Annotated in this window: 62 protein-coding genes and 1 pseudogene (1 of these 63 running past the window's edge); 48 read left to right on the top strand and 15 right to left on the bottom strand. The window is 42.4% G+C overall.

The window, feature by feature from the left end:
- The 16 genes from gndA to E4T71_RS00840 form a co-directional block, all read left to right on the top strand.
- Positions 1 to 802, top strand: partial view of an NADP-dependent phosphogluconate dehydrogenase gene (gndA, locus tag E4T71_RS00915; protein WP_135035485.1) — the 3' portion only. The gene continues 623 nt to the left of window position 1, outside the view; the window shows 802 of its 1,425 coding nt (coding positions 624–1,425); its start codon lies off the left edge, out of view; the stop codon is at positions 800 to 802.
- A gap of 9 nt (positions 803 to 811) precedes the next feature.
- Positions 812 to 1,507 carry a response regulator transcription factor gene (locus E4T71_RS00910; protein ID WP_135035482.1) on the top strand — a complete coding sequence of 232 codons (696 nt, stop codon included), beginning with the start codon at positions 812 to 814 and terminating at the stop codon, positions 1,505 to 1,507.
- A gap of 139 nt (positions 1,508 to 1,646) precedes the next feature.
- On the top strand, positions 1,647 to 3,842 hold the full coding sequence (locus E4T71_RS00905; RefSeq protein ID WP_135035478.1) for a PTS transporter subunit IIBC: 2,196 nt from the start codon (positions 1,647 to 1,649) through the stop codon (positions 3,840 to 3,842).
- 24 nt (positions 3,843 to 3,866) lie between these two features.
- Positions 3,867 to 4,685: an endonuclease/exonuclease/phosphatase family protein gene (locus E4T71_RS00900; protein ID WP_135035475.1), complete on the top strand. Its 819-nt coding sequence runs from the start codon at positions 3,867 to 3,869 to the stop codon at positions 4,683 to 4,685.
- A 114-nt stretch (positions 4,686 to 4,799) separates the two neighbouring features.
- Complete coding sequence (locus E4T71_RS00895; protein WP_228062294.1) at positions 4,800 to 5,621, top strand: 2-keto-4-pentenoate hydratase; 822 nt, start codon at positions 4,800 to 4,802, stop codon at positions 5,619 to 5,621.
- Positions 5,622 to 5,892: 271 nt separating this feature from the next.
- Positions 5,893 to 6,366 carry a transcriptional regulator NrdR gene (nrdR, locus tag E4T71_RS00890; RefSeq protein ID WP_135035472.1) on the top strand — a complete coding sequence of 158 codons (474 nt, stop codon included), beginning with the start codon at positions 5,893 to 5,895 and terminating at the stop codon, positions 6,364 to 6,366.
- Positions 6,353 to 7,531, top strand: coding sequence for a DnaD domain protein (locus E4T71_RS00885; protein ID WP_135035469.1), 1,179 nt, complete (start codon positions 6,353 to 6,355; stop codon positions 7,529 to 7,531). Before nrdR ends, E4T71_RS00885 begins: the two co-directional genes overlap by 14 nt.
- On the top strand, positions 7,532 to 8,428 hold the full coding sequence (gene dnaI / locus E4T71_RS00880) for a primosomal protein DnaI (protein ID WP_135035466.1): 897 nt from the start codon (positions 7,532 to 7,534) through the stop codon (positions 8,426 to 8,428).
- 10 nt (positions 8,429 to 8,438) lie between these two features.
- Positions 8,439 to 9,749 carry a ribosome biogenesis GTPase Der gene (gene der / locus E4T71_RS00875; protein ID WP_135035464.1) on the top strand — a complete coding sequence of 437 codons (1,311 nt, stop codon included), beginning with the start codon at positions 8,439 to 8,441 and terminating at the stop codon, positions 9,747 to 9,749.
- A gap of 61 nt (positions 9,750 to 9,810) precedes the next feature.
- Positions 9,811 to 12,894, top strand: a complete 3,084-nt coding sequence (locus E4T71_RS00870) for a DEAD/DEAH box helicase (protein ID WP_135035461.1) — start codon at positions 9,811 to 9,813, stop codon at positions 12,892 to 12,894.
- 70 nt (positions 12,895 to 12,964) lie between these two features.
- Entirely contained in the window at positions 12,965 to 13,546 is a 582-nt protein-coding gene (locus E4T71_RS00865; RefSeq protein ID WP_135035458.1) for a hypothetical protein, read from the top strand.
- Positions 13,543 to 14,877 carry a UDP-N-acetylmuramate--L-alanine ligase gene (murC, locus tag E4T71_RS00860; protein WP_135035455.1) on the top strand — a complete coding sequence of 445 codons (1,335 nt, stop codon included), beginning with the start codon at positions 13,543 to 13,545 and terminating at the stop codon, positions 14,875 to 14,877. Before E4T71_RS00865 ends, murC begins: the two co-directional genes overlap by 4 nt.
- Positions 14,878 to 14,931: 54 nt before the next feature.
- Entirely contained in the window at positions 14,932 to 15,420 is a 489-nt protein-coding gene (locus E4T71_RS00855; RefSeq protein WP_135035452.1) for a GNAT family N-acetyltransferase, read from the top strand.
- A 65-nt stretch (positions 15,421 to 15,485) separates the two neighbouring features.
- Positions 15,486 to 17,276, top strand: coding sequence for an endolytic transglycosylase MltG (mltG, locus tag E4T71_RS00850; protein WP_228062292.1), 1,791 nt, complete (start codon positions 15,486 to 15,488; stop codon positions 17,274 to 17,276).
- A 13-nt stretch (positions 17,277 to 17,289) separates the two neighbouring features.
- Positions 17,290 to 17,772, top strand: coding sequence for a transcription elongation factor GreA (gene greA / locus E4T71_RS00845; protein WP_135035449.1), 483 nt, complete (start codon positions 17,290 to 17,292; stop codon positions 17,770 to 17,772).
- A 141-nt stretch (positions 17,773 to 17,913) separates the two neighbouring features.
- A protein-coding gene (locus E4T71_RS00840) for an IS630 family transposase (RefSeq protein ID WP_135035446.1) occupies positions 17,914 to 18,761 on the top strand; the annotation gives its coding sequence in 2 pieces (ribosomal slippage) (positions 17,914 to 18,217 and positions 18,217 to 18,761; 849 coding nt in all).
- A gap of 77 nt (positions 18,762 to 18,838) precedes the next feature.
- Here the strand turns inward: E4T71_RS00840 and yidC are convergent.
- Together yidC and E4T71_RS00830 are read right to left on the bottom strand one after the other, a co-directional pair.
- Positions 18,839 to 19,777 (bottom strand): membrane protein insertase YidC, encoded by a 939-nt coding sequence (gene yidC, locus E4T71_RS00835; protein ID WP_245165699.1) that lies wholly within the window; start codon positions 19,775 to 19,777, stop codon positions 18,839 to 18,841.
- 82 nt (positions 19,778 to 19,859) lie between these two features.
- Positions 19,860 to 20,138 carry an acylphosphatase gene (locus tag E4T71_RS00830; protein ID WP_135035441.1) on the bottom strand — a complete coding sequence of 93 codons (279 nt, stop codon included), beginning with the start codon at positions 20,136 to 20,138 and terminating at the stop codon, positions 19,860 to 19,862.
- Between the two features lie 31 nt (positions 20,139 to 20,169).
- Between E4T71_RS00830 and E4T71_RS00825 the strand changes: the two genes are divergently transcribed.
- The 18 genes and pseudogenes from E4T71_RS00825 to E4T71_RS00740 all read left to right on the top strand — a co-directional run bounded on the left by E4T71_RS00825 (position 20,170) and on the right by E4T71_RS00740 (position 32,455).
- Positions 20,170 to 20,907, top strand: coding sequence for an RNA methyltransferase (locus E4T71_RS00825; protein WP_135035439.1), 738 nt, complete (start codon positions 20,170 to 20,172; stop codon positions 20,905 to 20,907).
- A gap of 9 nt (positions 20,908 to 20,916) precedes the next feature.
- A complete protein-coding gene (locus E4T71_RS00820; RefSeq protein ID WP_135035436.1) occupies positions 20,917 to 21,603 on the top strand; it encodes a Bax inhibitor-1/YccA family protein in 687 nt (228 codons plus the stop codon).
- Between the two features lie 106 nt (positions 21,604 to 21,709).
- Positions 21,710 to 21,943 (top strand): YneF family protein, encoded by a 234-nt coding sequence (locus tag E4T71_RS00815; protein ID WP_135035433.1) that lies wholly within the window; start codon positions 21,710 to 21,712, stop codon positions 21,941 to 21,943.
- Between the two features lie 101 nt (positions 21,944 to 22,044).
- Positions 22,045 to 22,839: a glutamate racemase gene (racE, locus tag E4T71_RS00810; RefSeq protein ID WP_135035430.1), complete on the top strand. Its 795-nt coding sequence runs from the start codon at positions 22,045 to 22,047 to the stop codon at positions 22,837 to 22,839.
- Positions 22,836 to 23,792: a nucleoside-triphosphate diphosphatase gene (locus tag E4T71_RS00805; RefSeq protein WP_135035427.1), complete on the top strand. Its 957-nt coding sequence runs from the start codon at positions 22,836 to 22,838 to the stop codon at positions 23,790 to 23,792. Before racE ends, E4T71_RS00805 begins: the two co-directional genes overlap by 4 nt.
- Positions 23,774 to 24,298, top strand: coding sequence for a metallophosphoesterase (locus E4T71_RS00800; protein WP_135035424.1), 525 nt, complete (start codon positions 23,774 to 23,776; stop codon positions 24,296 to 24,298). Before E4T71_RS00805 ends, E4T71_RS00800 begins: the two co-directional genes overlap by 19 nt.
- A complete protein-coding gene (cbpB, locus tag E4T71_RS00795) occupies positions 24,295 to 24,756 on the top strand; it encodes a cyclic-di-AMP-binding protein CbpB (protein WP_135035421.1) in 462 nt (153 codons plus the stop codon). Before E4T71_RS00800 ends, cbpB begins: the two co-directional genes overlap by 4 nt.
- Entirely contained in the window at positions 24,753 to 25,502 is a 750-nt protein-coding gene (gene xerD, locus E4T71_RS00790; RefSeq protein ID WP_135035418.1) for a site-specific tyrosine recombinase XerD, read from the top strand. The genes cbpB and xerD overlap by 4 nt, the downstream gene beginning before the upstream one ends.
- Positions 25,493 to 26,209, top strand: a complete 717-nt coding sequence (locus E4T71_RS00785) for a segregation/condensation protein A (RefSeq protein ID WP_135035415.1) — start codon at positions 25,493 to 25,495, stop codon at positions 26,207 to 26,209. Before xerD ends, E4T71_RS00785 begins: the two co-directional genes overlap by 10 nt.
- Positions 26,206 to 26,769 carry an SMC-Scp complex subunit ScpB gene (scpB, locus tag E4T71_RS00780; RefSeq protein ID WP_135035413.1) on the top strand — a complete coding sequence of 188 codons (564 nt, stop codon included), beginning with the start codon at positions 26,206 to 26,208 and terminating at the stop codon, positions 26,767 to 26,769. Before E4T71_RS00785 ends, scpB begins: the two co-directional genes overlap by 4 nt.
- Positions 26,759 to 27,502 (top strand): pseudouridine synthase, encoded by a 744-nt coding sequence (locus E4T71_RS00775; protein WP_135035410.1) that lies wholly within the window; start codon positions 26,759 to 26,761, stop codon positions 27,500 to 27,502. Before scpB ends, E4T71_RS00775 begins: the two co-directional genes overlap by 11 nt.
- Positions 27,499 to 27,750 (top strand): membrane protein insertion efficiency factor YidD, encoded by a 252-nt coding sequence (gene yidD / locus E4T71_RS00770; RefSeq protein ID WP_135035407.1) that lies wholly within the window; start codon positions 27,499 to 27,501, stop codon positions 27,748 to 27,750. Before E4T71_RS00775 ends, yidD begins: the two co-directional genes overlap by 4 nt.
- A gap of 145 nt (positions 27,751 to 27,895) precedes the next feature.
- Positions 27,896 to 28,399, top strand: a complete 504-nt coding sequence (locus tag E4T71_RS00765) for a tRNA (cytidine(34)-2'-O)-methyltransferase (RefSeq protein ID WP_135035404.1) — start codon at positions 27,896 to 27,898, stop codon at positions 28,397 to 28,399.
- A 12-nt stretch (positions 28,400 to 28,411) separates the two neighbouring features.
- Positions 28,412 to 28,975 carry an ECF transporter S component gene (locus E4T71_RS00760; protein ID WP_135035401.1) on the top strand — a complete coding sequence of 188 codons (564 nt, stop codon included), beginning with the start codon at positions 28,412 to 28,414 and terminating at the stop codon, positions 28,973 to 28,975.
- Positions 28,965 to 29,618: a phosphatase PAP2 family protein gene (locus tag E4T71_RS00755; RefSeq protein WP_135035398.1), complete on the top strand. Its 654-nt coding sequence runs from the start codon at positions 28,965 to 28,967 to the stop codon at positions 29,616 to 29,618. Before E4T71_RS00760 ends, E4T71_RS00755 begins: the two co-directional genes overlap by 11 nt.
- 80 nt (positions 29,619 to 29,698) lie before the next feature.
- Entirely contained in the window at positions 29,699 to 30,256 is a 558-nt protein-coding gene (locus E4T71_RS00750) for a class I SAM-dependent methyltransferase (RefSeq protein WP_135035395.1), read from the top strand.
- The gene (locus E4T71_RS00745; protein WP_135035393.1) at positions 30,249 to 30,503 is read left to right on the top strand and encodes a hypothetical protein; all 255 of its coding nucleotides are present in this window, start codon (positions 30,249 to 30,251) and stop codon (positions 30,501 to 30,503) included. The genes E4T71_RS00750 and E4T71_RS00745 overlap by 8 nt, the downstream gene beginning before the upstream one ends.
- Positions 30,504 to 32,455, top strand: a pseudogene (locus tag E4T71_RS00740) (cation:proton antiporter). It abuts the gene before it with no gap.
- Between the two features lie 391 nt (positions 32,456 to 32,846).
- Here E4T71_RS00740 and E4T71_RS00735 read toward each other — a convergent pair.
- From E4T71_RS00735 to E4T71_RS00700, 8 genes are all read right to left on the bottom strand, one after another.
- Positions 32,847 to 33,674 (bottom strand): exodeoxyribonuclease III, encoded by an 828-nt coding sequence (locus E4T71_RS00735; protein WP_135035390.1) that lies wholly within the window; start codon positions 33,672 to 33,674, stop codon positions 32,847 to 32,849.
- Between the two features lie 270 nt (positions 33,675 to 33,944).
- Positions 33,945 to 35,222, bottom strand: a complete 1,278-nt coding sequence (gene serS / locus E4T71_RS00730) for a serine--tRNA ligase (RefSeq protein WP_135035387.1) — start codon at positions 35,220 to 35,222, stop codon at positions 33,945 to 33,947.
- Positions 35,223 to 35,434: 212 nt separating this feature from the next.
- On the bottom strand, positions 35,435 to 35,809 hold the full coding sequence (locus tag E4T71_RS00725) for a DUF956 family protein (RefSeq protein WP_135035384.1): 375 nt from the start codon (positions 35,807 to 35,809) through the stop codon (positions 35,435 to 35,437).
- 55 nt (positions 35,810 to 35,864) lie between these two features.
- Entirely contained in the window at positions 35,865 to 36,776 is a 912-nt protein-coding gene (locus tag E4T71_RS00720) for a PTS system mannose/fructose/sorbose family transporter subunit IID (protein WP_135035381.1), read from the bottom strand.
- Between the two features lie 17 nt (positions 36,777 to 36,793).
- Entirely contained in the window at positions 36,794 to 37,600 is an 807-nt protein-coding gene (locus E4T71_RS00715; RefSeq protein WP_135035378.1) for a PTS mannose/fructose/sorbose transporter subunit IIC, read from the bottom strand.
- A 17-nt stretch (positions 37,601 to 37,617) separates the two neighbouring features.
- Positions 37,618 to 38,610, bottom strand: a complete 993-nt coding sequence (locus E4T71_RS00710; protein ID WP_135035375.1) for a PTS sugar transporter subunit IIB — start codon at positions 38,608 to 38,610, stop codon at positions 37,618 to 37,620.
- Positions 38,611 to 38,781: 171 nt separating this feature from the next.
- The gene (gene adhP, locus E4T71_RS00705; RefSeq protein WP_135035373.1) at positions 38,782 to 39,804 is read right to left on the bottom strand and encodes an alcohol dehydrogenase AdhP; all 1,023 of its coding nucleotides are present in this window, start codon (positions 39,802 to 39,804) and stop codon (positions 38,782 to 38,784) included.
- Between the two features lie 165 nt (positions 39,805 to 39,969).
- Complete coding sequence (locus E4T71_RS00700; protein ID WP_135035370.1) at positions 39,970 to 40,785, bottom strand: HAD family hydrolase; 816 nt, start codon at positions 40,783 to 40,785, stop codon at positions 39,970 to 39,972.
- An 86-nt stretch (positions 40,786 to 40,871) separates the two neighbouring features.
- On the opposite strand from E4T71_RS00700, the gene E4T71_RS00695 reads away from it, so the two are divergent.
- Genes E4T71_RS00695 through E4T71_RS00680 form a run of 4 tightly spaced genes read left to right on the top strand, consistent with a single transcriptional unit; the run spans position 40,872 to position 43,508 of the window.
- The gene (locus tag E4T71_RS00695; RefSeq protein ID WP_135035367.1) at positions 40,872 to 41,486 is read left to right on the top strand and encodes a DUF1361 domain-containing protein; all 615 of its coding nucleotides are present in this window, start codon (positions 40,872 to 40,874) and stop codon (positions 41,484 to 41,486) included.
- A 25-nt stretch (positions 41,487 to 41,511) separates the two neighbouring features.
- Positions 41,512 to 41,970 (top strand): tRNA (adenosine(37)-N6)-threonylcarbamoyltransferase complex ATPase subunit type 1 TsaE, encoded by a 459-nt coding sequence (gene tsaE, locus E4T71_RS00690; RefSeq protein ID WP_135035364.1) that lies wholly within the window; start codon positions 41,512 to 41,514, stop codon positions 41,968 to 41,970.
- On the top strand, positions 41,945 to 42,469 hold the full coding sequence (locus tag E4T71_RS00685) for a GNAT family N-acetyltransferase (protein WP_135035361.1): 525 nt from the start codon (positions 41,945 to 41,947) through the stop codon (positions 42,467 to 42,469). Before tsaE ends, E4T71_RS00685 begins: the two co-directional genes overlap by 26 nt.
- 4 nt (positions 42,470 to 42,473) lie before the next feature.
- Entirely contained in the window at positions 42,474 to 43,508 is a 1,035-nt protein-coding gene (locus E4T71_RS00680) for an LCP family protein (RefSeq protein ID WP_135035358.1), read from the top strand.
- A 301-nt stretch (positions 43,509 to 43,809) separates the two neighbouring features.
- Here the strand turns inward: E4T71_RS00680 and E4T71_RS00675 are convergent, their stop codons facing one another.
- The 4 genes from E4T71_RS00675 to E4T71_RS00660 all read right to left on the bottom strand — a co-directional run bounded on the left by E4T71_RS00675 (position 43,810) and on the right by E4T71_RS00660 (position 46,164).
- On the bottom strand, positions 43,810 to 44,178 hold the full coding sequence (locus E4T71_RS00675) for a hypothetical protein (protein ID WP_167758449.1): 369 nt from the start codon (positions 44,176 to 44,178) through the stop codon (positions 43,810 to 43,812).
- Positions 44,179 to 44,289: 111 nt separating this feature from the next.
- Positions 44,290 to 45,282: an aromatic acid exporter family protein gene (locus E4T71_RS00670; protein WP_135035352.1), complete on the bottom strand. Its 993-nt coding sequence runs from the start codon at positions 45,280 to 45,282 to the stop codon at positions 44,290 to 44,292.
- Positions 45,283 to 45,420: 138 nt separating this feature from the next.
- On the bottom strand, positions 45,421 to 45,744 hold the full coding sequence (locus tag E4T71_RS00665) for a hypothetical protein (protein WP_135035349.1): 324 nt from the start codon (positions 45,742 to 45,744) through the stop codon (positions 45,421 to 45,423).
- Positions 45,745 to 46,164, bottom strand: coding sequence for an HIT family protein (locus tag E4T71_RS00660; RefSeq protein WP_135035346.1), 420 nt, complete (start codon positions 46,162 to 46,164; stop codon positions 45,745 to 45,747). It lies immediately after the preceding gene.
- A 130-nt stretch (positions 46,165 to 46,294) separates the two neighbouring features.
- Between E4T71_RS00660 and E4T71_RS00655 the strand changes: the two genes are divergently transcribed.
- From E4T71_RS00655 to rbfA, 10 genes are all read left to right on the top strand, one after another.
- Positions 46,295 to 47,029, top strand: coding sequence for an ABC transporter ATP-binding protein (locus E4T71_RS00655; protein ID WP_135035343.1), 735 nt, complete (start codon positions 46,295 to 46,297; stop codon positions 47,027 to 47,029).
- The gene (locus E4T71_RS00650; protein ID WP_135035340.1) at positions 47,022 to 48,074 is read left to right on the top strand and encodes an ABC transporter permease; all 1,053 of its coding nucleotides are present in this window, start codon (positions 47,022 to 47,024) and stop codon (positions 48,072 to 48,074) included. The genes E4T71_RS00655 and E4T71_RS00650 overlap by 8 nt, the downstream gene beginning before the upstream one ends.
- 39 nt (positions 48,075 to 48,113) lie before the next feature.
- On the top strand, positions 48,114 to 48,908 hold the full coding sequence (gene ccrZ, locus E4T71_RS00645) for a cell cycle regulator CcrZ (protein WP_135035337.1): 795 nt from the start codon (positions 48,114 to 48,116) through the stop codon (positions 48,906 to 48,908).
- Positions 48,905 to 49,546: a tRNA (guanosine(46)-N7)-methyltransferase TrmB gene (trmB, locus tag E4T71_RS00640; RefSeq protein WP_135035334.1), complete on the top strand. Its 642-nt coding sequence runs from the start codon at positions 48,905 to 48,907 to the stop codon at positions 49,544 to 49,546. Before ccrZ ends, trmB begins: the two co-directional genes overlap by 4 nt.
- Before the next feature lie 151 nt (positions 49,547 to 49,697).
- On the top strand, positions 49,698 to 50,147 hold the full coding sequence (gene rimP / locus E4T71_RS00635) for a ribosome maturation factor RimP (protein ID WP_245165698.1): 450 nt from the start codon (positions 49,698 to 49,700) through the stop codon (positions 50,145 to 50,147).
- Between the two features lie 44 nt (positions 50,148 to 50,191).
- The gene (nusA, locus tag E4T71_RS00630) at positions 50,192 to 51,415 is read left to right on the top strand and encodes a transcription termination factor NusA (RefSeq protein ID WP_135035328.1); all 1,224 of its coding nucleotides are present in this window, start codon (positions 50,192 to 50,194) and stop codon (positions 51,413 to 51,415) included.
- A gap of 2 nt (positions 51,416 to 51,417) precedes the next feature.
- On the top strand, positions 51,418 to 51,714 hold the full coding sequence (gene rnpM / locus E4T71_RS00625; RefSeq protein WP_135035325.1) for an RNase P modulator RnpM: 297 nt from the start codon (positions 51,418 to 51,420) through the stop codon (positions 51,712 to 51,714).
- Positions 51,707 to 52,009 (top strand): YlxQ-related RNA-binding protein, encoded by a 303-nt coding sequence (locus E4T71_RS00620; RefSeq protein ID WP_135035321.1) that lies wholly within the window; start codon positions 51,707 to 51,709, stop codon positions 52,007 to 52,009. Before rnpM ends, E4T71_RS00620 begins: the two co-directional genes overlap by 8 nt.
- Positions 52,010 to 52,025: 16 nt before the next feature.
- The gene (gene infB / locus E4T71_RS00615; RefSeq protein WP_135035318.1) at positions 52,026 to 54,731 is read left to right on the top strand and encodes a translation initiation factor IF-2; all 2,706 of its coding nucleotides are present in this window, start codon (positions 52,026 to 52,028) and stop codon (positions 54,729 to 54,731) included.
- A gap of 13 nt (positions 54,732 to 54,744) precedes the next feature.
- Complete coding sequence (rbfA, locus tag E4T71_RS00610; RefSeq protein WP_135035315.1) at positions 54,745 to 55,101, top strand: 30S ribosome-binding factor RbfA; 357 nt, start codon at positions 54,745 to 54,747, stop codon at positions 55,099 to 55,101.
- A gap of 224 nt (positions 55,102 to 55,325) precedes the next feature.
- Here rbfA and E4T71_RS00605 read toward each other — a convergent pair.
- A partial coding sequence (locus E4T71_RS00605) for a transposase (RefSeq protein WP_194181234.1) occupies positions 55,326 to 55,667 on the bottom strand: 342 nt, incomplete at its 5' end.

The raw sequence follows: 55,667 nt of genomic DNA, 5'->3' as shown, positions 1-55,667 counted from the left end.
TCTAGGACTATCTGCGGAAGAAATGTCTGATATTTTCACGGAGTGGAATCAAGGGGAGCTAGATTCTTATCTTATCGAAATTACAGCAGATATTCTTCGTCGTAAAGATGACCAAGGTCAAGATGGCCCAATTGTAGACTATATCTTGGATGCAGCAGGGAACAAGGGAACTGGTAAGTGGACGAGTCAATCTGCTTTGGATTTAGGTGTACCTCTACCTTTGATTACAGAATCAGTCTTTGCTCGTTATATCTCTACTTATAAAGAGGAACGGGTTGAAGCTAGCAAGGTTTTAGCTGGTCCAGATGCAGCAGCTTTTGAAGGAGATAAGGCTGAGTTGATTGAGAAAATCCGTAAGGCCCTCTATTTCTCTAAAATTATGTCTTATGCACAAGGTTTTGCTCAATTGCGCGTGGCAAGTAAAGAAGAAGGATGGAATTTACCATTTGGTGAGATTGCTTCTATCTGGCGTGCTGGATGTATTATCCGTGCTCGCTTCTTGCAAAAGATTACAGATGCCTACAAGGAAGATGCAGACTTACCAAACCTACTTTTGAATGACTATTTCCGTCAAGTAACAGCAGAATATCAAGCTGCTGTTCGTGAAGTTGTAGCTTTGGCTATTCAGCATGGACTACCAGTTCCAACTTTTGCGAGTGCCATTAATTACTATGATAGTTACCGATCTGCGAATCTGCCAGCTAACCTGATTCAGGCACAACGGGATTATTTCGGAGCACATACTTATGAGCGTAAGGACAAGGAAGGGATTTACCACTATTCTTGGTATTCTGAAGAATAAGGAGAAACTATGGGGAAACGTATAGTAATCATTGAGCAGGAAAGTCATTTGGCTCGTTTCCTCACCCTTGAGCTGGAGTCGACAGGGTATGAAGTCCACTGGTTTCAACATCACCAGGAAGTTTTTACCCTGGCGACCTCAACTGAAATTGATCTCTTTTTGTTTGACGTTCAGGCTGGGATTGAAGCCAATCAAGTTTTTTTACAGGAGTTGGAGAAGGTTCGGCCTGGAGCAGTGATTATTGCCCTGGCTACTCCGGATGAATTGAGGCAGCAGGAGGAGTTGATTCAACGCTATGCTGTGGTAGCAGCTGTCAAACCCTTTGTGGCTCCTGTTTTATTAGAACAGATTGCGTCGATTTTTAGAGGGCGTGATTTTATTGATCAACACTGTAGTCAAATGAAAAAAATAGCCAAGCACCGCCATCTCAAGGTAGATCTGGCTAATCATTTGGTTTACCGTAATGGGGAGCCGCTAGCGTTGACCCGACGTGAATATGATCTGTTAGTTACCTTAATGAGCAGTCCAACTGCTCTAAGCCGGGAAGAACTTCTGGAGAGTATTTGGAAATATGAGAATCCAGGAGAAACGAATATTGTGGATGTCTATATCCGTTATCTACGAGGAAAAATTGATCTAGAAGGTCAAGCTAGTTATATTGAAACAGTTCGTGGTGTCGGTTACAAAATGAGAGATTTAAGTTAAAAAGGTTGAGGTTTATACTTCAACCTTTTTAGACAAAAACTTTTTGAAAACCTTTACAAGGGTTCGGGAATGCTGTATAATATTTCTTGTAAGTCAAACGATTGCCTATCGTGAAGATATTAAATATATGAGGAGATGAATGATGAAAGATACATTCAAAAATCTAACGAGCTTTGAATTCTGGCAAAAATTCGGTAAAGCTCTGATGGTGGTTATCGCTGTTATGCCAGCAGCCGGTTTGATGATCTCCATTGGTAAGTCTATTCCAATGTTGGGACCTGAGGTTGGCGCCTTGGTGATGATTGGTAGCGTTCTTGAGCAAATTGGTTGGGGTGTTATCGGAAACCTCCACATCCTCTTTGCTCTTGCTATCGGTGGTAGCTGGGCTAAGGAACGTGCTGGTGGTGCTTTTGCAGCTGGTCTATCCTTTATTCTTTTGAACCGTTTAACAGGGGTTATTCTTGGTGTTAACGGAGATATGCTAAAGGATCCAGATGCAACGGTTCAAACACTTCTTGGTTCAACCATTAAAGTATCAGATTACTTTGTAAGTGTTCTTGAAGCACCAGCCTTGAACATGGGGGTATTTGTTGGTATTATTGCTGGATTTGTTGGAGCAACTGCTTATAACAAGTATTACAATTACCGCAAACTTCCAGATGCTCTTTCTTTCTTTAACGGAAAACGTTTCGTACCATTTGTAGTTATCCTTCGTTCCGTTATTGTAGCCATTATTTTATCTGTTGTATGGCCAGTCATTCAGTCTGGTATCAATGCTTTTGGTGTTTGGATTGCGAATTCACAAGAAAATGCACCAATTATCGCACCATTCCTCTTTGGTACCTTGGAGCGTCTCCTATTGCCATTTGGTCTTCACCACATGTTGACGATTCCAATCAACTACACGGCTTTAGGTGGTACTTACGAAATTATGACGGGTGCAACAGCTGGTCAAACAGTATTTGGACAAGATCCACTTTGGTTGGCTTGGGTTACGGACTTGACAAACCTAAAAGCTGCTGGAGATACAACGGCTTACAATAACCTTCTAGAAACAGTCACACCTGCACGTTTTAAAGTAGGACAAATGATTGGTTCGATGGGTATCTTGATGGGTATCGTATTTGCAATCTACAAAAATGTGGATGCTGACAAAAAAGATAAATACAAAGGAATGTTGACAGCAACAGCTCTAGCGGTATTTTTAACTGGTGTTACTGAGCCTGTTGAGTACATGTTTATGTTCGTGGCTATGCCACTTTACGTTGTGTATGCTCTGATCCAAGGACTTGCTTTTGGTATGGCAGATATCGTTAACTTGCGGATGCACTCATTCGGAAGTATCGAATTTTTGACTCGTACACCTCTAGCAATCAATGCAGGCCTAGGTATGGATATTCTGAACTTTGTTTGGGTAACAGCTCTCTTTGGACTTGTTATGTATTTTGTAGCAGATTTCATGATTCGCAAATTTAACTATGCAACTCCAGGACGTAATGGAAACTATGAAGAAGGTATGGGGGCATCGAACTCAGCTGAAGCGGGTTCTGCTGATGGTAAAGTAGCAGTACCTTCACAAGCGGTGAATATTATCAATCTTCTTGGTGGAGCAAGTAACATTGCTGATGTAGATGCATGTATGACTCGCCTTCGTGTTACGGTTAAAGACCCAGATAAAGTTGGATCTGAGGACTTGTGGAAAAAAGAAGGAGCTATGGGTCTTGTTATGAAAGACTCTGGAGTTCAAGCTATCTATGGACCAAAAGCAGATGTCTTGAAGTCAGATATCCAAGATTTATTGGACTCAGGTGAAGTTATCCCTCAAACTGTCATGACAGTCTTTGATGATGCACCTGCGGAATCTTCAGCACCTCAAGGTAAAGCTGTTGAAATTGCAAGTGTTGCAGATGGTAACGTTGTGGAATTGGCTTCTGTTTCAGATCCAGTATTCTCGCAAAAAATGATGGGTGATGGCTTTGCGGTTGAACCAAGTGCTGGTGAATTCTATGCACCAGTAGATGCAACTGTAACGAGCATTTTCCCAACAAAACACGCTCTTGGACTCTTGACTGAAGAAGGTCTTGAAATTTTGATTCACATTGGTTTGGATACTGTAAGTTTGGAAGGTAAACCATTTACAGTTCATGTAACCGAAGGTCAAAAAGTTGTCCGTGGAGATCGCTTGGTAACAGCTGATTTGGATGCTATCCGTGAAGCTGGTCGTGAAACAACAACTATTGTTGTCTTTACAAATCAAGACTTTGTTCAAAGTGTGTCTGTAACCAAACTTGGTCAAGGAACCAAGGATGATACAGTAGCAAGCGTAGAACTTTAAGATGTTAAATAGAAAAGGGAAAAAATGGCGAAATTCTTAACCTTGAACACCCATTCTTGGATGGAGGAAGAGCCAGAACAAAAACTGGCGGATCTGGTTCAGCAAATTGTTCGTGAGGAATATGATGTCATTTGTTTGCAAGAAGTTAATCAGGAGATTAACTCTTCCCCTGCGGAAGAAGTGGCGGGCTACGAGGTGGCTCAGCCACTTCTTGCTATTCATGACGATCATTTTGCCCATGTTCTTGTAGGAGAATTGGAAAAAGTTGGTTTAACTTATTACTGGAGTTGGGCTTATAATCATATTGGTTATGATCGTTATCACGAAGGTGTTGCGATCTTATCGAAGGAGCCGCTTGAAGCTAGGGAATTATTGGTTTCAGATAGTGATGATCCAACCGACTACCGTCGTCGTCAAGTTTTACTAGCTGAGACGGTAGTCGATGGGCAAACAATTCAAGTTGCCAGTGTTCATTTATCTTGGTGGAATAAAGGTTTCCAAGCGGAGTGGCAGCGTTTAGAGCAGGAGTTGGAATCAAGTCGTTATCCACTTGTATTGATGGGAGACTTTAATAATCCTGCTGGTCAAGAGGGGCACAGTCATATTTTAGCCAGTCCATTAAAACTTCAAGATAGTCATCTAGTAGCTCAAGAAGTTTCGGGTGAATTTACTATGGGTGGCCATATTGATGGCTGGGAGGCTAAAACACCGCCACTGCGAATCGATTTTGCTTTCTTATCCAACGATTGGAAGGTGGATCGTTCGGCTGTCATCTTTGATGGCAAGAGCAGCCCGATTGTTAGTGATCATTTTGGCTTGGAAGTGTTTGCCTGCCTTGTTTGAATGATCTAGTTTTTACTCCAAAGTAGCTAGCTTTCTAACTAGCTGCTTTTTCTTTTTACAAAAAATAAAAAATTTTCAGAAAATATATTGATTTTAAAAGGAGAATTTCCTATAATGACTAAAAAGGAAATGGAGTGTTTGTCTATGGATCAAAAGGAACATCTAGTTGCAGAGGTATCGGAAAAGTTGTTTAAGGCTTTGGATCAACGCGCTCCCTTGGCTATGAGTGAATTGGATGGTGTTGTTGAAGATATTGATACAGCTTATCAAATCCAAGATGCTTTCGTGGCTCAGAGAGGTGAGGAAGTCCAAGGCTACAAGGTTAGTCTGACTAGTGAAGAGACACAACGAATGTTCAATTCAACAGAACCGTTCTATGGGCAGGAAACGACCTCTCAATTTATCCAAGGACCTGCTGAAGTGTCTCTTAGTGCGTTAATGGAGCCACTCATCGAAATTGAATTAGTTTTCCGGGCCAAGGAGGATCTATCTCTGGAAGACAGCCTAGAGGATTTATTGGGGAAATTGACGATTGCTCCTGGAATTGAAGTGCCAGATGCTCGGTTTAAGGATTGGTTTCCAAAATTAAATAAGTATCTCGTAGTTTCAGATTCTGCAGTAGCGGGGCGGATTGTCTATGGACAGGAGCAAGATTTAAAGGGAAACTATACCGTTGAGGATTTGGCAGCTATTTCAGGTGTCTTGTCCAAAGATGGTCAAGTACTGGATCAAGGAGTCTCTTCACAAGTATTAGGGAATCCACTGCATTCAGTTCAATGGTTGGTTCAAAAATTGGCGAGTCATGGTAAAACCTTTAAAAAGGGGCAACAAGTTTCTAGCGGTACCTTTGTAATCCCACCACACTTGGAGGTCGGAGTATACAGAGTTGAATATGGAAGTGGAGTTGGCAGTTTAGAATTAACCGTGGTTGATTAAAGGGAAGTCTATTTTTGTTCCAAATAACAGATGGAAGTTTGAGAGGAGCAATCGTCTGCTCTCTGAGATGTTAGGGGCTGGTGGTTCCTATCCGCGTCCAATTAGTACAAGGTCAGATCGCTCGATCTGGCTTTTTACTTTAGTTATATGTGGCAAGCAGAGCTATCGGGAATGCCAAGTCTGGGAGTAAGAAAAGGTGCTTTTTGCCGATTTTTTACGAATACGGTGTTTGGCATGGTATAATGAAGTATTGAATCGTTGGAGGTGAATCATGCGTTGTCCTGAATGTCAAAGTGATCAAACGAAGGTGATTGATAGCCGACAAGTTGAACAAGGAGTTGCCATTCGGCGTAGACGTATTTGTGAAAATTGTCAACATCGCTATACAACCTATGAACGGATTGAAACCAAGGCTTTAGTTGTCATCAAAAAAGACGGACGTCGTGAAAATTTTGAACCTTCTAAAATTTATAATGGTATTTTCCAATCTGCTGAAAAACGCCCTGTTACACCGGAGCAAATTAAGGAGTTGGTGAAACAGGTTGAGACGACTTTGCGGAATACATCGAGTGGTGAAGTCACTTCAGATAAAGTCGGAGACCATGTGCTAGAGGCTTTATCTGAGTTAGATCCGATTGCTTATTTTCGATTTGCCAGTGTCTATAAGCGCTTTAATGAATTGAGCGAAGTTGAAGAACTGTTACGACAATTCCGGAAGAAAGGAGAAGATAGTGAGGCCGAATGATTATTTCTTTTATGGACAAGGTAGAGTTCTTCAGAAAGATAGCACGGCTCTATTGGTTTATTACTATCCAATCATCGGTTCGGATGCCTTTGCTCTGTATCACTATCTTCTAAGTTTTTGGGATGATGGACGCAGTCAGACGCAAGTTTCCCAAGTCTTAAATCATCTACAATTTGGTCCAGAACGTTTTAATCAGGCGCTTGAGCTTTTGCAGGCGGTTAAATTGGTCGATCGTTACCAAACGGATACGACCTATCTTTATCTGCGAGCTCCCCTTGGGGGAGATGATTTTTTCCAAGATAATGTGTTGCGTTCCTTGTTAAAAACTAAAATTGGTGAAGTCGCTCTAAAGGCACTTGAACCCGCTAAGCCGCAAGGGCAAAAACAGGAAGTTGATACGGGTAAATTCTTTAATGGTCTTTTGGTAGAAGACCAACCAGTAAAACCTAAGCCCAATTATTTTGATCAGGAAACTTTTCAGGTTCGCATGGAAAAAGGCCAGTTGAGCTATGAGGATAAAGACACGGATATCTTGGCTTTGGAGCTGTATGCAAGGCAGTATCATTTGAACTGGAACCATCTGTATCAATTAGCTGAAGCAACCGCTGTCCAAGGTCGAATCTCCGTCAAGCGAATGGAGGCTAAGTTAAAACAAACGGCAATCTCTGCTAACTTCAGTCCTGAGGAATCATTTTTCTTGAGTGAGAGTAAATCACAATCAGCTTTGGAGTTTCTAAGCCAACTAAAGGATACCAGAGGAAGTCAGGTCAATGACAAGGAACAGGAACTTATTGTAAGTCTGCAAAAACAAGGTTTTTTAGATGAGGTTATTAGCATTCTATTACTGTTGGCTTATAATCGAGATACTAGCTTACATATTAATGAGCGGTATGTCTTGAGAGTTGCAGAGGATTTTAAGAAACAAGGGATTGTGAGTGCAGAAGAAGCGATACTTCGAGTTCGTAAAAAAAGGGAAGAAAAGAGTCAATCCTCTCCGAAAGCCTCTTTCAAAGCTCAAGGAAGAAGACAGACGAAACCGCAACAATCGAATGTTCCAGAATGGAGTCAAAAGGATTATGTGGATCAAACGACTCCCGAAGAGATGCAGGCTCGTGAAGCGAAACATAAGCGTCTATTCCAACAATTAAAAGGGGAAGGAAACTAGATGGAATCAGTAAATAAGGCCCTGGAAGGAAGAGCGCAGGGAAGGTTTGATTACCAACAATTGGTTGAAGAAATCATGCAGGATAAAGACGTAGCTACCTTTATTCAGGAACACCAGTTGAATTCGGCAGAAATCAAGAAATCTATCTCTAAATTTAGTCAGTTTATCAGTGAGCGTGACCAGTTTAAAAATGGCGAGGAGACCTATCTAGCCAAAGGCTATCAACCGATCCTTGTTATGAATCAAGGTTATGCGGATGTGAGCTACAAAGAAACGGAAGCGCTCATTGCTGCTGAGAAAGAAAGGGAGATGCGGAGTCGTATTCGTTTACTGAATTTACCAGAAAGTCTCAGAGGGATTAGTCTTGAAGACCTTGATTTTGATGATCGTTGGATGACAATTGAACAATTAGTTAAATTTATTGTGGACTATCCGAGTCAGAAGCAGGGGCTCTACCTTTATGGAGACTTTGGAATAGGTAAGACGTATTTGTTGGCAGCTTTTGCTAACGACTTAGCAATGGTCAGAGGGATTTCAACCGTGATGTTGCATTTTCCAACTTTTGTGCAGGATTTGAAGGGTGGGTTCAAAAACAATACTGTTCGTGAACAGATTGAAGAGGTTAAAGGCGCTCCTTGTCTAATTATAGATGATATTGGAGCGGAGCAATTTTCATCTTGGTTGCGAGATGAGGTTTTACAAGTAATCCTCCAATATCGAATGCAGGAGGACTTGCCTACTTTCTTTAGTTCCAATCTTTCTTTTTCAGATCTTCAACAACGCATGTCCAAGGGAAAAGAGGGAGATGAGAGTTGGCAGGCACAACGTGTGATGGAACGTTTACGTTATCTAGCGAAAGAAATACATTTGCCAGGTGCAAACCGGCGTAATCAGTAAAGGAGAAAACATGTCAGTAGCAACAGTGGCGATTGTAGGTCGTCCGAATGTAGGGAAGTCGACGCTTTTTAACCGGATTGCCGGTGAGCGAATTTCTATTGTCGAGGATGTGGAAGGGGTAACTCGGGATCGAATCTATGCTCAGGCTGAGTGGTTGAATCGCTCTTTTAGCATTATCGATACTGGGGGGATAGACGACGTTGATGCCCCTTTTATGGAACAAATTAAGCATCAGGCTGAGATTGCTATGAATGAGGCAGATGTGATTGTCTTTGTCGTTTCGGGTAAAGAAGGAATCACCAATGCGGATGAGTATGTAGCCAAGATGCTCTATAAAACTGAAAAGCCTGTTATTTTAGTTGTCAATAAGGTTGATAATCCAGAGATGCGAAATGATATCTATGATTTTTATTCTTTGGGGCTAGGTGAGCTTTATCCTGTTTCCAGTGTGCACGGGATTGGAACAGGGGATGTCTTGGATGCCATCATTGAAAATTTACCAGCAGAGGATGCGGAAGAAGAATCAGATGTTATTCGTTTTAGCTTAATTGGTCGTCCAAACGTCGGAAAATCGAGCTTGATCAATGCCATTTTGGGTGAGGATCGTGTGATTGCCAGTCCAGTTGCGGGAACCACACGCGATGCTATTGATACTCATTTTGTGGATTCAGAGGGTCAAGAATTTACTATGATTGACACTGCAGGGATGCGTAAGTCCGGTAAAGTCTATGAGAATACGGAAAAATATTCTGTTATGCGGGCTATGCGGGCCATCGATCGTTCGGATGTTGTGCTTATGGTTCTAAATGCAGAGGAAGGGATTCGTGAGTACGATAAACGAATCGCTGGTTTTGCCCATGAAGCAGGAAAAGGAATCATCATTGTTGTGAACAAGTGGGATACCTTGGAAAAGGATAATCATACTCTGAAAAACTGGGAAGAAGATATCCGTGATCAATTTCAGTATCTTGCATACGCTCCGATTATCTTTGTGTCCGCTATGACTAAGCAGCGTTTGCACAAGTTACCAGGGATGATTAAGGAAATTAGTCAAAATCAGAACTTACGGATTCCAAGTGCTGTGTTGAATGACGTTATTATGGATGCGATTGCTGTAAATCCAACTCCGACAGATAAAGGAAAACGACTAAAAATCTTCTATGCGACTCAGGTTGCCGTCAAACCGCCGACCTTTGTAATTTTTGTCAATGAAGAAGAATTGATGCACTTTTCTTATCTGCGCTTCTTAGAAAATCAAATTCGCAAAGCCTTTGTTTTTGAAGGGACGCCAATTCATTTGATTGCACGAAAACGGAAATAATGATCAAGAGATCCTTGAACTCAAGAGTTAGGGTCTCTTTTTGACAAGAGAGGAAATAACGATGCGTATGATTCCTGGAAAGGTGCGCCAAGAAGGGAAAGCACTGTATCAAGCGGGAGAAATTGAGTTTCAAGGGTATCAAAATGATCTACTACTCTTCCAAGTTTTAGCAGAAGAGGTTCACTTTTCAGTAATAGGAGAACAAGACTATTGTTCATGTTCGGATATTGCTTTATTGGGCTATTGTGTCCATATCGCGGCTGTGGAAGTTTTTGTGCGGGAGCAGGAAGAAATGGTTTCCCAAGTTTCCCCAGAACGAATGCTGGCAGGAGAAAAATCGGCTGCTTTATTTTCCCAAGAAGGGGAGAGGTTCTTACAAGAGTTTTTTGAGGCCCGTTCTTATCCGACTCAGCTTAGTCTGAGTGTAGAGGGGGAAATCGCCTATTGTCAAGATGGTATTAAGTGGACTTTTAAATTGCGTTATGGAGATTCTAAATCTTATATCGTGCGAGATATCCCAGAATTTTTGTTTCGTTTGGAGCAGGGAAGAGGATTTCGTCTGAATCGTCACCTTGCCTTTGATCGTTTAAGTTGGGATTTTTTAGATGTGGCTAGTCGTAAAGTCTTGTCATTTTTGGTAGGTCTAAAGCAAGAATCAACCTATTCGCCAAATCCGTATTTCCTAAATGATGGACGTTACTTACTGTTACCCTTGCCGCTTTTAGACCAGGTTTTACCTCTCTTTCAAGAGTTACCTCATTTTCAATTGGATTTGGGTCTAGGACTGCTGAGAGAGGTGAGTTTTCAAGATTTGGAAGAGAATCTGAGTCCATACTCTATGGAATTACGCCGAAATCATCAAGCGTATACCTTGAATTTAGAAGTAGAGGACTTTCTCAGTCTTTATGAGCATCAGCTGCTCTACTATCAAGAGAAGCTCTTTGTGATTGCTTATCCACAGGCTCAGCTCTTAAAACACCTCCAGTCTCATTTTCAGCTGCTTGAATTAGCTGGAGATTCCTTACGATTTGGAAGGGAGCAGTTGAGTCGATTATTTGCTTTTTTTGAAAGGGTAAAAGGTCTTGTAAATTTAAGATTCCCGGAAGGGTTGGAGCCAAGAGATTTCGAGATTTCCCTTTACTTGGATATTGATCCCTTAGGATGGCTAATCAGCCAGTCCACGTATCAAATTGGTGATGCGGTTTTTACGAGTGAACAGGAGATTTTTGAAGCTGGTCTGGTATTGGATTACCAACAATTAACAGCTTATCAGCAAACTCTAGCAAAAGTAAATCTACCGATAAGCATGGTTGGGAGGAGACCGCCCCTAAGCGAGGAAGAAATTCTAGATTTCTTTGATCTCCACTTGCCACTTTTGCAAGACGTGGCAGATGTTCGTTGGTCACCTACTTTTGCGGAACTAAGACAAGAAGTGGCACTCGATTTTAGCATTGAGGAAGGTCAGCGTTTCTTGGAAGTTCGGTTTTCTCTTGAGGGAGTGGCTGAAAGCGAGATTCAAGAAGCCATCCAGGCTTTAGCAGTTGAAAACCTTTATAAAACCAAAGCAGGTCAGCTTGTTCGTCTAGATGAAAAGAATCAGAAACAACTGCAAGGCCTTATGGCAGTGGAGGATGGCAGCTGGAATTCTCAAGAAGGACGTTTTCAGGTGAAACGTCAACTTTTGGGACGGTTGGATTCTGTGTTACAGGGAGCTACGGTTAGCTATTCACGGGCCTTAGAGGAGCTGTTAGGACACCTAGCCCATCCAGAAACGTATCCATTGGTCGCACACCCGATTTTGGATCAGTTACGGGATTACCAGAGAATTGGAGTTGCGTGGATGTCTATGTTAGCTCATTATGGGTTTGGTGGAATTCTAGCAGATGACATGGGCTTAGGGAAGACTGTTCAAGCGATTAGTTTTTTGGTATTAAACTTGAAAGAGGGAGAGAAAGCTTTAGTTGTAACTCCATCAGGTCTTCTCTATAATTGGCAGGAGGAATTAAGACGTTTTGCCCCTGATTTAAAAGTTGGGATGGTTTATGGCTCTAAGAAGGAGCGAACAAAGACGCTTGAGCAGGATTATCAGGTGTATCTGACTAGCTATGGAAGTCTTCGTCAAGATGTTCAGGACTATCTGACTCAGGATTACAAATTTCTTATTCTAGATGAGGCCCAATATACTAAAAATCAACGAACCAAGGTTCATACCAGTTTAGAAAAAATCAAAGCTCAATCGATTTTTGCCCTCTCTGGGACACCGGTTGAGAATCGAATTGAAGAAATTGGGGCTATTTTCAATTTAGTTTTACCGGGATTATTACCGGCTAAAAAAAATTTGCTGAAGCTATCAGTGGAAGCCGTTGTCCAACAAATTCGACCCTTTATCCTGCGTAGGGATAAACAGGCCATTCTAACCGAATTGCCTGAAAAGAGTGAAGGGGTCTATGTGACCGAGTTGCTCCCTGAACAAAAAGCTTTGTACTTGGCTCAAAGAAGTCAAATGCAGGCGGAGTTGCAGGAGTTGACGGAGCAGGAATTCCGTAAGCGAAAGGTGGAATTTTTAGCAGGTTTGACGCGTCTCCGTCAGATATGCGATAGCCCAGCTCTTTTTTTAGAAGATTATCAGGGGCAGAGCGGGAAACTAGAAATGTTGAAGATTCTTCTAGAACGGGCGAAAGAAAGTGGCCAACGAATCCTAATCTTTTCTCAATTTGTAGGAATGTTAGATTTAGTGGCTCAGTTTTTAGATCGTGAAGCGATAGCCTATTTCACGATTAAAGGATCGACACCGGCCCAAGAACGTCAAATCATTAGTCGTGCCTTCAACCAGGGGCAGGGCGATGTGGTTTTGATTTCTTTGAAAGCTGGTGGTGTGGGACTTAATTTAACTGGAGCAGATACGGTTTTCCTTTTAGATTTATGGTGGAATCCAGCTGTGGAGGAACAGGCTATTGGTCGGGCTCATCGGATGGGACAGACCAATCCTGTTCAGGTCTATCGCTTTATTACGAAGGGAAGCATCGAAGAAAAGATTTTTGAATTGCAAGAAGGGAAACGTAATCTTTTGGGAACAATTCTTGATGCAGGGCGTACCAATGAGGCTCTCAGCTTAGAGGAAGTAAAAGAAATTTTAGGTATTTAGGAAAAGTAAGAGGACCTAACTTGAAAATCGCGGAAAAAACGCTATAATTGAGATTTGAAAGGATAAAACTATGGCAGATAAACAATTTCCTTTATTGGCTGATTCAGAACCGATTTTTGAAGAACGTCAGCCGATGAATCTCTATGAAGAGTCGGATTTTATCAGTAATATTAAGGGTGATTATCAGGAAAAGTCCATTTATGATTGGGCTCCTATTTCGAATGCCAATCATCAAGTCCAGGAATCTGGGATTGCGGACGAATTTAAAACGGATGCAGCCTTGGGACGCGAGGAAGCTAGAGAAAGTGTCCGGCAAAAACGGTCTGCGGCTTATCTTCAGGATGAACCCAATCAAGCCTTTCGAAAAGATTTGCAACGTCGGAGGGAATTGTCTGGAGGGCTAACCAAAGTCAAAGAAGAACCCGTTTCTAATTATCACAAGATGGGGGAAAAATTGCGTCAAGAGAGCTATATCCTGGCAGATTTACGCGGTAGGATAAAGAAAAGTGCTACTCCAAAAGCTAAGGCGGATTCCTACGATTTTCTAAGAAAGAGTCAAATTTACCAAGAGAAAGAACAGAAAGTAACTCCTCGTCCAACGAATCAAGAATTGGATTTACGGAAGTTGACGAGTGAGAAGGAGAAAAAATGACTAAGCGTTATCATTTTATCGGAATCAAGGGTTCAGGGATGTCTGCCCTAGCCCTTATGCTACACCAAATGGGTTATGAAGTGCAGGGAAGCGACGTCGATAAGTATTACTTTACCCAACGTGGTTTGGAACAAGAAGGAATTAAAATTCTCCCCTTTGATGCGGCTAATCTCTCACCAGATTTGGAATTGATTGCAGGGAATGCCTTTAAGGCAAGCAACAATGTTGAGTTGGCAGCAGCAGAGGAGCAAGGCCTCAGTTATCGTCGTTACCATGAGTTTCTTGGGGAATTTATGGAACAATTTACTAGCCTTGGAGTTGCCGGGGCTCACGGTAAAACCTCAACGACAGGTCTTTTAGCCCATGTTCTATCGAATATGACGGATACTTCTTATTTAATTGGAGATGGAACGGGTCGTGGATCAGAGCAGGCAAGTTATTTTGTCTTTGAATCGGATGAATACGAACGTCACTTTTTACCCTACCATCCTGCTTATTCGATCATTACCAATATTGATTTTGACCATCCGGATTATTTTACGAGCCTAATGAATGTCTTTGATGCCTTTAATACTTATGCGGATAATGTGAAGAAGGGATTGTTTATTTACGGTGAAGATGAACTCCTTCGCAAGATCACGGCAGAGGCACCGATCTATTATTATGGATTTGATCCGGAAAGGAATGACTTTGTTGCGAAAGACTTGGTACGTTTGACAACCGGTTCTACCTTTACTGTCGAATTTCGAGGGGAAACTCTGGGGCAATTCCATATCCCAACTTATGGGAAACACAATGTTATGAATGCTACGGCTGTGATTGGTTTGCTTTATACTGTTGGCTTTGATTTAGAATTGGCTCGCCAGCACTTAAAGACCTTTGCGGGGGTTAAACGTCGCTTTACGGAGAAAATTGTCAATGGCGTAACCATTATTGATGATTTTGCCCATCATCCGACAGAAATCATCGCAACCATTGATGCAGCTCGGCAAAAGTATCCAAGTAAGGAAATAGTCGCTATTTTCCAACCCCATACCTTTACTCGAACCATTGCTCTGATGGATGAGTTTGCGGATGCTTTGAATCTAGCAGATTCAGTCTATTTAGCTGAAATCTATGGTTCTGCTCGTGAGGTCGATAATGGTCAAGTGCGCGTGGAGGATTTGGCCGGTAAGGTTGCTAAAAAAGGTGGAATCATTACAGTCGACAATGTATCGCCACTGCTTGACCATGACAATGCCATTTTTGTCTTTATGGGTGCGGGTGATATCCAGACGTATGAGCACTCCTTTGAGCAGCTCTTGGCAAACTTAACGAATAATATTCAATAGGGGAGCAGAGAGGCGATCATCAGTTCGACCTCCCCTTCTTTTTTTGGAGGAAGCATGATACGATTGGCAAATTTAGCTGATATAGACCGTCTTTATGAGATTGAAGTCCAAAATTTTGGACAAGAAGAGGCACTTCCTCGTGAAACCTTACTGCTACATATTCAAAATATAAAAACCAGTTTCTTGGTGTATGAGGAAGATGGTTGCATTCTGGCTTATCTTGAAGGACCAGTAGTTCCTGAACAGACTTTGGTTGACCGGAATTTCTATGAAGCTAAGGATTGGAGTCAGGAAGTAGGAGGCTATATCTCTATTACCAGTTTATCGGTTGCTCCTGAGGCACAGGGGAAGGGACTTGGTACCTTGTTGCTAGAAGCAATGAAGCAAATAGTTTTACGAGATTACCGCTTAGGAATAAACTTAACCTGTCATGATTATTTGATTGCCTATTATGAAGCTCAAGGATTCCAGCTATTAGGACCGTCCTCTTCTACTTACGCAAATGAAGAATGGTTTGATATGCTATGGGAAATAGGTAAGTAAGGATTATTGGAAATTCCTTTCGTTATGTTATAATGATTTAGATTAGTATGAAGGAGGGCCCGCCTTTGGCTGACCAAGATGAAAGACGAAAAAGTCTCAGCTTTAAAGAGCAAATTTTAAGAGACCTTTCTCAATCCAAGAAGAAACGACAAGCAGCTTTGAATGCGGCTCAACAGGCGTATGAGGAGCAGTTGGCACAGACGCAAGCAAAGTCTGTAGAAAAGCAGGCTAGTCAGATTCAACAAGAGCCAGCAACGCCTGTAACGAAAGAAGGTCGAAATCTATCAAATCAGCCGTCGGCGGCTGTAAATTCCTCGTCTCAAACTTCGAAATCGCCAGCGCCTAATCATTCCACAGAGTCACGCCAAGTACCTTTGGCGGCTCCAAAGAAACGGAGAGGGAAATCGATTCAGGTTCCCTTATCTATTGGTCGGAAACATACCAAGACCATTGAGACAGAGGCGCTGAAAAAGCAACGGAGTGTTCCGGCTGCTAAGGAAAAAGCGCATGCAGAGGCTATCCAGCAAAAACAGCCTGGATCACACATTCGGATGAAAGCAGCCCCAGGGAAATCTCTCTCCTTTGCTGCTGAAGATAAGAAACAGAGCCTAGCTCCTGTGAAAGAAACGAAGTTGGCCCGAGTGGAAGCAGTCGACTGGCAAGGAGAAGAAGACGATATGGATAAACGTCAAGAGAAACGTAGAAAACAAAATCAAGTTGCTAAGAAGATTGTGGGGGTTGTCACTTTATTATTGATTATCTGCCTGATTGCAACTGGAATTTTTAGTTATACTTATGTGCAATCTGCTTTGGGACCAATTGATCAGGATTCTACAGAATATGTGCAAGTTGAAATCCCGATTGGATCCTCCAATCGGGAAATCGGACGTATTCTGGAGGACTCTGGTCTGATTAAGAGTGGGCAAGTTTTTAATTTTTATACCCAATTCCGGAATCACTCCGATTTCCAATCCGGTTATTACAACCTGCAAAAGAACATGGATGTTGAAGAAATCATTGAGAAGTTGAAAGAAGGTGGAACAGAGAGTCCCGTTGTACCATCTTTAGGAAAAATTACGATTCCTGAGGGCTATACGCTGGAGCAAATTGCAGAGGCTGTAACCTTTAATGCAGCTTCTAAAGATGGTAAAGAAAAGAGCATCTTCAGCAAGGAAGAATTTATAGCTAGAGTCCAAGATGATGGCTTGATTGAGGCTTTGGTTGCAAAATATCCAAATCTGTTAGGTAGTCTTCCAGTAAAAGAATCGGGTGTTAAATACCGTTTAGAAGGTTACCTCTTCCCAGCAACGTATGACTACAATGAGGGAGATACGATTGATGGCTTGATTCAGCAGATGGTGGCAGCGATGGATACCAATATGGCTCAATTTTACGAGCAAATCAGTCAGCAACAAAAATCAGTCAATGATATTTTAACGCTTGCTTCTCTTGTAGAAAAAGAGGGAGCAACGGATGAAGATCGTAAGAATATTGCGAGTGCCTTCAATAACCGCCTCACTCAGCAAATGCCTTTGCAAAGCAATATTGCAATCTTATATGCAATTGGTAAGCTAGGTCAAAAAACAACCCTCGCGGAAGATGCTGGTATTGATACCAATATCGATTCTCCATATAATATTTATAAAAATCAAGGCCTTATGCCGGGACCGGTTGATAGTCCGGGAATGGCTGCGATTCGTGCAACCATTGAACCGAATAAGACAGATTATCTATACTTTGTAGCCGATGTGGATACAGGTATGGTCTACTATGCTAATAATATTGAAGAGCATAATCGAAATGTTGAAGAGCATGTCAATTCCAAACTAGCCAATGCTTCGGCTAGTTCCAACTAGAAAGTGAGAACTTATGGCAGAAAAAACTTATCCAATGACCCAGGCTGAAAAGGAAAAGCTTGAAAAAGAATTAGAAGAACTCAAATTAGTTCGCCGCCCAGAAGTGGTTGAGCGGATTAAGATCGCCCGCTCTTATGGAGATCTCTCTGAGAATAGTGAATATGAGGCAGCCAAAGATGAGCAAGCCTTTGTAGAAGGCCAAATCTCAGATTTGGAAACCAAGATTCGCTATGCTGAAATCGTAGACTCTGATTCAGTGGCTAAAAACGAAGTCGCTATCGGAAAAACGGTAACCATTCAAGAAGTGGGTGAAACAGATACTGAGACTTACATGATTGTCGGCTCTGCAGGTGCGGACGCCTTTGCGAACAAGGTCTCCAACGAAAGCCCAATTGGACAAGCGTTGATCGGTCGTAAAACTGGAGATACGGTTACCGTACAAACCCCAGTCGGCAGCTACGACGTTAAAATCGTATCTGTGAAAAAATCAAAATAAATGAACCTAAAGCACAAAACCCTCATCTGGTGTTGATACCAGTGAGGGTTTTGTAGTGTTTTTGAGGAAACCTTGGATTCCAAGAGGCATTTTATATACTAAAATGAAACAAAATCCGTACATTTATGATAGAATATCTTTATGGCTTATTCAATAGATTTCCGTAAAAAAGTTCTCAGCTATTGTGATAAAACAGGTAATATTTCTGAAGCCGCTGAGATTTTCCAAATTTCGCGCAACACCATTTATGAATGGATAAAACTCCAAAAGAAAACAGGCGATCTTCACCATCAGGTGAAAGGGACGAAACCAAGAAAAGTTGATAGAGATAAACTAAAAGCCTATCTTGAAGCTCATCCTGATGCCTATTTGACTGAAATAGCTTCTGAATTTGATTGTCATCCAACAGCTATTCATTACGCTCTTAAAGCTATGGGATATACTCGAAAAAAAAGAGTTGTACTTACTATGAACAAGACCCCGAAAAAGTAGCACTGTTCCTTAAAGAATTTACTAGTTTAAAACATCTGACTCCTGTTTATATTGATGAGACAGGATTTGAAACATATTTTTACCGAGAATATGGTCGTTCCATGAAAGGTCAGTTGATAGAAGGTAAGGTTTCTGGAAGAAGATATCAACGAATATCTTTAGTTGTAGGTCTCACAAATGGTGAGATTATAGCTCCGATGACATATGAAGATACGATGACAAGTGACTTTTTCGAAGCATGGTTTCAACAGTTCTTATTACCCGCTTTAGATACACCTTCTGTTATTATTATGGACAAGGCAAGATTCCATAGGATGAGTAGTATAAAATCCTTATGTGAGGAGCAGGGACATAAACTTTTACCTCTCCCTCCATACTCACCTGAGTACAATCCCATCGAAAAAATATGGGCTCACATCAAAAAGCATCTCAGAAAAGTATTGCCAAATTACGATACTTTTCTTGAGGCTCTTTTGTCCCATTCTAGTTTCAGTTGATTATAAAACAGCTTAGAATCCTATCGATTCTAAGCTGTTTTGTATTTTAAAGTCTTTTACCTAGCCTCTTTTTGTGATTAACGTGAGCGCTGCTTCCCTGCGTTTCGTTTTTGCTTGGATTTGTTGTCAATTTGCGTGCTTGGTGGAGTGACGTCTTTAATTGGATTTGATCCAGCAGCTGAGCCGAAAACAGTTCCCAAATTACTTGGTTTTTTTGGAGGATTTTCTTCAAATTCCTTAGCTACTTGTTTCCGGAGGCGAGGACGTACTACATACATGGTGATTAATTGTTGGATGATGGAGAAGAAACCACCGACGAGCCAGTAAAGTGCGACCCCAGCAGGAGAACTAAAGGAGAAGAACATAATCATGATAGGACTGACGAGTACCATGGATTGCATTTGTTTCCGTTGCTCCTCAGAAACTCCAACCAAGGTTAAAGCTGATTGAATAAAGTAGAGGATACCTGTAAGGATTGTCAAGAGCATACTTGGAGAGTCCAAAGCGATTCCCATCCAGCTAGCTCCTGAGATTCCTGGTGTATGTTGAGCTGCGAAGAAGAGAGCAGAGAAGAAGGGCATTTGAATTAAGAGTGGCAAGCAGCCAATCCCTCCAAAGGGGTTGAGACCATTTTCTCGTTGGGCAGCCATGTATTCTTGGTTGGCCAGTAATTTTTCTTCTTGGGTTTGGGCATTTCGCATCCGCTCTTGAATAGGAGCTAAGATGGGCTGCATATAAGCCATTTTTTCAGCTTGGTAAGCTGCCTTATGCGATTGCATAAGCCCGAGTGGCAGGATAATCAAACGAACAAGAATCGTTACAATAATGATTGCAACCCCATACCCTAAAGCTTGATTTTCAGCAAAGAAGGTAATGAGTGTACTCATGGGTTGTCCCAAGAGTGTCCAGATAAGGCCAGTCGGATTTCCGTTGGCATCACGGCCCACGCAGCCAGAGAGCAAGACTAGCATCGAAGCAAGGAGTCCTGCAGAAGCAAATTTTTTTCTAATTGTCACGTTCATAGTCCTTTTCTAAATTATTACTCTTTTCATTTTACTGTTTTTAAGCTTAGATTACAATAGTACCTAAGTCTGACCTTTAGTTTTGAATGGCAAAATCTTGATAAGAGGGGAAATTAGCCATGCTAACGTCAACATAGGTCACCTTGGAAAAAGGACTAGGTCCTTTTCTCACTTCTTGAATAAAAAGAGCCATCTTACTAGGATCTTTGGCCTCTGCTAGAATTTCGACGCAGCCATCGTCTCTATTCCAAACTCGGCCTGTAATACCGTCTATCCTATTGGCAAGTTCCCAGACAGCCCAACGAAAGCCGACTCCTTGGACCCGTCCTTGAACAATTATTCGTACTTTTTTCATAAGATTCTCCTTTTGTGCTATAATATTTTCTATGACTATTATAACCTCTAAAACCAATCCCTTGATTAAAAAGGTCAAAAAACTCCAGAAGAAAAAGCATCGTAAAGATTCTTATTTGATTGAAGGTTGGCATCTATTTGAAGAGGCCTACCAAGCTGGAGTTACCTTTGGTCCGATTTTTGTCATAGAGGAAGAATTGGAACGTTTACCGGAAGGTCTTCCCTATCAATTAGTGAGTTCGGCGATTCTAGCAGAATTGGCCGATTCTAAGACCCCTCAGGGAATTGTTGCAGAGGTAAAGCGTGAAGATCCACCATCTGTCGATGTGAGTCAGGGGATGTGGCTGTATTTGGAAGAAGTCCAAGATCCTGGAAATGTAGGGACTATGATCCGTACAGCCGATGCTGCTGGTTTTACAGGAGTTCTGGTCAGTCCTGGGACGGCCGATATCTATAGCCCCAAGACCCTGCGGTCGATGCAGGGTAGTCATTGGCATTTGCCTATTCTAGAATGTTCTTTAGACGATCTTGAGCAGGAAGTCCATGCTCCTCTATTAGTGACGAGTCTAAAGGATCATTCGAGTAGCTATGTGGATTTGCCGCCATTTGAACATCTGATTCTTCTGATGGGAAATGAGGGACAAGGGGCTTCTGATTTGGCTCATCAGATGGCGGATCGAACAGTCCATATTCCTATGTCTGGCCAAGCAGAGAGTCTGAATGTGGCCATTGCTGCTGGAATTTTGATGTTTCATTTTAAAAATAGATAAGGAGTTTGTATGCAACCAATGATGTCGCAAACCGATACAGGTTTAAACCGTTTTTTCGCTAAAGTTTATGGATATATGGGGCTGGGGCTAGGAATTTCTGCTCTTGTTTCTGGCTTGTTACTGTATGTGTTTCAAGCTACTATGATAAATATTATGCTTCACCATTCATGGGTTTACTACGCAGCTTCATTTATTGAGATTGCACTTGTTTATTCTGTTTCCACAACGGCTTGGAAAAATAATCCGATGGCGATGCCGCTTTTCTTGTTTTATTCAGCCCTTAATGGCTTTACCTTGAGTTTTATTTTGGCAGCTTATAGCCAAACGAATGTATTTGCCGCTTTCTTAACGGCGACATTGACTTTCTTTGCCATGGCTGCTATTGGTGTGTTTAGTAAGCGTGATTTATCAGGGATGGCTCATGCTTTTCGGATGGTTCTCTTTGGAGTTTTGATTGCAAGTTTGGTTAATATTTTCTTACGCAGTGCAGGCTTGTCTTATGTTATGAGTCTTGTCATGGTTGTTATCTTTGCAGGATTAACAGCCTATGATAACCAACGGATTCGTCAAGTCTACGACCAATCTGGTGGACAGATATCTACGGGCTGGGCGATTTCAATGGCTCTTAGCCTCTATTTGAATTTTATTAACTTATTCTTGAGTATTCTCCGTATTTTTGCTGGAAATCGTGATTAGTATTTGGATCTTTGAGCTTTCGGCTCAGAGGTCTTTTTCTTTTTGAAAAAGACCTCTAGCTTTGGTATAATAAGGAGAAATGTTTGAAAGAGGAAGGAATTGAATTATGGCTCTTTGGCTAGCAATTGTTTTAATCGTAGTGTTCTTTATTGGAGGTGTAGCTCTAGGTATTTATTTGACACGTCGTCAAGTGGAGCAGGAAATGGCGCAATATCCTCGTTTGAATAAGGATGCCCTTCGTGTCATGATGGGACAAATGGGGCAAAAACCAAGTGAGGCGCGTGTGAACCAAGTATACCAACAAATTGTCAACCAACAGAAAAAACAAGCCAAGAAATAAACAAGTGAGGCTGAGACAAAGGTCTCGGCCTCCTCGTTTTCATATGAAAAAATGGACTACTGTTGAAGAATAGCCTCTAGGCTAAATAAAGGGAGGATTGCATGGATAATCGTCCAATTGGTTTCTTAGATTCGGGAGTCGGTGGCTTGACAGTTGTGAAAGAGCTACGGCGCCAACTTCCGGATGAAGAAGTTATCTATATAGGAGACTCTGCCCGAGCTCCGTATGGCCCTCGGGCAGCTGAAGAAATTCGGGAGTATACCTGGGAACTAGTTCGATTTCTACAAGCTAAAAATGTTAAAATGATCGTCATTGCCTGTAATACAGCAACAGCCGTGGCCTGGGAAGAAATTAAAGAAGCTTTGGATATTCCGGTTCTTGGAGTTATTCTTCCAGGTGCTTCAGCAGCCCTTAAGGCGAACCATCATGGAAGAATTGGCGTGATTGCTACGGAAATGACGGTAGCCTCGGATATTTATCGCCAGAAGATTCAATCTTTGGATCCTAAAGCTCAGGTTATGAGTCAGGCCTGCCCTCCTTTTGTACCGTTGGTCGAAGCCAATGAGCTATCCTCTAGTTTAGCGAAAAAGGTTGTTTATGATCAATTGAAAGATTTTCAAGGGCAAGTATCCACTTTGATTTTAGGATGTACCCACTACCCTTTGCTACGGCCGGTAATTCAGAATGCCTTGGGGCCAGATGTAACCTTGATTGATAGTGGGGCAGAATGTGTTCGCGATATTTCAGTTCTTTTGAATTATTTTGAAATCAATCGTGGACGTAACTTAAAAAAACAGCAGCATAGTTTTTATACGACAGGGGATGCAGTAGCTTTTACTCAGCTAGCGCAGACTTGGTTAGAAGAAGAAGTAAGAGTGGAGCATATAGATTTATGACACAAGAATTAGTAGAATTTCGTGATAGCCAAGATTGGTACGTGGCACAAGTTTCAGACGGACCTCACTTAAGTTTCGCTTTTGATCAGGAAGATCAGGTTTATCATTTCCTTGCTCCTTTTCAATATTTGTCTCAAAAAAATGGCTTTAAAGTTCAAATTTTCCAATGGTCCTCAGCCCAAAAGTTGGCACAGTTTATGGTGGACTTAATTAATAGGAGCGAAGATAGGCATCTGAGCTTGGAACGCCGAGGTACAGCTCTCTTGGTTGTGGAAGAGGGGCGTTTATTGCATGTGGTGTTACCGGAGGGTGGCGAAGAGTTGGATAAGATTTTTGGGCAAGCAGAATTAGAGCCCCTCTTGATTGCGACACGTAATGAGGGCAAAACTGCTGAGTTTAAGAAAATCTTTGAGCCTCTTGGTTACCGGGTGGAAAATCTGAATGCTTATCCAGATTTACCTGAAATTGAGGAAACGGGGACAACATTTGAAGCGAATGCTCGGCTGAAGGCGGAAGGAATTGCGGCTTTGACAGGTACCTTAGTATTGGCCGATGACTCCGGTCTGAAAGTCGATGTGCTAGGGGGATTACCAGGAGTTTGGAGTGCCCGGTTTGCGGGTCCTAAAGCTACGGATGCGGAAAATAATGTAAAATTATTGCATGAATTGGCCATGGTTTTAGAAGCAGAGAAACGTTCCGCTCAGTTTCACACGACCCTTGTTGTAGCAGCTCCTGGGAAGGAGTCTTTAGTTGTTGAGGCCGATTGGCCGGGTTATATTGCCTTTGAACCTAAGGGTGAGAATGGGTTTGGTTATGATCCTCTGTTTCTTATTGGGGAGACTGGAAAAACATCTGCCCAGTTAAGCATGGAGGAGAAGAATCGGCAGTCCCATAGGGCCCAAGCTGTTCAGAAATTAGTGGAGGTATTTCCATCATGGAGAGACGGACAGTAGTTGTAATGAGTGATTCTCATGGAGATCGCAGTATTGTACAAGCCATTAAAGAACAATGGCAAGACAAGGCTGATTTGATTTTTCATAATGGGGATTCAGAATTGGAAGTGGACGATTCGGTCTGGGATGGTATCCATGTTGTTGCTGGAAATATGGATTTTTTTGCAGGCTATCCGGAACGTCTCAGTGTGGACTTGGATGGGCATACCATTGTCCAGACCCATGGTCACCTGCAAAATATTAATTTTACAATGGATAAATTGGCCTATTGGGCGCAAGAAGAAGCAGCGAGTATCTGTCTTTATGGACATCTTCATGTACCAGCAGCCTATCAGGAAGAGGGAATCTTATATGTGAATCCCGGTTCTGTTAGCCAACCGAGGGGACTTGTCTTGGAACGTCTATACGCGGTTTTAACCCTTGAAGGCAATCAGGTTCGAGTTGATTATTATACACGAGATCATGAACTCTTCCCTAGCTTAAGCAAGGAGTTTACGATTAAATGATTGCACAACCCTTAGAGGACTATTTGAAGGCACAAGAGTCCACCTTCCTAACACCTGCTGCTAATTTGGCGGTTGTGATTGATAGTCATAATGTAGACCATGTGATTCTCTTGTTGAGCCAAATTACCTATACACGGATTCCTGTAGTAACAGATCACGGAAAATATATAGGGACAATCTCCTTGACCGATATCCTGGGTTATCAAATGCAGCATCATCTTTCAGCTGTAGAGCTTGCAGATATGGACATTGTTCATATGGTCAAACGAGATGGTCTCACCTTGGGGCCTGGTTACACGCTGACGGAAGTCTTTCACAAGTTGGTAGACGAGTCCTTTCTTCCTGTTTTAGATGCCGAAGGTATTTTGGAAGGCATCATTGCACGCAGGTCGATTTTGAAAGCAACCAATGCCCTGCTCCATGATTTTGGTCAGCATTATGAAATGAGTCCTAAATGAGAGTGTGGATTGAGTCTTTTTTAGAAACAAAGAAACTGTCAAACAATAGCAAAGCGGCTTATATATCGGATCTACAGCAATTAGCACGTAGTTTGGGGGGTACGGTAGATGACATAGGTCTGAAGCTTTACAGGGATTCCTTGACTTCCTTAAGTGTAACGGCTCAGCGTCGAAAACTGTCAGCTATCAATCAATTCCTCTTCTTTCTTTACCAGGAGGGGCATATTGACCGGTATTATCGTTTGGATTTGCCGCCGTTGAAAAGTCAAGAGGAACCAAGTGCTCCTGATCAGGAATTGTTGGCTAAGGATTTGTTTCAGACAACGACCCAATATTCTCAGGGACAGCTTCTGGTAGCACTGATTTTAGAAACAGGGCTGTTGCCAACCGAAATTATTCAGTTGAAGAAATCGGATTTGGAGCCTGTCCTAGGACTCTTGCAGGTGGGGCAAAGCGGTAAACGAAGAGTCTTGGAGGTGAGCCAACCCTTGATACAAGCTCTCGTCCAGGAAGGGCAAGGGGGATATCTCTTTGAACATCAAGGAAAACCGTATACACGTCAGTGGGTTTTCCTGCAGATAAAAGCTTTTTTGGAGGAGCAGGGGCTCATGCAACATTCTCCCCAAAGTTTACGAGAGCAATATATTTTTAAAGAATTGAAAGCTGGAGTGGATTTGCTAACGATTGCGGATAATCTAGGTCTTCGCTCCTTACACAGTATTGAGAAATATCGCAAATGGAAATAAAAATCAAAGATTTTGAGGGCCCCCTAGACTTGCTTTTACATCTGGTCTCTCGCTACCAAATGGATATTTATGATGTTCCCTTGCTAGAAGTGATTGAGCAGTATCTGGCTTACCTCTCAACCCTCCAAGCCTTACGTTTAGAAGTAGCTTCTGAATACATGGTGATGGCCAGCCAGTTAATTTTATTGAAAAGTCGCAAGCTCTTGCCTCAGATTCAAAGTCAAGAGGAGGATGAGCTGGTGGAGGATATGGAGCAGAACTTGCTTCAACAATTAGAAGATTATCGCTATTTTAAAGCGGCTAGTCAGGAGTTGGCTCAACAACATGAGAATCGTTCTCGTTATTACAGCCATCCCTCCAGTCCCTTAGTTTCAGAAGTTGTAGAATTGAATCAGGATGTGACTTCGATGGATCTCTTTTTGACCTTTTCACACCTTCTAAGGCAGGAAAAAAAGAAACGCCAAGGTCGTCAGACAACGGTAGAGCGGGATGATTTTCGGATTGAAGATTCTATGGAACAGGTTCGCCAAGGTTTGCTCCAGTCTCAGGGAAAATTAGCGTTTAGTAAACTTCTAGCTCAGGCTGAATCACTTTCCCAAATGATTACACAATTTTTAGCCTGTTTGGAATTGGTGAAAATCCAAGAGATTCGCCTTCATCAGGCTGAAACTTTTGATGAAATATGGATAGAAGGACAGGTACTATGAGTCAATTAGCGGCTTTGGAAGCTCTCTTATTTACAGCTGGTGAGGATGGAGTGGATCGCCTTCATTTAGCCTCTATGTTGGATGTAGCTCCAGCCCAGCTTGAAATTCTGATTGAGGCTTTAATCCAATCCTATGACCAGAATCCTGATTCTAGTTTGACGATTATCGAGACTAAACGGAGCTTACGCTTGGTGACCAAACCAGTCTTTGCTTCTTTGTTGGAAGCCTATGCACAGACACCGATGCAGCAGTCTCTTTCCCGAGCTAGCTTGGAAGTTCTATCCATTGTTGCTTATCGACAACCGATTACTCGGATTGAAATTGATGCTATTCGGGGGGTTAACTCTAGCGGCGCTTTAAGCAAGTTACAAGGATTTGGCTTAATCAAAGAGGTTGGTAAAAAGGAGACTTTAGGGCGTCCCAATTTATACGGAACTACAGACTATTTTTTGGACTATATGGGAATGAATCAATTGGAGGATCTTCCACAGGTTCAAGTAGAGGAAGAAGAAGAACAAGAGCAGTCCTTATTTAGAATTGAGGGAGAAAATGAGAATTAATAAATACATAGCCCATGCTGGAGTTGCCAGCCGTCGAAAAGCAGAAGAACTAATCAAGCAGGGGCGCGTAACCATTAACGGTCAAGTAGTCAAGGAATTGGCGACGACTGTGAAAAAAGGGGACCGAGTAGAAGTGGAAGGTCAGCCTATTTACCATGAGGAAAAAGTCTATTACCTTCTAAATAAACCCCGGGGAGTTATTTCGAGTGTCAGTGATGATAAAGGGCGAGCAACCGTTTTAGATTTCTTTGGAGGAGTCAAGGAGCGGATTTATCCTGTTGGGCGTCTAGACTGGGATACCAGTGGGGTCTTGTTATTGACCAATGATGGAGATTTTACGGATGAGATGATTCACCCTCGAAATGAGATTGACAAGGTCTATCTGGCCCGTGTGAAAGGTTTGGCTACTAAGGAAAATCTTCGTCCCTTGACCCGGGGAGTTGTCATTGAAGGGAAAAAAACCAAGCCAGCTGTTTATCATATCTTGAAAGTTGACCCGGTAAAAAATCGTTCAGTGGTTGAATTAACCATTCATGAGGGACGAAACCATCAAGTTAAGAAAATGTTTGAAGCTGTTGGGCTTCAAGTTGATAAATTATCTCGGACTCGTTTTGGACATCTAGATGTATCTGGTTTACGTCCAGGAGAATTCCGACGTTTAAATAAAAAAGAAGTAAGTCAACTACATAATCTAGCTGTAACTCCCAAGAAATCTGGGAAAAGAAAACGATGAGTTGTCTTTTCATTTTTTTGGTGAAGCTCTACAAACGCTTGATTTCTCCCCTCTTTCCCCCGTCTTGTATCTATCGTCCGACCTGTTCGACGTATATGATTCAAGCTTTGGAGGCCTATGGTTTGTGGGGGCTCTATTTAGGGGGGAAGCGAATTCTATCCTGTCATCCCTGGTCTCAGGGGGGAGAAGATTCCCTTCCAGATTCATTTACTTTTTTCAAAAAAACAGTCAAGAGGCTTGACAGATAAGCGGAACGTGGTATACTTAGAATGTAATTTGATTGATTTAGCTCAGACCTGTTGTGATCTAAGTTAATCAGATGAGCGCACCACATTGTCCGCTGAGCTTGACTCCGGATAGTGTGGCTATTTTTTTACGTGAAAGGAAGTATCCTTGAACCATATTGTTTTGTATCAACCGCAGATACCTCAGAATACAGGGAATATTGCTCGGACCTGTGCGGCGACAAATAGTCCTCTTCATCTAATCCATCCCTTAGGTTTTCCCCTAGATGATAAAAAGATGAAGCGAGCAGGTCTTGATTATTGGGATCAGCTTGAGATCTATCATTACGATTCCTTAGAGGATTTTTTAGAGCAGCATGGGGAAGAAAATCTGCATCCTGTGACAAAATTTGCGGAATACACCTATGCAGAGAAGCAATATTCGATTGGGCAGAATATCTTTTTTATCTTTGGACGGGAAGATATTGGACTGCCTCAAGAGTTTTTACAACAATACCGTAGGCAAGCCATTCGAATTCCGATGAATGATAATCATGTTCGAAGTTTAAATCTATCCAATTCGGTTTGTATGGTAGTCTATGAGGCCTTACGGCAACAGGATTTTAATGGTTTGGAAGCTGTTCATTATTATGAGCAAGACAAGCTAAAATAGAAAGGTTATTTTATGATTCCAGTTAGACGATTAACCATTGTAGCAGTTCTTTCTGCCCTTTCCTTTATTTTAATGTTTTTCGCTATGCCGATTATTCCCGGAGCTGATTTTTTACAGTTGGACTTGAGTATTTTACCAATTCTAGTAGCCTTAGAATTATTTGGTCTTAAACAAGCTAGTTTGGTTCTCTTCCTACGCTCGCTCCTCAAATTACTTCTCAATAATCAGGGCGTTTCAACAATGATTGGACTCCCAATGAATATGTTGGCGGTCTTTAGCTTTATACTCGTGCTTACCTTGGTTTGGCGTAAAAAAGATTCTTATGTTCAGTATCTTTTAGCAGGGGGCTTGGCAACACTTGCTTTAACACTTGTAATGCTAGCAATGAACTATGTATATGCGATTCCATTATATGCGACTTTTGCTGGCTTTGATATTGCAAGTATTATTGGAGTCGGTCCTTATTTACAAGCCATGGTTCTTCCCTTTAATGTGGTTGCGGGTCTTGTCTACACAGTGAGCTTTGGGTTAGTTTGGGCTTTAATGAAACCTGTGATGAAAATTTATGCAAAATAGACAGGAATTCTGGATAAAGGGGAGTTTTTGCCTCTTACTTTTTGTCATCTTGGGTTATACGGTTCGTTTTTACCCTCAGAACCTAGTAGCTTTTGATAGCGGGCTTCAAACAGCTATTCGTGGCGATCTTCCTAGTAGCTTAACAAGTTTTTTTACAACTTTGACTAAGATTGGGAATATGCCAGTGATTATTACTTGGGTGACATTGATTTCAGTCTTTCTCCTGTGGAAACGTTACTATAGTGAGAGTCTACTTCTAGTTGGAAATCTAGTTCTTACGGGACTTCTGGTAGTTATCCTTAAAAATATTTACCAACGTCCTCGTCCTAGTATTGAACATTTGGTTGTGGAGAACGGATTTTCTTTTCCAAGTGGCCATGCCCTAGCTGCGAGTTTAGTGCTTGGTTCTTTACTGGTGATTGTGAGTCAGACTATTCATCTGGGAAAACTCAGACGATTTCTGCAGGGATTATTCATTTTCCTAATCTTAGCCCTACCACTCTCTCGAGTTTACTTAGGTGTCCACTATCCGAGTGATGTGATTGGTAGTCTTTTACTAGGGAGTGGAATCTTATGTTTAGAAATGCCTGCCTATCAAAGACTCCGGTTTCGCTGGCGTTTTACAGGCAAACAAGCAAGATAGCCTTTGAGTTATCTTGCTTTCTTTTTATTGAAAAATGATATAATGGGAACATCTTTAAAAAATAGGTAGGGAGAAGAAAAATGGTCCAAAGACCTTTAGACATGGCCCATGAATTTCTGGCTCAGGTTATTGGTCCAGAAGATACCACGGTGGATGCTACGATGGGAAATGGGCATGATACCCTCTTTTTAGCACAGCTTAGTGGTCAGGTTCATGCCTTTGATATTCAGGAAAAAGCCCTTGTTCAAACCCAGCAACGTCTGGAACAGTCTGGTCAACATCATGTCCAGTTGCACTTGATTGGCCATGAACATTTGGCTCAATATGTAGAAGAGGCCAAGGCAGTGATTTTTAATTTGGGCTATCTTCCATCTGCGGATAAGAACTTGGTGACACTTCCAGAGACGACTTTGGCGGCAGTAGAAGCAGCTTGTCATATCCTACTTCCTGGTGGTCGGATTGCGATCATGGTTTACTGGGGCCATCCGGGTGGCTCAGAGGAGAAAGACGCTCTTCTAGAATTTGTTCAAGAGCTGCCTCAAGAAATCTATACCGTTTTGGAATACCGGACTTTGAATCAGCGAAATTGCCCTCCTTTTTTAATAATGATTGAAAAGAAAGTAGAGAAACATGGATAAAGCATTTTTTGAAGAACGAATGGAACGCTTGCGTAATCGTACGGATCGTGATCGTCAACTGGGACCGGAGCTGGTAGAGATGGAAACTTCTCAGATTCGGAAAATTAGACGCAAACGCCAAAAATTGTTGAATTTGGAAATGGCTAAATGTTCTAAGAAAATTCAACACCAGGATGAGCAAAAAACTCAAGAGCGGATTCATCAGGAGAAGAATCGTTTCCAAAAAATTTGTCGGGGTAATAGCTAGATGAAATTATTGCTGACCATTTTAGGGTTCCTGCTTTTCCTTATCTTATCCAATGCGATTAATAAGGTTTTTCCTCGCTTACCGATTCCTTTTTTGCAGATTGTCATGGGGATTATCCTTGGTTATTTTTTATTGGAAGAACAGTTTGAGTTTGATACGGAGCTCTTTTTGGCCTTGATTATAGGTCCCCTTCTTTTTCGGGAAGCGGAAGAGGCGGATATTCCAAGTATTTTGAAGCACTGGAAAATTATTCTATTTTTGATCTTTCCAGTGATCTTTGTCTCCACCTTTGGCTTGGGGAGCCTGATTGCTCATCAGTTGACAATGCTACCCCTAGCTGCTTGTATTGCAGTCGGGGCTGCTTTGGGGCCGACTGACTTGGTTGCCTTCTCGTCCCTGGCTCAACGTTTTCGTTTTAGTGAGCGGGCGACTACTATTCTGAAGGGGGAAGGCTTGCTCAATGATGCCAGTGGCTTGGTGGCTTTGTCGTCGGTATTTTTACGGCCCTGCTGAATCGTTGGTTGCACAATGTACTCATGCGCTTCAATGCGGTGGATGTAGCTGGTGAGCTCTTGTTGGAACTAGCTTTGCCACTGCTGACCTTCTTTTTAGCGGAAGAATTTCATGTTTCTGGAATTATCGCAGTTGTAGTGGCTGGTATTCTGAAGGCTAGTCGTTTCCGACGGATTAATCCTTTGGAAGCCGAGGTATCTGAGACTACGGAGGTGGTTTGGAAGGCTGTCACCTTTATGTTGAATGGTTCGGTCTTTCTACTCTTTGGAGTCGAAATGGTTTTTCTTTTTGAACCTATTTTGAAGAGCCCACTCTACAATGATTTATTAGTCATGGGTCTTTGTGTAGTACTGACCCTAGCGCTTTTTGCTCTTCGCTATATCATGCTTTGGGCTTATAACACTTTTTTTGTTTTTGATAAAGATGAAAAAGAAAATGGACGAGATCTTTTAATCTTAGCTTTCTCTGGGGTTAAAGGGACGGTCTCTATCGCGACCATTCTTCTCTTGCCAAACGAATTAAAAACCAGTTACCCTATTTTACTGTTTCTAGTAGCAGGAGTGACTATTCTGAGTTTTTTGATTGGACTTCTTATTTTGCCATACTTGGCAGAGCCTAGTCAGGAAGAAACTGAAAATCTGATTGAGATTGCGATTTTAACAGATGTTATGAAGCAATTGGAGAAGGAGCTCTACCATACTCGGGCTAAATCAACACTCTATATGGTGCTGGATAACTATAATGAGCGCTTGGTCCAGTTAACCATTGCTCAGGAAGGCAAGGACATTCAGGAAGAGTGGACAGACTTGATGCTTCTGATTTTGAGTGTTGAGAATGATGGTTTGGAACAGGCCTATGAAGAAGGACTTGTAACGGAGCAGGCTTATTTTGCTTATCAACGCTACCTAAGGAGCATGGAACGACGGATTAATCGTTCTCTCGTTTCCAGTCTAACCTATATCTTTTTAGTTATTTTCCGACTCGCTCGGCTCTTACTTCATGAAATTGTGACTTTTGGTGCCAGCAGTCGTCAATGGCTAGCTGGTGGAGGTCCTCGCTTAAGTCGTGATGATGCCGATGATTTGGCTCTTTTGTATCTGGAGAATACAGAGATTATCGTCGACGCTTTAGAGGATTTGCGTGGTGTTTATCATGATAGTTTGATCCAGTTTGTGCAAGAATGGCGGATTCGAGAGACAGCCATTATTGGAGATGGAGGCTTTGTGAATCGCATTTTGCTCCGCGAGCAGGCCTACCATTCTAGAGAGATGCTCAATGCCTATTACTTGGAAAGAAAGGCTATTTTTGACTACGAACGTGAAGGTCTTCTAACAAGTAGTGAGGCCAATAAGCTTCGAGCTCAGGTAAACCAATTGGAATCTTTTGCGCTTAAAGATCATAGCCCTAGCTTAAACTTGGCAAGAATGAGACGAGAATAAGATTTAGGAAAAGCCTATTTCATCTGCTACTTACTACAAGGGTGTTATTGCCGGACTCTCCAAGACGTGAGAAGATTAACTATTTGTATTTACTGTAGCGCGGTCTCAATGCCTAAATCACTTATTTCTTATCTAGCGAATTCAACCTATGGAATCACAGGTAATAGCAGCAGATATCAGATAAAGGGGCGCGTGTTCTTATAAAAATAGGAGCATCGTCTGCCAGCCTTGCGGGATTGGTTATGGGATTAAAAAGAGGCTGGGCAAAAAGCCTTCGAAATAGAAAACAGCTTAGAATTACGTTATTAAAAACGTTGATTCTAAGCTGTTTTCTATTTATTCAAATTTCAAGCTAAGCCAGAAATTGCTAGTTTTTGCCCAGTCTCTTTTATTACAAATCAATGTTTAGCAGAATAGGGGTGTGGTCTTGTCTTGCGCCGGAGTCAATCATACGAGATTCTTGTACTTTATCAGCCCAACGATTGCTGATCAACCAGTAATCAATTCTCCAGCCAGTGTTATTGATTTTACTAGTCCGGCTGCGTTGTGCCCACCAAGTATAGTGGTCTGGAACCATACCGTGGAGATGCCGGAAGGTATCGGTGAAGCCTTTGGCTAGGAGATTGGTAAAGCCTTGGCGTTCTTCATCTGTAAAGCCTGGAGAACGGCGATTAGAGGCAGGATTGGCCAAGTCAATTTCGTTATGGGCTACATTGTAATCACCAGTTGCCAGTACGGGCTTATTCTGATCGAGGCTTGCAAGATAATCTGCGTAGCAGGCATCCCATACTTGGCGTTCTGCTAAGCGTTTGAGACCATCTCCAGCATTAGGGGTGTAGACTTGAGTGACATAGAACTCAGGGAATTCGAGAGTAATGATTCGGCCTTCCAAGTCCATAGTCGAAGGAGCTCCGATTTCAGGGTAAGTGATCACAGGTTCCAGTTCTTTTTTGTAGAGAAACATGGTTCCAGCGTATCCCTTGCGGGCTGGTTCAACAGAAGAGCGCCAAGTGTTTTCATAGTCTGGGAAAAGATCTGCTAAAATTTCCAGATGTTTTTTGGTAGGGCCTTTGGCAGAGAGCTTTGTTTCTTGAATCGCGATAATGTCTGCATCTTCAGAAACCAAGGTTTGTAAAACTGCTTGTGATAATTGGGCTCTGGCGGAATCGCTGGTTAGAGCTGCATTTAACGAATCAATATTCCATGAAATGAGTTTCATAATTCATCCTTACTATTTTTCAATTGCTATCATTATACCAAAGTTAGGGCACTACTTCATACAAATGAGCTTAAAACAGTCTACAAGGACAAGAGGAGCATTTATGAAGAAAAAATCCTCTATGACTTTTTGGACAGTCATAGAGGATTTTAAAAGTGAGACCGCTAGAATCACAACCTGATAGTATCCCTTTGGAGAAAGGTTTTTCTTTATGGGGAAGGAGGACAGACTCTAATGGAGCTGGGATTAGGGCTCACTTGTTAAGGTCTGTTAGGGTGCTACGATTTTTTCAATGCCACCCATATAAGGACGGAGTACCTCAGGGATGGTGACAGAACCATCTGCATTTTGATAGTTTTCCAAGATAGCTGCGACAGTTCGGCCAACTGCTAGTCCGGATCCGTTTAGGGTGTGGACGTGTTTAACCTTGCCATCTGCTTCATCCCGGTAACGGATTTGAGCTCGACGTGCTTGGAAGTCTTCAGTGTTGGAGCAGCTGGAGATTTCACGATAGGTATTTTGAGCTGGAATCCACACTTCCAAGTCATAGGTTTTAGCAGCTGAGAAGCCCATGTCCCCAGTTGAGAGGGCTAAAACACGATAGGCTAGGCCTAGTTTTTGCAAAATAGACTCTGCGTTTTGAGTCATTTTTTCCAATTCTTCGTAAGACTCTTCTGGTTTGGCGAATTTGACCATTTCGACCTTATGGAACTGGTGTAGGCGGATTAAACCACGGGTATCACGTCCTGCTGAACCTGCCTCAGAACGGAAGGATGGACTCATGGCTGTGAAGTAGATTGGTAACTCTTTAGCTTCCAAGATTTCACCACGGTAGTAGTTCGTGAGTGGGACTTCAGCAGTTGGAATTAATACATAGTTGGTATCTGCTAATTCAAAGGTATCTTCTTTGAATTTTGGATATTGCCCAGTTCCAAACATAGAATCGTGATTGACCATATACGGAGGGATGACTTCAGTGTAGCCTTCTGCTAAGTGCTCATCTAACATAAAGTTGTAGAGTGCACGTTCAAGACGAGCTCCTAGTCCTTTATAGAATAGGAAACGAGCTCCAGTCACCTTACCGCCACGTTCCCAGTCTAAAATGCCGAGATCTTCCCCTAGGTCCCAGTGAGCTTTAGGTTCAAAGTCAAATGTAGGTGCTTGACCCCAACGACGAATTTCCACATTATCTTCTTCATCTTCTCCAACTGGTACTGTATCATGAGGAAGGTTAGGAAGGGTTACGAGAATATCCTGAAGTTGTTGGTCAATGGTTGTTAGGCGTGCATCCAACTCTTTAATTTCGGCAGATAGAGCTTGCATGGCTGCAATCTTGTCATCTGCATTTTCTTTGTTGCGTTTAGCCTGTGCTATTTCAGCGGAAACGGTATTCCGTTTAGCTTTTTCTTCTTCAACTTGGACTAGAAGCTCTCGACGTTGTTCGTCTAATTCCTTCATTTTGTCTAGGATAGTAGCGTCGACTCCACGTGTAGCCAACTTTACTTGGGTTGCAGCAAAATCGTTGCGAATTTGTTTCAAATCTAACATAGAAACCTCCTTTTAATGAAAAAACACACGAATGCTTGTGTTGGAGCGTCGAAACGCGGTTCCATCCAACTTCACATCGTGTGCCTTGATTGCTTATTTAAAAAAATCCAACGGTAGAATTTCGTCTTTCTCTTCTATCTGCTTGCAGCAACCGCAGACTCTCTAAAAGAAGAATATAAGAGTACTTGTCCGTTTGTTTCATTATATCCAAACTAGCCTTTTTTGGCAAGCGCTTGCTGAATTTTTTTCCAGGTCATTTGGACCAAGGTAGGTAGGCGAAGGACTTTCTCATCCCCGATGTGTTGACGAGCGATTTTGAGAATTCGACCGGAGTCTGGGGAAGAGAATCTGAAATTTCCTAAATCTGTATTGACTTCAAAATGCCGGCTAACCTTACCACGACTAACATTAGCACCAATATTTTGGATATTTTCCCAAGGCATTTGAATAAAATCCTGGACATTGCGGTCACTATAAAATTCAAGAGCTTTATCGCCTACTAAAAAGTTTCCGACTTGACCACCAATACCAATATAGGATTGGCCACGAGCTTTGAGGTCAACTTGTGTATTGAGAGATTGAACCATGTCTACTCCTTTGATGAAAAGAGAGGCTAGGATAAATTCCTAGCCTCAATTATATTTACATGATACCTGCTAAGTGAGCAAGGATTCCGACAACAAAGAGTGCCAAGATGATGGTGATTGGTGAAACTTTCTTTTTCAACAACCACATGCAAAGGAAGGTAAGAAGAAGTCCCATCAATCCAGGAATTAAGCTATCCAAGTTTTCTTGGAAGGTTGTTACCTTCGTTGGGGATTGGGAAAGACCCGCTCCAACTTGAGCGAAGGCTTCTTGGATTCCTTCCCAGCCATTAGGCAATTTATCCCAATGGATGTAGGCTTTTTCATCTAGTTGTACTTCAGAGACAGTAAAGGCGAATTTAATAGATACCCAGCGTTGAACGAGAACAGCTAGGATGAACATTCCAAGGATGGAAGCACCTTTGGTAATGTCCTGAAGAATACCACCAGACATATTTTTTGTGATTTCAGATCCGGCACGGTAACCCAATTCTTGTGTGTACCATTGGAAGGCCATACGGATTAAATTCCAAAGTAGGAAGAATAGGATTGGTCCCATAATATTGCCAGAGAGAGCAAGGGAAGCTCCCAATGCTCCAAGGATTGGTCGCACAGTAAACCAGAAGACAGGATCTCCGATACCAGCCAAAGGTCCCATCATTCCGATTTTAACCCCTTGGATTGCGGCATCGTCAATCGCTGCTCCATGAGAACGTTCTTCTTCCAAAGCCAATGTAACTCCAAGGATTGGAGAGGCTACATAAGGATGTGTGTTGAAGAACTCCATGTGACGCTCAAGCGCAGCTGCACGATCTTCTTTGGTTGTATAGAGACGCTTGATAGCTGGGATCATTGAGTAAGCCCAACCTAAGTTTTGCATCCGCTCGTAGTTCCAAGAACCTTGTAAGAAAGTGGAGCGCAACCACACCTTCTGACGATCATTTTTACTTAATTGAATCTTTTCAGTCATGTTGTATGTCCCCTTTCTTAGTAGTCTTCAAGAATGTCCCCGATAGGGTCAGTAGAAGTGGCTGTAGCAGTACCATTACCGGAACCTCCCTTTTTGGATAGGTTTAGATAGATAAAGGCAAGAGCAACACCAATAGCACCGAGAGCAATCAAGGTCAAATCAGAAACAGCGGCAAGAGCAAAACCGATTGCAAAGAATGGCCATACTTCACGAGTAGCCATCATGTTGATAACCATAGCGTAACCAACAGCGACAACCATACCACCTCCGATAGCCATTCCTTCTGATAACCAAGCAGGCATGGCTTCAAGAGCTGATTGTACTGCACTTGTTGGGATAGCAAGAAGGAGGGCAGCAGGAATAGCAATCCGTAGTCCTTGAAGAAGAAGGGCAATATAGTGGTAACGCTCCATTTTGGCGATATTTCCTTCTTTAGCAGCGGCATCTGCTCCATGAACCAAACCAACAGAAGCAGTCCGTACCAACATGGTTAGGAATAGACCTGCAACGGCTAGGGGAATAGCAACGGCTTGGGCAACGGCGATACCACGAGGAGAAGTATCGCCTCCTAGAACAAGGATAATGGCAGCTGCTACAGAGGCAAGAGCAGCATCTGGTGCAACTGCAGCACCGATATTAGCCCAACCAAGGGCAATCATTTGTAGAGAACCACCGAGCATAATACCGGCAGTAAGATTGCCGGTAACAAGACCGATAAGAGTACAAGCAACGAGTGGTTGATGGAATTGGAATTGATCCAAGATACCTTCAAGTCCAGCTAGGAAGGCAACAAGGACAACCAAAATTGCAGAAATCAATGACATGTTTTATGTCCTTTCTATTATTCGTGAATGTTGGCCTTAGAGATGAGGTCAAACAAGTCTTTTTTAGAATCATTCGGAACCTTTCTGACGTCAAATTCAACGCCAAGGTCACGCAATTTTTCAAAGGTCGCAACGTCTTCTTTATCCATGGAGAGAACATTGTTAACCATTGTTTTACCAGTTGAGTGTGCCATGGAACCAACATTTAAGGTTTTGATAGGCACGCCTCCTTCAATGGCCCGAAGAGCGTCTTGAGGTGTTTCAAATAGGATAAGGGCATGGGTATTTCCAAACCGAGGATCTTTTGAGACATCAATCAATTTTTGAATAGGAACAACATTGGCTTTAACATTACCAGGTGCTGCTTGTTTGATTAACTCTTTGCGGAGCTCGTCCTGAGAAACTGAATCCGATGCTACGATGATACGATCAGCTTTTGAGTCAGGAGTCCATCCAGTGGCCACTTGACCGTGAAGCAAGCGGGTGTCGATTCGAGCTAAATTGATCTTCAACTGCCCATCTCCAATAACAGTTCCTTCAGGGATAGCTGTTTGAATAGTAGGGCCTTCTACTGCAGCTGTTGCTTCTTCAGCAGGGTTTAGTTCCTCAGGTAGAGCCTTAATCCCCTCTTTTGCCTCTTTAATGATGTTGGCTGCGACAGCTTCAACCCCAGCCGATGCATCCATCATTCGTTCTGTGTAGGCTTGAATTAACATCGGTAAGTTCAAACCAGTGATAATAGCGAACTTGCGGTCGGGGTTTTCTCCCATGACACGACTAGCTTGGTTGAAGGGTGATCCACTCCAAAGGTCAGCTAGGACAAGTACTTCGTCCTCAGCATCAAAAGCAGCTACAGCGTCATTGAACTTGGCATACAAGTCGTCTGGTCCTTCACTCGGCATAAAGGTCACAACCTGGACTTTTTCCTGATCACCAAAGATCATAGATCCAGATTGATGAATGCCGGCAGCAAATTCACCGTGGCTGGCAATAATGATTCCAATACTCATTATTGGTCTCCTCCTAAAAAATATTTGCGACTTAAATTCTTAAGAAATTTTTAAGCTATCTCATTGTAAAGCGATTTCAAAAAAATGTCAAGTAATTTCAAAAATTCTCATACAAGTGAAAAAACCACAAAAAATAGGGAACTCATTCAGCGTTCCCTATTTTGGAAAAGATTAAGCGTTTTTAAAGTCTAGTACCATACGGCCTTGGATTGTACCCGCTTCCATTTCATCAAAGACAGCTGGTGCCTCTTCTACTGGACGTAGTTGTACAACTGGTACTACGAGTCCCTCAGCTCCAAATTGGAAGGCTTCTTCCAAATCTTTACGAGTTCCAACAAGAGAGCCTACAACTTTAATACCATCTAAAACGAGTTTTACGATACTGAGATCCATATATTCAGATGGTAGTCCAACGGCCACAAGAACACCTGCAGCCCGAAGGGAATCGACAGCTTGGTTAAAGGCAACTTTTGATACTGCTGTTACGACTGCAGCATGGGCTCCAAGACCAGTAATTTCCATAATTTTTCCAGGAACATCTTCAACTTCCAAGCCATTGAGGCTAATGTCGGCTCCTGCTTCTAGGGCCAAATCTAATTTATCTTGATTAATATCGACGGCAATAACATGAGCATTGAAAACTTTTTTAGCATATTGGATAGCAAGGTTCCCAAGACCACCAGCACCGTAAACGACAACCCATTGACCAGGCTGAACATTCGCTTCTTTGATGGCTTTGTAGGTGGTTACCCCAGCACAGGTGATAGAAGAAGCTTGAGCTGGATCAAGATTTTCAGGAACTTTCACAGCATAGTCTGCAGTCACGATACATTGTTTAGCCATGCCTCCGTCAACAGAGTAGCCAGCATTTTTAACGTCACGGCAGAGAGTTTCACGACCGGTTGTACAGTATTCACAGGTTCCACATCCCTGGAAGAACCAAGCAATGCTGACACGGTCCCCGACTTTGAGACTGGTTACATCGGGAGCTACTTCTTTAACAAGTCCGATACCTTCATGACCTAGGACACGACCTGGAACTTTTCCAAAATCACCATGTGCAACGTGTAAATCGGTGTGGCAGACTCCACAGTATTCAATTTCTACGAGAGCTTCACCAGCTTCGATAGGACGAAATTCTTTTTCAACAACTTCTACACCAGTTCCTTCTGCATTAACAACAACTGCTTTCATATGAGCCTCCTTATTCTTAGGGATAGTTCCCTTTCTCATATGTTTAGTATATCACAATGGTTTTATAGTTGCAAGCGTTTACATAAAAGCTATCAAAAAAGGAAGCAGTTCAAAATTAGAATGAAATCTTGGACTGCTTTCTGGAGCTTGGCTATTTCTTTATCTTTATAAGAAGAGTTGTAGTAATTTTTGGGCAACTCCGTCTTCTTGATTGGTCCATGGGATTTGTTGGTCAGCGTAGTCCAGGAGCTTAGGGTTGGCATTTTGCATGGCGTAACCTGATCCGGCATAGGCTAACATCTCTTTGTCATTGAGTTGGTCTCCAAAAGCAATTAAATCAGAGGGCTGCTTTTGATAGACAGTCAAGAGATGTTTGAGGGCATTTGCTTTGTGAATGCCTTTAGGGGTACATTCTAAAATATTGTAGGGTCCGCCCCAGGAACTAACGTTCATTTCACCGTGGTAGTAAGCCATCAAGTCTTGAGCTAGGCTTTCACTATCTTGAAAACGGGTTTGAAAGAGGATGGCATTTGGGTTTTTGCTGATTTTTTGTAGAATCAGTTGGTGTTGGGTTGTGATTTTATCCACCCCTAAAAGTTGGGGGTCAAAACTATGAGAGTCTTGTTGGTGAATAAAGAATTTTTTCCGGTATTCACTTACAATGAAGTCTGCTTGAACCTCATCTTGTCGTTGAACGAGGTCAACCAGATATTCTTTATCAATGGTGTATTCCCGTTCGTGGTCCCACTCTTTTCCAGGGAGAACGGTTAAAGCACCATTGAAAGAAATCAAAGGGGTCTCTAGCCCTAGCTGTTGGTAGTAGGGGAGAGCTGAGCGGTAGGGACGACCAGTTGTGATAATAATTTTATGTCCCTGCGCTTGAATCTTGTTGAGGACTTCTTGACTTTTAGAGGAAATTTGTTGTTGATTGTTTAAGAGGGTCCCATCGAGGTCGAGGGCAATAATTTTACGAGTTTCCATACATGCTCCAGTTTTTTTGCTTTTACCTAGTATAGCAAATTTTAAACTTTTCATGGTAAACTGATACAAATAAAAAAGGAGTTACGATGTATAAACGAATTTTTATTGTCTATCAATCTGCTTTTATTGCGATTTTTGCAGTACTAGCCTTGATTGGAGCGACCCAACAAGGTCCCAATTTAACATGGAATATGTTTTTAGCTTTGACGGCTCTAGACTTTGCTCTTCTCTCTAAGGTGACACAGAATCGTATCTTGCGATGGGGAGCTTGGCTTTTATGGTTACTCTTTTTTCCAAATACTTTCTATATGGTCACTGATTTGATACACATGCATTGGGTAGGGGATGTTCTCTACAATAGGGCCAATCAGAAGCTCTTTTTTGGCTTTGTCTTTGCTATATTTTTCGGAGTATTGTGTGGGGTTGAAAGTTGGCGCTTGGTGCGCTCACACTTTTCATGGAAGCTATGGCAAGAGATTTTTGCTACCTCAATCTTATCTTTTCTCTCGAGTTTGGCTATTACAGTAGGTCGTTATCCCCGATTGAATTCATGGGATGTCTTTACGCGTCCGAGACTTGTGCTTCAGACTTTTTTGGATATCTTTAGCTGGGAATACATTATTTTTGTCTTAGGATTTGCGGCTCTTCAAGGCATGTGCCTCTTTTTACTTGCTGATGATTGGATAAAAAGTAGGAAGTAAGAGGGGAATTTGGTATAATGGTGGAATGATAATTCAAAATGAAGAAACCCTGATAGCCTGGGGAGAGAAACTAGGGCACCTACTGGATGTAGGCGATGTCTTGATTTTATCAGGAGATTTGGGAGCTGGAAAAACGACTTTTACCAAGGGCTTAGCGCGAGGATTGGATATTGATCAAATGATCAAAAGTCCAACTTATACGATTGTTCGTGAATATGAGGGGCGGTTGCCACTTTATCACTTGGATGTCTATCGGATTGATGGTGATCCGGATTCGATCGACTTAGATGCGTTTCTGTTTGGGGAAGGGATTACCGTTATTGAATGGGGAGAGTTGTTGGAGGAGGCTCTTCCAGACGATTACCTTCATGTGACTCTTCATCATGAGGGGGAAGGACGTCGTCTGGAGTTGGCAGCAGTTGGCCAGCGTAGTCAAGAATTGATGGAGGCTTGGAAGGATGCCGCAGCAAGAGTTGGTGATTGAGGAGGCTCAGGCCTCAGATGCTTCTAGTTTATTAGCATTTTTTAAGCAAGTCGCCGGTGAGAGTGACCTTACTAGTTTGGAGCCTAGTGGCCTTGATTTATCCCAAAAGCAGCTGGCTGATTATTTGGAGTCTAGTGCTAACCATCCATCACGTTTGTTCTTACTAGCTCGTTTAGACAATCAAGTGATTGGTCTTTTGAATGTGTCCATCGATTCCAATCCTCGTTTGAGTCATGTGGGAGAGGTCTTTGTGGCTGTAGGACAGGCTTATTGGGGTCATGGTATCGGGACGATGCTTTTTGAACTGCTCCTAGACTGGTTGGCAGAAACGCCATCTATTCGCCGTTTATCTTTGAATGTTCAAGAAAGAAACCGAGCTGCCAGAGCTTTGTATGAGAAATTTGGCTTTTCCTATGAAGGTCGGCAGGAAGAAGCCATCCAACTTTGGGATGGAAGCTATGAAACAGTCCTCTATATGGGGCTTGTATTAGATAGGTAACATCATGTTTAAACAGAATTTAAAATTATTTTTAACCTTTCTTTTAGTGACCCTGATTGGTTTGGGAACCTATGCAGGTACGATTTACTTCCAATCCACAGGTCAGTTAGCGAAAACCTTTCAGAATTTTGGTCGTCAATCGGATGTTATTGAAAAAGCAGAACCCATGACCATGCTCCTAATGGGAGTAGACACCGGGAGTGGCTCACGGTCCGATCCTTGGGAAGGAAATAGTGATACCATGCTGTTGGTGACCGTTAATCCGGATACCAAAGAAACCACGATGATGAGTTTAGAAAGGGACATCTTGACCAAGATTTCACAAAAAGGTGAGGTGACGGAAGCTAAACTGAATGCCGCTTATGCCATGGGTGGTGCTGAATTGGCGATTCCGACGATTGAGTCCTTGATGAATATTAGCATTGATCACTATGTCATGATTAATATGCAGGGGTTGGTTGAGTTGGTGGATGCGGTTGGTGGTATTGAGGTCAATAATACTTTTGACTTCCCAATCTCCATTGAGGAGCAAGAACCTGAATATACTGCAACCATTAAACCAGGAAAACAGCATATTAATGGCGATCAAGCCCTAGTCTATGCTCGGATGCGTTACCAAGATCCGGAGGGAGATTATGGTCGTCAACAACGCCAGCGAGAAGCTATTCAAAAAGTAGTGCAAAAAGTTCTTAGTTTAAATAGTGTCAGTCATTATAAAGAAATCCTAGGTGCTGTCAGCAATAATATGCAGACGAGTATTGACCTCTCATCCAATAGTATTCCGAAACTCTTGGTTTACCAAGATGCTTTCCGAAATATTCAACAAGAGCAACTGCGGGGAGAAGATGCAACTCTTCCAGATGGGGGAAGCTATCAGATTGTAGAAACAGGCCATATTTTAGAAATGCAAAATACATTGCGCACCTCACTTGGCCTAGATAGCCTCAAAAAACTGAAGACCAATGCAGTTACCCTAGATGAGTTAAATGGAGGAGGGGCTGCATCTGAAAGTGTCGAGCCTCAATCTGCTGCTGAATAGCTATGAAGCTAGGAGAGCCTAGTTTGAAACAATAAAAGAGAGCAACTCTAAGTTGAAGTTGCTCTCTTTTATTTTCTATGGAGTAGGAAGTTTGTATTGAATACTAAGAGTGAAATAGCACTATTCCGCAGATGGGGGTAATAATTTTTGTTGATTTTAGACCTTCTACTTGGAACGATGCTTGCTCGTTATTAACTGGTTAAATAGTTTTTGTAGGTTAATAAAGGGTGTTTTTTGAGCCATAATAAGATCCTTGGTTGCAGGTGCTAGGATTCTCTCTATTTTCTGTAAAATTTCTTTTTTATTGGAATCTTTTACCATAGGTGATGTTGAAGAGACACTGAAGATTTTGTCCTTGTGGAGGGCTAGGTTGATGATCAATAATAGGCTGCAGGAGTTCATTGACAAATTTTTCCCCTTCTTCCCTTCTTTCCTTGGAATTATCAGAAAGGTTAGTGTCACTAGCTAGTACTCTGAATTCTAAAAATTCTCCTTTCCCTGTAAAGTAATAGATATCTCTTCCCTGAAAAAGCATATACTCTTCAATAGAACCTGTTAAATGGATACTATATTTTAAGTTATAAACAGTATTATGACCATCAAAATCATATTTAATTAGGTCGTTTTCTGGTCTAGAAATATAATCTAAATTATCGACAATCATTGCCATGGTAGGATTGTAGCTAGGATCATGTTCTAAATTTTGGGCATAATAAACGGAATAGTAGATTAGATTTTTTTTTAAATGGTATAGTAAGTACGAATCATGAGAAATAGGAGGCTACTTATTCCTATTATCAGAGCGAATTTTTTCATTGATTTGATTGCGATAATGGCTAGCAAAGTCAACTTTTAATTGGACAAATTGTTTGAGATCTTTGAGGAGCTGTAAGAGGATGGCGCGGGTTTCAAATTCTTGGCGTGTCTGGGGGAGCGGGCGTTTGCGGAAGGTTTCGAGGTAGGTTTGAATTTCTTCCATAAGGGCCTCGGCGGGATTGAGTTGGCTGAGTTGGTCAGCCACATGTTGAAAGAGTCCTGCTAGAATGTGGCTTTCTTCTGAGGAGAGTTGGCAGTTATTGATGGTTTGAGCCATATCCTTGAGGATGTAGTTTTGGGCTTGGCGCATTTCAAAATAGTCAACATGGTAGCTATCTTTTTGAAGGAGTTGGTCGGAGTAGTCTAGGTAGGCAACTTCTAGAGCTTGACGGAGTTCGAGGTCTAATTCTTTGACCAATTTAGCATCGTTTCGTCCATCCCCTTGTCTGAGGAAAAACACGAAGCGTTTGAGGATGCCTTTCAGTAAATTTTCTACTTGGGTGTGGTAAGTCTCCAACTCTTTTTGTCGCCCGGGCATATAGAGAATGACCAAGAGGGCGCTGAGGGTTCCAATTAGGAAGATCAGAACTTCGTTGGCAAGGAAGGAGAGGGCGACGCTTTCTTCTAAAAGAAGGTGGGTTACTAAAACGGTACTAGGGGTAATCCCGATTTCTAGCTGGAAGTGATGGGCCAAGGGGACATAGAGGAGTAGGAAGGGGGCTAGGGACCAGAGGTGAAAGCCTAGTATCAAGAAGACTAAACTACCTAGTGCTAGAGCTAGGAGCGCTGATAATAGTCTTTGATAGGCTAAGGTAAAGGTTCGTTGCCGAGTGTCTGAAACACTGAGAATGGCAATAATACCAGCTGTGATGGCATAATTAGCCCCTAGAAAACTGGCTAGGAAAGCCGCTGAACAGGTGGCGAGAGTAAGTTTTAAGGTACGTTGAAGGAGGGACATAGGGGCCTTTCTGGAATAACTTTGACAATATTTTCAAATATTGAACGATTGTAAGTGGCAAATGAAGGTTTGTGTTTAGAGTTTTTTGAGGATAAATAGGAGAACCCCTGCGTTAACAATCGCGGGGGCTTACTAGGGTTACTTCTGATTTGGGTGATTTTTGACTTGCTTGACACGCTCTTGAGCCTGTTCCATTTGAGCTTGAATTTGTTCTGCTCGTGCCTGGGCTTCCTGACTAAACGCTTGTGTTTTATAGGCGAGGTCATGGGCTAGGGGTGCAATTTTTTCGGCTTCTTTTTGGAGAGTTTTCAGTTGGTTTTTCAGTTGTGCTTGTAGGGCGTTAACTCGCTTGGTTTCAACGGCAGCCTCTTTGGCATTACTGAAAATCTCCTTACGGTTCAGGACAAGTTCGTAGGAAGATTTGGCAGCACTTAAAAATAGAATGGTTGATAGCAAACTCATTTAAGCTTCCTCCTGAGTTTCTTGGATTTTCTGGGCTAGCTGTGCCAAGTGGGCAAAGTCAGGTTCCTGAGTTTGGAATTGGATAGCGAGGCCATCTCCTGCTTCAAAGCGGGGAAGTAAGTGGACATGGGTATGGAAAACAGTTTGTCCAGCTGCTTCTTCACTGTTATTGAGGACATTGATTCCTTGCGCTCCAACAGCTTTTTTTAGACGACGGGCTAAGGCCGGAACTTGTCCAAAAAGATCTTTAGCGACTTGTGGTTCTAAATCAAGAATGTTCCGATAATGCTTTTTGGGGATTACCAAGGTATGGCCCGGGGTTGTTTGGGAAATGTCCAAAAAAGCTAGAATGTGCTCATCTTCATAGACTTTACTAGCTGGGATTTCTCCCGCAACAATTTTACAGAAAAGACAATCCATATTTTCCTCCTTAAGTTCCTTCCATTTGTTATAATGGAATTGATTGAATTTCAATAGGAAAGCGGTTGACGATGACCGCCAGAGGCGACCTGTGCTCGCTTTCTCTTAGTATAGCAAAAATGGAGGATTTATGTTAGAAGTGAATCAGGTTACGGGGGGATATTTCAACCTACCTGTGTTGAAAGAGATTAGTTTCTCCGTTAAAAAACATGAAATTGTAGGGTTGATTGGATTAAATGGGGCTGGGAAGTCGACGACGATTAAGGAAATTATCGGTTTTCTTCATCCGTATAAGGGTGAAATCCTCTTGGATGGGCAAAAACTTCAAGAAGATGCCGTGACTTACCGGAAGAAGATTGGCTATATACCAGAAACACCAATGCTCTATGATGAATTGACTTTGCGGGAGCATTTAGAAATCATAGCCATGGCCTATGAAAAAGATTTAGACCAAGCTCTCGAACGTCTAGCTCCCTATCTTCAGCGATTCCGCTTGGATCAAAAGCTAGATTGGCTACCGGCGGAATTTTCCAAGGGGATGAAACAGAAGGTCATGATTTTGTGTGCCATTTTAGTGGATCCCGATTTGTATATTGTGGATGAACCTTTTTTAGGATTAGATCCCTTAGCCATTGAGGATTTATTGCAGTTTCTTCTGGAGGAAAGAAAAAAAGGAAAGGGTGTTTTAATGTCTACCCATGTCTTGGATACTGCCGAAAGGGTTTGTGATCGCTACATCCTTCTCCATCAAGGTCAAGTTCTGGCAGAGGGGAGTCTACCAGACATCCAGGAACAATTCCAACTGCCGGGTCAAAGCCTTCATGATATTTATCTACGAGTGACGCAGGAGGACCAGCATGCATGATTTGTTTAAGCGAAGACGGCAAGCCTTCCACAAGGAAATGATGGGCTATCTTCGCTATGTGCTGAATGATCATTTTGTTCTTTTTTGTTTTCTTTTTTTGGGTTTAGTGTTGACCCAGTATCGAGCAATTTTAGTGGATTCAGCACCTTATCGAGGGATTTTAATCTGGCTCCTACCGTTGGTCTCAGCTATTTGTTTTTGGCCTGGACGGATGGCCAGCTACTTGCGGCGAGGTGATGAATTTTTCCTGTTGGTTCAGGAAGCTGATGTTCAAGCGGTTTTATTAGTGGCTTTTCGTCGGACGCTTGGAGTGCAGCTCATTCGTGCTTTGCTTACTTTTACACTGGTTCTTCCCTTGTGGTTGGTGATTTTTAACAGCTGGATTCCTGTGATGGCTTATGTACTTCTTTTAGCTGCTCTACAATGCGGTGTTTTGAGGTACCGTTATCGAGGATTAGGTCAAGACGGTCCTGTAGATTGGAATTTTTGGATTGCAGAAGAGCAAGGTCGAACGCAAGGAATTCTACGTTTTTTCTCCCTCTTCACCCAGGTGAAAGGGATTGAGGAGCGCGTGCGGATGCGGGCCTATTGGAATCCCGTTCTCCCCATTCTGGAACGGGGGCAGTCGAATCCTTGGTACAGTTTGTTTTTGCGTTCTTTCTTACGCAAAGGGCCTTACTATGGGCTTTGGGTACGACTTCAGTTTTTAGCTTTGTTAGCCCTCATCTTGCTGCCGCATGTTTGGTTAGCGGCTGGTCTGGCTTTTGTGGCGTATTATCTGTTGTTTTTCCAGTTATTGGCTCTTTTTAGGAGTCAGGATGGGCAAGTAATGACGGGATTGTTTCCAAGGGGAAGTCAGGCCAAGGTGGTAGGGCTCAGACGTCTGTTAGAACAGTTAGGCTTTATCAGTTTGATTCAGGCGTTAGTGGTCTTGGGCGTACGTGGAGCCTTTTTGGAAGCAGGTATTTTCTTATTTGCGATGGGCGTGCTTTTTAAATTTTATATTCCTTATAAACTAAGAAGATTGGTTGACGAAGCTGTATAAAATTAGTAGAATGAAGAAGATTTTTTCAAGGAGGGAATAATGGAAGGGACTGATCAAGAGTTATCCTTGAGCCCGTTAGCGGGTAAAAGTGGGAATGCCTATAAGGGCACTTATCCAGATGGACGTGAAATTTTTGTAAAAATGAATACCAGCCCGATTCTAGCTGGCTTAGCCAAGGAGCAGATTGCGCCCCAACTTTTGTGGAGTCGCCGGATGCCCGACGGTCAGGTGATGACAGGGCAACAGTGGTTAAACGGAAAGATTCTAACTCCTGGAGAAATGGGTAAAAAGCAGATTATTAATATTTTGAGTCGGCTGCATCGTTCCCGTCATTTGATGGTTCAATTAACGAGTTTAGGGAAGCAGTTGGAAACTCCAATTGACTTGCTCAATTCTTGGCGGGAGTCTGTTCATTCCAATCTTCGTCGCAATCAATTTCTTCAGGAAGTGATTGATGGTCTACGTCAATCGGCTCCTGGATTCCGAGAAGATTATGCGACGATTGTTCATGGAGATGTTCGTCACAGTAACTGGATTGAGACGGAAAGTGGTTTGATTTATCTAGTAGACTGGGATTCTGTTCGTTTAACAGATCGGATGTTTGATGTGGCGCATATCTTGAGTCACTATATTCCGGAGTCACGTTGGCAGGAATGGTTGGTTTACTATGGCTATCGCTACAATGAGAAAGTGTTGAATAAGCTGTATTGGTATGCTCAGTATTCTTACTTGAACCAGATCGGTAAGTACTATGCTAATGATGATATTGATAATGTGAACCGAGAAATTTATGCTTTGCGAAATTTCCGGACACGTTTTGGAAAGGGATTATGAGAGTTCGCAATCGAAAAGGAGCCACTGAGCTTCTAGAAGCACATCCAGAATATGTGGTTTTGGATCCAGAAAGTGCCAAAGGCCACTGGCAGGAAATTTTTGGCAATAGCAATCCGATTTACGTTGAAGTTGGCTCTGGTAAGGGACAGTTTATCTCTGGGATGGCTAAGAATCATCCAGACATCAATTTTATTGGAATTGATATTCAGAAGTCTGTTTTGAGTTACGCCTTGGATAAGGTCTTGCTCACAGATGTTCCGAATATTCGCCTGCTATGGGTAGATGGGGATTCCTTAACTAACTATTTCGAGTTAGGGGAAATTCAACGACTTTACTTGAATTTTTCGGATCCTTGGCCTAAAAAACGTCATGAAAAGCGGCGTTTAACCTACAAGTCTTTCTTGGAAACTTACCAGGCAATTTTGCCTAGCCAAGGAGAAATTCACTTCAAGACGGATAATCGAGGTTTGTTTGAATATTCCTTGGTTTCGATGTCTCAATATGGAATGATTTTGGATGGCGTTTGGTTAGATCTCCACGCAAGTGAAATCGAAGGCAATGTCCGTACAGAATATGAAGAGAAGTTTTCAAGTAAAGGGCAAGTTATCTATCGCTTGGAAGCGCATTTTCCAGATTAAACTGTTCTTTCGGCTATTAAAATCCTTGCTTTTGAGGATTTCTATGGTATAATCTAAACAGAATGAAAAAATGAAGGAGGGGCGAAGAGAAATCTTCGCCTCTTGTTTATAGCAAAAAGGAGGTGTTCTTATCGCAACGATTGTTGAACAGGTGTCCCAGGTGTTAGAGGGACAGATTCCTCAGCCCTATGAACTGGTAGACATTGAGTATGCTAAATTGGGTGGTGATATGGTCTTGAGTGTCTTTGTGGACAAGCCTGGTGGTATCACTGTTGAGGATACGGCTGATTTGACAGACTTGATTAGTCCACTTTTGGATACCATCCAGCCAGACCCTTTCCCTGAAAATTATTTCTTGGAGGTGTCCAGTCCTGGTTTGGAACGACCATTAAAAACAGCTACAGCCATGGAAGCAGCCGTTGGTTCCTACATCCATGTGAGTCTTTATCAAGCGATTGATAAGAAAAAACAAATTGAAGGAGATCTCCTATCTTTTGATGGCGAGACGCTGCAATTGGAATATATGGATAAAACGCGGAAGAAACAAGTGGAAATTCCCTACAAGTTGGTTTCCAAAGCCCGCTTGGCCGTGAAATTTTAGTTATAACAGAAAGGAGCTTTTGGGGAACCAAAAGCAAGTGAAGCATGAGTAAAGAAATGAAGGAAGCTTTCCGCATTCTTGAAGAAGATAAGGGGATCAAAAAAGAAGATATCATTGATACAGTCATCGAATCTCTTCGTGCTGCCTATCGTCGTCGTTACGGACAAGCTGATAGTGCCCTTATTGAGTTTGATGAGAAGAAAGCAGATTTCCACGTTTACACGGTTCGTGAAGTTGTAGATGAAGTATTTGATAGCCGCTTGGAAATCAGCTTGAAAGATGCCTTGGGCATTAATGCAGCTTATGAGCTCGGAGATAAAATCAAATTTGAAGAATCTCCAACGGAGTTTGGTCGGGTAGCTGCCCAATCGGCTAAACAAACCATCATGGAGAAAATGCGTAAGCAAACACGCCTAATTACTTACAACACTTATAAAGAACACGAAAATGAACTAATGAGTGGTACCGTCGAGCGTTTTGATGCCCGCTTTATCTACATTAATCTTGGAAGCATTGAGGCACAAATGTCTCGTAAGGATCAAATCCCAGGTGAAGTTTTTGCCTCCCATGATCGTATCGAAGTGTATGTGGAAAAGGTTGAAGATAATCCACGAGGGGTGAATGTTTTCGTGAGTCGTAGTCATCCACAGATGATTAAACGCTTGATGGAGCAAGAAATTCCCGAAGTTTACGATGGAACTGTTGAGATTATGTCAGTCTCTCGTGAAGCTGGGGATCGGACGAAGGTGGCAGTGCGTAGTCATAACCCAAACGTTGATGCGATTGGTACCATTGTTGGACGTGGCGGAAGCAATATCAAAAAAATTACGAGTAAGTTCCACCCTGCACGGTACGATGCTAAATTGGAAAAATGGATTCCAACTGAGGAAAACATTGACGTCATCGAGTGGGTCAGTGATCCAGCCGAATTTATTTATAATGCCATTGCACCTGCTGAAGTTGACCAGGTAATCTTTGATGAAAAAGATAGCAAGCGTGCTTTGGTCGTTGTACCAGATGACAAATTGTCCTTGGCCATTGGTCGTCGTGGACAAAATGTCCGTTTGGCGGCTCATTTAACAGGTTTCCGAATTGATATCAAATCGGCTTCTGAATTTGAGGCTATGGAAGCTGCAGCCATGGAGGCAGCAGAAGTGGTTGCTGAAGAAGTTTTGGATGTGGAAGAACAAACGGTAGCAGAAGTTACGGATGCAGTTGAAGTTGCAGAAGCTACTCTAACAGAGAGCATTGAAAACGAACAGGAATAAGTATGACCAAAGCAAGAAAGATTCCTTTGAGGAAGTCCCTTGTTTCGGGTGAAGTGATTGATAAACGTGATTTAGTAAGGATTGTCCGGACGAAAGACGGGCAGGTTAGCATTGACCCAACTGGTAAGGCCAACGGTCGTGGGGCTTATATCAAATTGGACAATGAAGAAGCTACCTTGGCTAAGCAACGGAAGGTCTTTGATCGCAGTTTTCGTCAGGAAATTTCCGAAGAATTTTACGATGAACTGATCGCTTTTGTCGATCGCAAATTGAAACGAAGAGAGTTAGGACTTGAATAAGGAAGAACAGTTGTTAAACCTTTTAGGTCTGGCCCAGCGAGCAGGAAAGCTTGTTTCTGGTGAAGATTTAGTCATTAAAAGCATTCAGAATAACCAAGCACAATTAGTGTTTTTGGCACAAGATGCAGGCCCTAATCTTCGTAAGACCATTGAGGATAAAAGTCACTACTATAAAAAGAAGGTAGTTGATAATTTTTCAACACAAGAATTGAGTCTGGCCATCGGGCGCCAACGGAAGGTGCTTAGTGTGGTCGATTCCGGATTTGCAAAAAAAATGAGGTCCATTATGAGCTAGAAATGGAGGCATGAAAATGTCTAAAAAACGTTTGTATGAAATTGCCAAGGAATTGGGCAAGGAAAGTAAAGAGATTGTCAGTCGAGCTAAGGACTTGGGGATTGAGGTCAAAAGCCATGCTTCATCTGTCGAGGTAGAAGTTGCGAATCGCATTAAGGCTAGTTTTGAGTCTGTGAAATCAGCAGTAGCTCCGAAAGAAGTAGGACAGGCTGAAGATAAGACAGTAGCAGCTCCAACTTCTGTTCCGGAGCAAGCGTCTAAGCCAGCAGCTCCAGCTAATAATAACCGTCCACAAAATCGGAATTTTAAGGCGGAGCGTGAGGCGAAAGCTAAGGCTGAGGCGGAACGTCGTAAACAAGGACGTGGGAAGCAGGACCGCAATAAAGGTCAGGGAGGTCGTGGTCAAGGTCAAGACTTCCGTGATCGTCAAGGTCAGGGACAGGGACGTGATCAAAACCGCAATCGTGGGAATCGTGATCAAAACCGTCGTCAGGACCGGAATGCTCAGCCAGCAGCTCCCCGCCTAGACTTCAAAGCACGTGCTGCAGCCTTAAAAGCGGAACAAAATGCAGAGTACGCTCGGAATAGTGAATCCCGCTTCAAAGAAGCTCAGGCCCAGCGCCAAGCTCAAGAAGAGCAGGCAAAACGCCGCAAGGAAGCTAAACAAGAAGCAGTCACACAAGCACCTGTTGCTCCAGTTCCGGAGCCAGTCGCTTTCCAAGCACCTGTTGCGGCAGCGCCTGCTTCAGATAATCGTCGTAAGAAACAAGCGAGACCAGATAAACGTCGTGATAATGAGCACGAAGATGGTCCACGCAAGCAAGCAAATAGAAATCGAAATAACCAAAATCAAGTGAGAAATCAAAGAAATAGTAACTGGAATAAAAACAAAAACAAAGGGAAGAACCAACGTGGCAAGAACCAGGCGCCAAAACCGGTTACCGAACGCAAGTTCCACGAACTTCCTAAAGAATTTGAATACACTGCTGGCATGACCGTTGCGGATATCGCAAAACGGATCAAACGTGAACCAGCAGAAATCGTTAAGAAGCTCTTTATGATGGGAATCATGGCGACACAGAACCAATCCCTTGATGCTGAGACCATTGAACTCCTTATGGTAGATTATGGGATTGAAGCTAAAGAGAAGGTTCAAGTTGACAATGCCGATATCGAACGCTTCTTTGTTGATGATGATCACCTGAATGAAGAAGAGATGGTTGAGCGTCCACCAGTGGTTACGATCATGGGACACGTTGACCATGGTAAAACGACTCTTTTGGATACCCTTCGGAATTCTCGTGTTGCAACAGGAGAGGCTGGAGGAATCACCCAACACATCGGTGCCTACCAAATTGAAGAAAACGGCAAGAAGATTACCTTCTTGGATACTCCTGGACACGCGGCCTTTACCAGCATGCGGGCTCGTGGAGCATCTGTAACGGATATTACGATCCTGGTAGTGGCAGCGGATGACGGTGTGATGCCGCAAACCATCGAGGCGATTAACCACTCTAAGGCCGCTGATGTTCCAATTATTGTTGCCATCAACAAGATTGATAAACCAGGTGCGAATCCAGAGCGTGTCATCGGTGAATTGGCCGAGCATGGTGTTATGTCAACAGCCTGGGGTGGAGATTCTGAGTTTGTTGAAATCTCAGCTAAATTCAATCAAAACATTGATGAGCTTTTGGAAACAGTCCTCTTGGTGGCTGAAATCCAAGAACTGAAAGCAGACCCAACTGTTCGTGCCATCGGTACAGTTATTGAGGCTCAATTGGATAAAGGCAAAGGGGCTGTCGCAACGCTATTGGTTCAACAAGGAACCCTAAACGTTCAGGATCCGATTGTTGTCGGTAATACTTTTGGACGGGTTCGTGCTATGACCAACGACCTCGGTCGTCGGGTCAAAGTGGCAAGTCCATCAACACCAGTATCCATCACTGGTCTGAATGAAACTCCAATGGCGGGTGATCACTTCGCAGTTTACGAAGACGAAAAAGCTGCGCGTGCAGCTGGTGAAGAGCGTGCCAAACGTGCCCTTCTCCAACAGCGTCAAAATACAACCCGTGTTAGCTTGGAGAATCTCTTTGATACTCTTAAAGCCGGTGAAGTTAAGTCTGTTAATATTATCATTAAAGCTGACGTACAAGGTTCTGTTGAAGCCCTCGCAGCCTCTCTTCAAAAAATTGAAGTTGAAGGTGTAAAAGTGACCATCGTTCACTCAGCGGTAGGTGCTATCAATGAATCAGATATTACCTTGGCAGAAGCTTCAAATGCCATTATTATCGGCTTTAACGTTCGTCCTACTCCACAAGCTCGCCAGCAGGCAGAAACCGATGGTGTTGAAATTCGTCAACACAGCATTATTTACAAGGTTATTGAAGAAGTAGAAGATGCGATGAAGGGACTTCTTGATCCTGAATTCGAAGAAAAAGTTATCGGGGAAGCTGTTATCCGAGAGACCTTCAAGGTATCGAAAGTGGGTACAATCGGTGGATTTATGGTCTTGCGTGGTAAAATTACCCGTGATTCTAAAGTTCGCGTTATCCGTCAAGATGTTGTTATCTACGATGGTGAATTAGCAAGCTTGAAACACTACAAGGATGATGTAAAAGAAGTCAGCAACGGCCGCGAAGGTGGTCTCATGGTTGAAAACTACAATGACATTAAGGTAGATGATGTCATTGAAGCTTACATCATGGAAGAAATCAAACACTAAGAGGGAGGTCCTCATGGCAAATTCGATTCGTACTGACCGGGTCGCTATGGAAATCAAACGCGAAGTCAACGAAATCCTTCAAAAAAAGGTTCGTGACCCTCGTGTCCAAGGGGTGACCATCACCGATGTTCAAATGACAGGTGATCTCTCCCTTGCCAAAGTTTACTACAGTATCATGAGTGACTTGGCGTCGGATAATCAAAAGGCACAAATCGGTTTGGAAAAAGCGACTGGAACCATCAAACGGGAACTAGGTCGCCAACTCCATATCTATAAAATCCCCGATTTGACCTTTGTGAAAGATGAGTCCATTGAGTATGGTAATAAAATTGATCAAATGTTGCGGGATTTGAACAAGGAAGATTTTTAATTCAACCGCATTTCTTGAAAGAGTTATGACTAGTATGAGGCCTCCAACTGTTGTCAGTTGGAGGTTTTTTTGCTTGAAACGAGGCGTTACCCCAAAAACAAAAATTGCAAAAAAGCAATGTATACTAGGGGTGAGAAAATACTTGTCTTGAGAGGGGAGTTTGGCGATGGCTAAAAAGGGATTGTTCAAAGAAGAGGAAGTCTTGAATTTACTGGATTTAATACTCATTCAGAATCAAAATTAGCAGATATCCATTCTCTATGGACAATCGATCGTAAGCGAGTAGTTGATAAGCTTTGGATAACTTCTTGCAACTGATCAATGACGTCATTCAATGATTTAAATGCTTTGTTCTTAAATCCTAATTTCCGAATCTCTGCCCAAACTTGTTCAATCGGATTCATCTCTGGTGTATAAGGTGGAATAAATGTAAATTCAATATTGCTAGGAATATCCAATGTCTGTGATTTATGCCAAACCGCATTATCCATCACCAAAATAATATAGTCGTTAGGGTAAGCTTCTGACAGTTGTCGTAAAAATTCATTCATCCAAGCCGTATTACA

It is taken from the genome of Streptococcus sp. WM07 (assembly GCF_004570525.1).
In the GTDB taxonomy this organism is placed as follows: domain Bacteria; phylum Bacillota; class Bacilli; order Lactobacillales; family Streptococcaceae; genus Streptococcus.
This window is presented reverse-complemented; position numbering and strand designations above follow the sequence as displayed.

What these genes read in the sequence shown, in the direction of transcription:
- E4T71_RS00685 (WP_135035361.1), top strand. Translation starts at nt 41,945, where the DNA reads ATGCCGCAGCAAGAGTTGGTGATTGAGGAGGCTCAGGCCTCAGATGCT.
- ccrZ (WP_135035337.1), top strand. Translation starts at nt 48,114, where the DNA reads ATGGAAGGGACTGATCAAGAGTTATCCTTGAGCCCGTTAGCGGGTAAA.
- E4T71_RS00775 (WP_135035410.1), top strand. Translation starts at nt 26,759, where the DNA reads ATGAGAATTAATAAATACATAGCCCATGCTGGAGTTGCCAGCCGTCGA.
- E4T71_RS00665 (WP_135035349.1), bottom strand. Translation starts at nt 45,744, where the DNA reads ATGAGTTTGCTATCAACCATTCTATTTTTAAGTGCTGCCAAATCTTCC.
- greA (WP_135035449.1), top strand. Translation starts at nt 17,290, where the DNA reads ATGGCAGAAAAAACTTATCCAATGACCCAGGCTGAAAAGGAAAAGCTT.
- E4T71_RS00870 (WP_135035461.1), top strand. Translation starts at nt 9,811, where the DNA reads ATGCGTATGATTCCTGGAAAGGTGCGCCAAGAAGGGAAAGCACTGTAT.
- rbfA (WP_135035315.1), top strand. Translation starts at nt 54,745, where the DNA reads ATGGCAAATTCGATTCGTACTGACCGGGTCGCTATGGAAATCAAACGC.
- E4T71_RS00785 (WP_135035415.1), top strand. Translation starts at nt 25,493, where the DNA reads ATGGAAATAAAAATCAAAGATTTTGAGGGCCCCCTAGACTTGCTTTTA.
- E4T71_RS00660 (WP_135035346.1), bottom strand. Translation starts at nt 46,164, where the DNA reads ATGGATTGTCTTTTCTGTAAAATTGTTGCGGGAGAAATCCCAGCTAGT.
- rnpM (WP_135035325.1), top strand. Translation starts at nt 51,418, where the DNA reads ATGACCAAAGCAAGAAAGATTCCTTTGAGGAAGTCCCTTGTTTCGGGT.
- E4T71_RS00755 (WP_135035398.1), top strand. Translation starts at nt 28,965, where the DNA reads ATGCAAAATAGACAGGAATTCTGGATAAAGGGGAGTTTTTGCCTCTTA.
- E4T71_RS00910 (WP_135035482.1), top strand. Translation starts at nt 812, where the DNA reads ATGGGGAAACGTATAGTAATCATTGAGCAGGAAAGTCATTTGGCTCGT.
- tsaE (WP_135035364.1), top strand. Translation starts at nt 41,512, where the DNA reads ATGATAATTCAAAATGAAGAAACCCTGATAGCCTGGGGAGAGAAACTA.
- nrdR (WP_135035472.1), top strand. Translation starts at nt 5,893, where the DNA reads ATGCGTTGTCCTGAATGTCAAAGTGATCAAACGAAGGTGATTGATAGC.
- E4T71_RS00670 (WP_135035352.1), bottom strand. Translation starts at nt 45,282, where the DNA reads ATGTCCCTCCTTCAACGTACCTTAAAACTTACTCTCGCCACCTGTTCA.
- E4T71_RS00800 (WP_135035424.1), top strand. Translation starts at nt 23,774, where the DNA reads ATGGAGAGACGGACAGTAGTTGTAATGAGTGATTCTCATGGAGATCGC.
- serS (WP_135035387.1), bottom strand. Translation starts at nt 35,222, where the DNA reads ATGTTAGATTTGAAACAAATTCGCAACGATTTTGCTGCAACCCAAGTA.
- infB (WP_135035318.1), top strand. Translation starts at nt 52,026, where the DNA reads ATGTCTAAAAAACGTTTGTATGAAATTGCCAAGGAATTGGGCAAGGAA.
- E4T71_RS00680 (WP_135035358.1), top strand. Translation starts at nt 42,474, where the DNA reads ATGTTTAAACAGAATTTAAAATTATTTTTAACCTTTCTTTTAGTGACC.
- cbpB (WP_135035421.1), top strand. Translation starts at nt 24,295, where the DNA reads ATGATTGCACAACCCTTAGAGGACTATTTGAAGGCACAAGAGTCCACC.
- yidD (WP_135035407.1), top strand. Translation starts at nt 27,499, where the DNA reads ATGAGTTGTCTTTTCATTTTTTTGGTGAAGCTCTACAAACGCTTGATT.
- E4T71_RS00805 (WP_135035427.1), top strand. Translation starts at nt 22,836, where the DNA reads ATGACACAAGAATTAGTAGAATTTCGTGATAGCCAAGATTGGTACGTG.
- E4T71_RS00760 (WP_135035401.1), top strand. Translation starts at nt 28,412, where the DNA reads ATGATTCCAGTTAGACGATTAACCATTGTAGCAGTTCTTTCTGCCCTT.
- E4T71_RS00650 (WP_135035340.1), top strand. Translation starts at nt 47,022, where the DNA reads ATGCATGATTTGTTTAAGCGAAGACGGCAAGCCTTCCACAAGGAAATG.
- der (WP_135035464.1), top strand. Translation starts at nt 8,439, where the DNA reads ATGTCAGTAGCAACAGTGGCGATTGTAGGTCGTCCGAATGTAGGGAAG.
- E4T71_RS00865 (WP_135035458.1), top strand. Translation starts at nt 12,965, where the DNA reads ATGGCAGATAAACAATTTCCTTTATTGGCTGATTCAGAACCGATTTTT.
- nusA (WP_135035328.1), top strand. Translation starts at nt 50,192, where the DNA reads ATGAGTAAAGAAATGAAGGAAGCTTTCCGCATTCTTGAAGAAGATAAG.
- E4T71_RS00735 (WP_135035390.1), bottom strand. Translation starts at nt 33,674, where the DNA reads ATGAAACTCATTTCATGGAATATTGATTCGTTAAATGCAGCTCTAACC.
- E4T71_RS00715 (WP_135035378.1), bottom strand. Translation starts at nt 37,600, where the DNA reads ATGTCATTGATTTCTGCAATTTTGGTTGTCCTTGTTGCCTTCCTAGCT.
- E4T71_RS00905 (WP_135035478.1), top strand. Translation starts at nt 1,647, where the DNA reads ATGATGAAAGATACATTCAAAAATCTAACGAGCTTTGAATTCTGGCAA.
- xerD (WP_135035418.1), top strand. Translation starts at nt 24,753, where the DNA reads ATGAGAGTGTGGATTGAGTCTTTTTTAGAAACAAAGAAACTGTCAAAC.
- E4T71_RS00895 (WP_228062294.1), top strand. Translation starts at nt 4,800, where the DNA reads ATGACTAAAAAGGAAATGGAGTGTTTGTCTATGGATCAAAAGGAACAT.
- E4T71_RS00745 (WP_135035393.1), top strand. Translation starts at nt 30,249, where the DNA reads ATGGATAAAGCATTTTTTGAAGAACGAATGGAACGCTTGCGTAATCGT.
- E4T71_RS00815 (WP_135035433.1), top strand. Translation starts at nt 21,710, where the DNA reads ATGGCTCTTTGGCTAGCAATTGTTTTAATCGTAGTGTTCTTTATTGGA.
- dnaI (WP_135035466.1), top strand. Translation starts at nt 7,532, where the DNA reads ATGGAATCAGTAAATAAGGCCCTGGAAGGAAGAGCGCAGGGAAGGTTT.
- E4T71_RS00710 (WP_135035375.1), bottom strand. Translation starts at nt 38,610, where the DNA reads ATGAGTATTGGAATCATTATTGCCAGCCACGGTGAATTTGCTGCCGGC.
- E4T71_RS00655 (WP_135035343.1), top strand. Translation starts at nt 46,295, where the DNA reads ATGTTAGAAGTGAATCAGGTTACGGGGGGATATTTCAACCTACCTGTG.
- racE (WP_135035430.1), top strand. Translation starts at nt 22,045, where the DNA reads ATGGATAATCGTCCAATTGGTTTCTTAGATTCGGGAGTCGGTGGCTTG.
- E4T71_RS00720 (WP_135035381.1), bottom strand. Translation starts at nt 36,776, where the DNA reads ATGACTGAAAAGATTCAATTAAGTAAAAATGATCGTCAGAAGGTGTGG.
- E4T71_RS00820 (WP_135035436.1), top strand. Translation starts at nt 20,917, where the DNA reads ATGCAACCAATGATGTCGCAAACCGATACAGGTTTAAACCGTTTTTTC.
- murC (WP_135035455.1), top strand. Translation starts at nt 13,543, where the DNA reads ATGACTAAGCGTTATCATTTTATCGGAATCAAGGGTTCAGGGATGTCT.
- E4T71_RS00675 (WP_167758449.1), bottom strand. Translation starts at nt 44,178, where the DNA reads ATGGCAATGATTGTCGATAATTTAGATTATATTTCTAGACCAGAAAAC.
- E4T71_RS00900 (WP_135035475.1), top strand. Translation starts at nt 3,867, where the DNA reads ATGGCGAAATTCTTAACCTTGAACACCCATTCTTGGATGGAGGAAGAG.
- trmB (WP_135035334.1), top strand. Translation starts at nt 48,905, where the DNA reads ATGAGAGTTCGCAATCGAAAAGGAGCCACTGAGCTTCTAGAAGCACAT.
- E4T71_RS00750 (WP_135035395.1), top strand. Translation starts at nt 29,699, where the DNA reads ATGGTCCAAAGACCTTTAGACATGGCCCATGAATTTCTGGCTCAGGTT.
- adhP (WP_135035373.1), bottom strand. Translation starts at nt 39,804, where the DNA reads ATGAAAGCAGTTGTTGTTAATGCAGAAGGAACTGGTGTAGAAGTTGTT.
- scpB (WP_135035413.1), top strand. Translation starts at nt 26,206, where the DNA reads ATGAGTCAATTAGCGGCTTTGGAAGCTCTCTTATTTACAGCTGGTGAG.
- E4T71_RS00695 (WP_135035367.1), top strand. Translation starts at nt 40,872, where the DNA reads ATGTATAAACGAATTTTTATTGTCTATCAATCTGCTTTTATTGCGATT.
- E4T71_RS00855 (WP_135035452.1), top strand. Translation starts at nt 14,932, where the DNA reads ATGATACGATTGGCAAATTTAGCTGATATAGACCGTCTTTATGAGATT.
- E4T71_RS00830 (WP_135035441.1), bottom strand. Translation starts at nt 20,138, where the DNA reads ATGAAAAAAGTACGAATAATTGTTCAAGGACGGGTCCAAGGAGTCGGC.
- E4T71_RS00700 (WP_135035370.1), bottom strand. Translation starts at nt 40,785, where the DNA reads ATGGAAACTCGTAAAATTATTGCCCTCGACCTCGATGGGACCCTCTTA.
- E4T71_RS00825 (WP_135035439.1), top strand. Translation starts at nt 20,170, where the DNA reads ATGACTATTATAACCTCTAAAACCAATCCCTTGATTAAAAAGGTCAAA.
- E4T71_RS00725 (WP_135035384.1), bottom strand. Translation starts at nt 35,809, where the DNA reads ATGGTTCAATCTCTCAATACACAAGTTGACCTCAAAGCTCGTGGCCAA.